Below are 55,935 nucleotides of genomic sequence, written 5' to 3'. Positions count from 1 at the left end.
CGGTGCGCACCAGCCGGTATTCCCGCGGGCTGAGACCATACCGCTCGTGGAACAGGCGGTAGAAATAGCTGGTGTTCTCGTAGCCCACCAGAGAAATGATCTGCTGGATGTTCATGTCGCTGCGGCGCAGCATGCGGGCAGCGGTCTCCATACGGTGCTTTTGCAGCAATTCCTTATAGGTGCGTCCGGTCTGGGCACGCACGCACTCGCTGACATATGCCAGCGAAACGCCGTACTCCCGTGCCACGTTGGAAAGGCTTGCTTCGCGGTAATTCTGGGTGATCTCTTTGAGTGCCGCCTGCACCAGTGCTTCGCGGCTGACCGTTCCGGCCCTGACTTCCGGCAGGATAGGATTCGTCTGTGTCATCTGCGTTTCCTCCGTAAAGGGTGCGGCGGGCGGGGACTGGGGGATGTCGGACGCCCGCCGCACAGGGAATGGCGGCTCCTGCCGCCCTACACCTCAGATACGAACCGACGCACCGGAATATTGCAGAAAGCTAAAAAATTTTTAGTCAATTTTCGTTGTAGGAGTCAGACCCCTCTCAGTCACGCCTGACGGCGTGCCAGCTCCCCCGAAGGGGGAGCTTTATCGGCACGAACCGGTAGATGCTTAAAAGCTCCCCCTTCGGGGGAGCTGGCGAACGCAGTGAGCCTGAGAGGGTTTTCGTCTTACAGAAAAAGACCGCTTCCGCACCGGGCAGAAACGGCCTTTTTCAGGAGAAATAAAGAAAACACGAACCCTCAAAAATGAGGAAGGGAAATGCTCAGAACATGCTCTCGTCCTTATAGCGGCCGGTGCGCACGAACTGCACCCACTCGGCCACATTCACGGCGTGGTCGCCGATGCGCTCCAGATACTTAATGACCATCAGCAGGTCCAGCGCTGCGTCCACCTTGCCGGGGTCTTCGGCGATCTCCTGCGCCAGCTGATGCTTGATGGCATTGAAGTCGTAATCCACCGCGTCGTCTGCGGCGATCACCCTGCGGGCGGCATTTTCGTCCTCTGCCGTCAGGGCATCGAGGGCATCCAGGATCATCTGGTGGGCCTTTTTGCCCATGGCAATGGCCTGACTTACCGCCGGGTCGCCCTCTTTGCGGACGGTGACAAGGTGGGGGATGATCTCGGCGATGTCGGCGGCATGGTCGCCGATGCGCTCAATATCCGTGACCACCTTCATGGCAGTGGAGATGCGGCGCAGATCGCCTGCCACCGGCTGCTGACGCAGCAGCAACGTCATGCAGCGGTGCTCGATATCCCGCTCCATATTGTTGATGCGGGCATCCTCCTTCACGATGGCCGCAGCCGCATCGGCATCAGCAACGCAGAGCGCTTCCAGAGCGTTCTCCACGGCATCGGCAGAGTTGCGGCCCATTTCGGTCAGCGAATTTTTCAGCGATTCCAGATCGGTGTCGTACTGTTTACGGATACTCATAGCTGTTTCCTCCTTTAACCGAACCGACCGGAAATGTAGTCCTCGGTGCGTTTATCCTGCGGTGCGCTGAAGATCTGCGCCGTGGGGCCCACTTCCACCAGCTCGCCCAGCAGGAAGAAGGCGGTGCGGTCGCTGATACGGGCCGCCTGCTGCATGTTGTGGGTAACGATGACCACCGTGTAGTTCTTCTTCAGCTCACTCATCAGCTCCTCCACCTTCATGGTGGAGCCGGGGTCCAATGCGCTGGTGGGCTCGTCCATCAGCAGCACTTCGGGCTTCACCGCCAGTGCGCGTGCGATGCACAGACGCTGCTGCTGGCCGCCGGAAAGGCCCAGCGCGCTCTTTTTCAGGCGGTCCTTCACCTCGTCCCACAGGGCCGCGCCCCGCAGAGAGCTTTCCACCAGCTCGTCCAGCTCGGCCTTATTGCGCACGCCGTGCAGCTTGGGGCCGTAGGTGATATTGTCGTAAATGCTCATGGGGAAGGGATTGGCCTTCTGGAACACCATGCCCACCCGGCGGCGCAGGTCGGTAAGCTGCATTTCCCGGGCAAAGATGTCCTCGCCCTTGAGCCGCACATCCCCCTCGATGCGCACATTCGGCACAAGGTCGTTCATGCGGTTGAGGGTTTTCAGAAAGGTGGACTTGCCGCAGCCGGAAGGGCCGATAAGAGCAGTGATCTCCCGCTCGCCCACGTCCAACGAAATGCCTTTCAGCGCCTTGAAGTCGCCGTACCAGAGGTTCAGGTCTTTTGCCGATATCACCGGCACATTCGTGTTTTCCATAGAGTACCTCATTGTTGAATTTCAACAGGAAGTTTACCGTTTCGACCCTTCCCGTGAAAAGGTAGATTTGAAAAATCCGCAGATTTTTCAAATCTACGAAATTAAAAATAATTTTTCCGCGATTCATGGCCAGAGCGAATGCGGAGGCCATTTTGAACAGTAAAATCAAATTTTACTGTTTCTGTTTCAGCTTGGTCTTTGCCAGCCGCGCCGCAAGGTTGATGGCCAGCACCAGCACCAGCAGCACCGCACCGATGCCCCATGCGGAAGCGAAATCGCCGTCCTCAAAGGCACGCAGGTACAGCAGCACCGACAGGGTGGCACCGTTGGAGGTGTAGGCTTTGGCCACGCTCTTGGCAATGACCTCTGCGGCACCGGCGGTGAAAAGCAGGGCGGCACTTTCGCCCACGATGCGGCCCACGGCCAGAATGCAGCCGGTCACGATGCCGTCGATGCTGCAGGGCAGCACGATGGTGCGGATGATGTGCCACTTGCCTGCACCCAAGCCCATGGCGCCCTCCCGGTAGCCCTGCGGCACCGTCTTGAGGGATTCCTGCGTGGTGCGGATGATGGTGGGCAGGTTCATGACCACCAGCGTGAGTGAACCGGACAGCAGACAGGTCTGGAAGCCCAGCGCCTGACTGAACACCAGCATGCCCACCAGACCGTAGATGATGCTGGGGATGCCCGCCAGCGTTTCGTTGGTGAACTCGATGACCTCGATGAGCCGCCGGTTGGAGGCATACTCGGTCAGGTAGACCGCCGCGCCCACGCCCAGAGGCAGTACGATCAGTAATGTCAGCACAATGACATACAGTGTGTTGAGGATGGCAGGCAGGATGCCGTCGGTCTTTTTCAGCACACTGGCAGTGGTAGAAAGGAACTTCCAGCTGATGTGGGGGATGCCCCGCACCAGCACCATGCCTATGATACCGGCCACCAGAACCATCACCAGAACGGCACTGGCCCAGACCAGTGCGGTCATGACCCGGTTCCACATCTGACGGGAAGGCGAAAGGCCCTTATTCATCGCGGCTTCCTCCCTTCAGCACAACGTTCAGCACAACATTGATGATCATGATAAAGACGAACAGCACCAGCGCGATGCTGAACAGCGCCTGCCGCTGCAGACCGCCGGCATAGCTCATCTCCTTGGCGATGGCGGTGGTCAGGAATGTGACGCTGCGGAAGGGACTGTCCGGCATGTTGGGGCTGTTGCCTGCCACCATCATCACCGCCATGGCCTCGCCGATGGCACGGCCGATGCCCAGAACAATGCCTGCGGCAATGCCGCTTTTGGCTGCCGGAATGCTGATCTTGAACCATGTTTCGGTGTCGGTGGCACCCAGTGCCAGACTGCCCTGCTCATACTCCGGCGGCACGGCGTTCAGTGCCGTGACCGACACGGACACAATGCTGGGCAAGATCATGATGGAAAGCACCACGATAGCGCTCAGCAGGCAGGCACCAGAAGCCTTGCCGAAGGTCTTTGCCACGGCGGGCACCAGCACCTGCATGCCCAGCAGGCCGAACACCACGCTGGGGATGCCGGACAGCAGCTCGATGGCGGTGACCACCACGGTGCGCAGCTTGGGGTCGGCGGCCTTGGAGAGGAACACCGCCGTCAGCAGGCCGATGGGCACACCGATGATGGCAGCGCCCAGCGTGCCGTAGATGCTGGACAGGATAAAGGGCAGGATGCCGAACAGCGGCTGGGCTGCCGTGGAGGCCCACTTTGTGCCGAACAGGAATTGGAACAGGCCGATCTTGTGGATGGCCGGCACGCCGGAGATCACCATGTACACCGAGATGAGCACCACGCAGCCCACCGCCAGCATACCGCACAGGAAGAAGATGAAGTTCATCACCGCTTCCAGCCATTCGGCGGGGGTGCGGGGCAGCCGCACCCGGCTCAGATAGGATTTTTTGTTCATAGCTGAAATCCTTTATAAAAGCCGCGTCGGCCCGCAGAAACGGCAGCCCGACGCGGCGGGGTATTTTGTGAACGGCCTCGCCCTCTCAGTCTCGGCACTTCGTGTCTCGACAGCTCTCCCAAAGGGAGAGCCTCTGGCGAAACCAGAGACTTTGCATGGACTGCCAAGGCCTCTCACTTTGATAGACTTCCCCCGGCCGGGACAGATTCTCCCCGCGCCGGGGAGAAATGTCACCGTAGGTGACAAAGAGAGGAGCAGATGTCGCGTGAGCGACAGAAAGGGGAACGAGGTGGCATTGCGCAAGCAATGACGGAGAGGGCGAGCCCGCTAACCGTTACTCGTTCACCGGCACAGCGCCTGCGGTGCGGATGAGGTCGGCAGCGTCCTTGCTGGTGGCAAAGTCCACAAAGGCCTGTGCCTGCTCCGACAGGGTCACGCTCTTGTTGGTGACGAACACGAAGGGACGCTGGATCTTGTAGCTGCCGTCCTTCACGGTGTCCTCGCTGCACTCCACACCCTCCACGGTGACCATGGCGACGGTGTCGCCCACAGCGGACAGGGAAGCGTAGCCGACGGCCAGAGGATTGGCCTCCACAGCGCTGATGACTGCGCCGGTAGCGGTCAGCTCCTGTGCGTACTTGCAGCTGTCCTTCACGTCCACGATGCTCTCAAAGCCATCGCGGGTGCCGGAACCAGCCTCGCGGCCCACCAGAACGATCTCGCCGTCGTCGCCGCCCACATCCTTCCAGTTGGTGATCTCGCCGGTGAACATCTGCTTCAGCTGGTCCACGGTCAAGTCTGCCACCTTGCTGGCCTTGTTGACAACGATGGCGATGCCGTCCAGAGCCACGGTGGTGCCGTCCACGTCGTTCTTCTCGTCGTCCTTCAGGGCGCGGGAGGACAGGCCGATGTCCAGCGTCTTATCGGTAGCACCGGTGATGCCTGCGCCGGAACCGGTGGGGTCGTAGCTGACGGTGACACCCGGCTCCACCTCGGCAAAGCCCTCGGTCAGGGCAGCGATGACGTTCTTCATAGAGGTAGAACCGCCGGTAGCCACATTGCCGGACAGGGTGCCTGCAGCGGTCTCAGCAGCGGCAGAAGAAGAGGTGGACTCCGCAGCAGAGGATGCCACAGTGGAAGAGGCCGCGCCGCCGCAGGCGGTCAGAGCCATAGCCGCAGCAGCAGCGCCGCAGACAGTGATAAACGAACGACGAGTGATCTTTTTCATAACCCTTTTCCTCCAATAAATGCCGGAACGCCGTTCCGGCCGATGTTTTCTTGTGTTTTCCTTGGGAACGGCCTTATTGTACCGCACCGCCATGCGCGCTGCGACCATGTACGCGCAAAATGGAGGTAAAGCTTTTGCACAGGCTCCGGCGGCTGTGTCAAGCCTGCGTAAAGCCGGCATGAAAAGCCTATACTCAAATTTTACAAACAGGATAAATATGCCGAAAATGCCATTTTCCGGCTGGGCAAAACGACAAAAAGCCCCGGGCACTCTTTCAAAGAATGCTCGGGGCAAAAGGGTCTGCGGGTCAAACCGTGGTAAGGGAAGGCAGAGTCTTGGTGGCTGCATAGCCGCCATTCTTCTTGACAAGGAACAGCGTCTCGCTGATGCCGTTGATGACGATCTTCAGCACCGCAGGCTGACCATTCCGGTAAGCTTCCTTGATTTCTGCATCGGGGAAGTTCAGCCTCAGATCTTTTTCCTCTGTGGCAAAGGGCTTGCCCAACAGCGTGTCGGAGACAAAGAAAGTCCCGGCGGGGGATACCTGCTTCAGCTTTGCTTCGCCCACGAAAGCTTGGAACATGTCGCCGTACTGTCCGCCCTGCCAGCTGCCGCCGCCGGCGTCATAGCGCAGTCTCACCTTGCCGGTGATGGCACCCTTGTCCGTGCCGGATTCCGTGCCCAGATCCACATCCAGACCAAAGACCTTCACGGTGAAGGGTCCGATCTGGACCTCGTCGTCTGCCAGCTGACCGCTGCCGCCGCAGCCGGTCAGCACGCCGGACAAAGAGATTGCTGCAGCCGCAGCTGCTGCGCTCTTCATAAAGGTACGCCGGGTCATTTTTTCTGCCATAACATTGCCCTCCTCTAAAAGCGTTTTTCTGTGCTTTTAGCGTACCACTTTTGGGGAGTCTGTCAACAAAAATATGACAAAAAGGCGCTCTGTACACATAATTTGCACAGAGCGCCTTCTGCTCAGCAGTATTTTGTTCCGTCCGGGCAGTAGAACTGCACGTACTTCTGCCACTCGGTCTCGCTGATGGTGCGGCGGTAGCAGTCCACCAGTGCATCCACGGCCTGCCGGTCCGCAAAGGTACCGGCACCCGGGCAGTCCAGCACCAGAATGCGGAACCATGCATCAAACAGGTGCTCGGTGAAGCCGGTGTCCCGCGCGCCGCACCGGGCATAAAAGCCCAGCCGCCGCACAGCCATAGCTTCGTCCTCCGCCTTATCCGGGCATTCGGCCTCAATGAGGATGGCCTGCGCACCGCGCTCGTGCTGCGGCAGGTCGGCCAGCAGCTGCGCGCCCAGCCCTGCAGCACGGTATTCCGGCAGCACGGCAAAGTAATCCAGCTGGCTCACCCTGCTGCCTGCCGGGCGCACCATGAGCAGGTACGCCGCCAGTGTTTCGCCGTCGAACACGCCCCATGTGTGGGCTGTGCCGTCCGCTTCGCTGTTCAGGATCATGCTCAGGGGCTTTAGCTCCGTGGGCGGAAAGTCCCGCCGCATTTCGTCCAGATAGACCCGCGTCAGTTCTTTTTCGTTCAGTTTCCGCCAGCTGTACACTTTGCTCATGGTTTTTCCTCCCGTATCTGCCTTTTGAACCAGTATAGCACACTCCGCGCGGGAACGCAAAAAGCCGCCGGGAGCGGCAGGCTCTGCCCTTCTCCCGGCGGCTTTTATGGGAATGCAGGAGCAACCAGTCTCCCGCACAAACTCCGTTCAGAAAGCTGTGTGCGTTACAGCATCTTCTTCAGCTCGTCGTACACGAACTGGACCTTGGTGCCGATGATCACCTGGCAAGCGTTCTTGCTGGGGCGGATGACACCGGCAGCACCAGCGGCCTTGACAGCCTTCTCGTCCACCTTGGCGTTATCCTTGACCTCAAAGCGCAGACGGGTTGCGCAGTAACCAACTTCCTTCACGTTCTCCTTGCCGCCGACAGCAGCCAGAACAGCGGAAGCGACTTCGGTATAGTTGTTGTTTGCCAGAACGACCTTCTTCTCGGCCTCTTCGTCCTCGTCCTCACGGCCGGGGGTCTTCAGGTCGAACTTGGTGATGGCAAAGTAGAACACTGCGTAGAACACCACGAAGGCTGCGATGCCCAGAGGAATGATCATCCAGGTCTTGGCAGCTGCGGGCAGGGAAGCGGAGAACACCAGGTCGGTGGCACCTGCGGAGAAGCAGAAGCCGGCACGGAAACCGGAGTAGTAGGTGATGACGGTAAAGATGCCGTACAGAGCAGCGTACACAACGTACAGGGGGAAGCACAGGAACATGAAGCCGAACTCGAAGGGCTCGGTAACGCCGCAGACGAAGGCGCAGATTGCAGCGGACAGAACCAGGCCGATGGCAGCCTTCTTGTTCTTAGCGGTCTTGACCATAGCCAGAGCAGCGCCCAGGACACCGAACATCATGCAGGGGAAGAAGCCGGACATGTACATACCAAGGCTCCAGCCCACATCAGCAGAGGTCTCGCCAGCCCAGAAGTGGCTCAGGTCGCCCAGACCGATGGTATCGAACCAGAACACGTTGTTCAGAGCGTGGTGCAGGCCGGTGGGGATGAGCAGACGGTTCAGGAAGGCGTAGATGCCGGCGCCGATGCCGCCCATGCCAGCGATGCCGTTGCCGATTGCGACCAGAGCGTCAAAGATGACGGGCCAGACGAACAGCAGAACAACGGACACCAGAATGGAGATCAGACCGGTAGCGATTGCAACGAAGCGCTTGCCGGAGAAGAATGCCAGCCAGTCAGGCAGCTGGATATCCTTGAACTTGTTGTAGCAGGCAGCGCCCACAACAGCGGCCAGAATGCCGATGAAGGAGTTGCCGGCGACCTTCTGGAAGGCGATGTAGGTAGCAGTGCCTTCTTCCAGGTGACGGACCATGCCGACCACACCGGGGTTCAGCAGCTGCTGCATCATCAGGAAGCTGACCAGACCGGCCAGACCTGCGGTACCGTCGTTGTCTGCAAGGCCGACAGCGGCACCAATGGCAAACAGCCATGCCATGTTATCGATCAGAGCGCCGCCTGCCTTGACCAGCAGGAAGCCAACGGTGTAAGCTGCACCGGAGGTTGCAGCACCGGGAACGCCCATAACGCCCGGAGCAAGGGCATAACCGAGGCCCATCAGGATACCGCAGATCGGCAGGACCGCGACGGGGAGCATCAAAGCTTTGCCCAGTTTCTGGAGATACTTCATCATAAAGCACATTCCTCCTTAAGAAATGTTTGTGTTTACAGACGCCTCTGGTTGCAGGCCGTCCATAATTCCGTAATAGAATAGTAACATATTTCCGCAAAAAAAGAAAGTCCCTTTCGCCTTTTTTCTATCAAAATGCATCAAAAGTCCTCATTTTGCCGTTTTTCAGTCGATAATTTTTGGGTTTTCCTCACAAGGGTCGTCTTTGTGTTGAAAATTCCTTTCTTTTTACGTACATTTTGCCCAAAGGCTTGCATCCCACAGCCGAATCGGGTACTATACTATTATAAGAAAAGCGGGAACCCGAAGGAGGTTTATTTTATGGAATGGACTGATATCCGCCTGACCGTGGCCAAGGCCGACGCCGACAACGCCGAAGCCGTTGCCACCATGATCGCCGAGGGCGGCATCTATATCGAAGACTACAGCGACATCGAGCAGCAGGTGGCCGAGATCGCCCATGTGGATCTGATCGAGCAGGAGCTGCTGGACAAGCCCCGCGATACCGTTATCATCCATATGTATCTGGAGCCGGGCGCTTCCCCCGTGGAGACGCTGGCCCTCATTGCCGCCCGCATGGAAGCTGCAAACATCGCCTACACCGTGGAGACCGAGGGCGTGGAGCAGGAGGACTGGCAGAACGGCTGGCGCAAGTATTATCACCCCCTGGAGATCGGCAAACGTCTGGCGGTGGTGCCCTCGTGGCAGCAGTACGACACCGACCGGGTAAAGCTGATCCTTGACCCGGGCCTTGCCTTCGGCACCGGCGGCCACGAGACCACCAGCCTGTGCATGGAAGCGCTGGACGAGCGGGTGACCGGCGGCGAGCGGGTGCTGGACATCGGCACCGGCAGCGGCATCCTTGCCATTGCGGCGCTGAAGCTGGGCGCTGCTGTGGCCGAGGGCGTGGACATCGACCCTGTGGCCGTGCGCACCGCAGGCGAGAACGCCGCGTTGAACGGCGTGCAGGACAAGCTGACCGTGCTGGTGGGCGACCTTTCCGATAAGGCCAGCGGCAAATACGACATCATCACCGCCAACATCGTGGCCAACGCCATTCTCAGTCTGGCACCGGCTGTGCCCGGCCTGATGGCAGAGGGTGCCACCTTTATTGCCAGCGGCATCATCGACAGCCGCAAGGACGAAGTGATCGCAGGTCTGGAAAAGGCCGGCCTTGCCGTTGTGGAAGTGAAGGAGAAGCGCGGCTGGGAGTGCATCGTCTGCAAGAAAGCGTAAGGAGATTTTATGCCGCACCGTTATTTTACCACCGAGATCTCTGACGGCACCGCCACCCTGCGCGGGGCCGATGCCCACCATCTTGCCCGTGTGATGCGCGCAAGGCTGGGCGATACTGTCATTCTATGCGACGGCAATGCCGTGGAATACACCGCCACCATCACCGGCTTTGGCGATGAGTGTGTGGAGTTCCGGGTGGAGCCGGGCTATCCCAGCGCCGCCGAACCCAGCGTGGAGGTCACTCTGCTGGCCGGCTACCCCAAGCAGGACAAGCTGGAGCAGATCATCAAGCACGGCGTGGAGCTGGGCGCAGCCCACATCGTGCCCTTCTTCAGCCGGTATTGCGTGGCGGCCCCCAAAAAAGAGGAGCAGAAGAACGAGCGCTACAACCGCATTGCAGCGGAAGCCGCCAAGCAGTGCGGCCGCGGTGTTCTGCCGGATGTGGCCCTGCCGCTGGCAAACTTCGGGACCGTGTGCCGCACCTTTGCACAGTACGACCTTGTGCTGTTCTGCTACGAGTGCGGCGGCGCGCCCCTGCGCGACTTGCTGGCCGCAGCAAAGCCCGCCGATGGTGAAAAGCTGAAAATTGCCATCGTGACTGGTGCCGAGGGCGGCTTTGCCGCCGAGGAAGCCGAGATGGCCGCAAAGGCCGGTGCCAGAACGGTGGGCCTTGGCCCCCGCATCCTGCGGTGCGAGACCGCCCCGCTGGCCGTGCTTGCGTCCGTCATGACCCTGACGGGAAATCTGGAATAATGCTTTGTGCTGCCAGTACATCACCCAGCGGGATGATAAGGACATCTACGTGCAGGATGAGCGGGGCGACATCAATCAGCGTGAGGATCCCAACATCGTCCTGACCACCAAAGACGAGACCACCGGCAAAACCAAGACCACTTCCAACACCGTCACCATTACCGCCGAAGACGGCAACACTGCCAATGTGACCCTGCAGGATGTGCACATTCAGCCAGACTCCAAGGGGAGTTCTGACCCCGCACCCATCGAGATCAAGGGCAACGGCAACACTAACCTTGAGCTGAACGGCGATAACATCGTTCTCAGCGGCATGTTCCTGCTGGCCGCAGGCTTTGTGCTGGACCGCAAGAACCGCCGCATGAACTGAGGAACCATTTTTAAAAGCCATCTCCTCCTGCTGTGCATTCCGCAAGCTGCACGGCAGGTTTCCCAAACAAAGGGGGCTGCTGCACACATCCATGCGTGCAGCAGCCCCTGTTTTTATTTGATCTCTGCTTCCAGCAGAGCTTTCTTCACATTCAAAAGGTTCTGCGGACTCACCGAGAAGCTGCGCAGGCCCAGCTGCAAATACTGCACCGTGTTGGCCGGGTTGCCCACCGCAAGGCCGCAGATGGTCACCGGCACATTGCGCACCTTTGCGGCATCCAGCACCATAGTGATAAGCTTTTTCATGGCGCTGCTGGCCGGGCGGTAGTAGTGCTCGGCGCTGGCAAGCTCACGGTCTGCCGCGTGGGTGTACTGGGTCAGGTCGTTGGTGCCGACCACAAGAAAATCGACCCCGTGCTCTACAAATTCCTCAGCGGTCAGGCAGGCAGCGGGTACGCTGAGCATCACGCCGAACTTTGTATCTTCGTTGAACGCCACGCCGCGCTCCCGCAGGTGCTCGCGGCAGCGTTCCACCACACGCATGGCTGCGTCCCAGTCCTCCACATTCGTCACCATGGGGAACATCACCCGCAGTGGGCCGCGGGCGGCGGCGCGCAGCAGCGCACAGAGCTGCGTCTCGAACTGGTGGGGCTGGCGCAGACTGTTGCGAATGCCCCGCAGGCCAAGCTTGGAAGACTGCAGGCCCTGATAAGCGTCGGAAATGGTGCGGTCTGAGCCAAAGTCGAAGGTGCGCACCGTTACCGGGCAGCCCTTGGCGGCAGCAAGACAGGAGCAGTAGAAGAAATACTGTTCCTGCTCATCGAGGATGCGGCCCGGCAGCATCATGTAGCCGGTGCGCAGCAGGCCCACGCCCTGTGCGCCGGACTGCATGGCCGTGTCGATGTCCTCCGGCCCAAAGCAGTTGGCCAGCAGCTCAAAGGGCTGGCCGTCCTTTGTCCTGTTGGGCAGAGCATGCAGCTGCCCCATCTCTTTGTTCTCCCGCTGCAGCTCGCAGATGCGGGTCTCGGCCTGCTGGCGGGCGGCAGCGTCCGGGTCCAGCGTGCACTGGCCCCCGGTGGCATCCAGAATCACGGTGCGGCCGTCGCAGTCGTCCAGAAAATCCCGGCCCACCTGCACGATGCCCGGGATATTCATTGCCCGGGCAATGATGGCTGCGTGGCTCTGGCCGCTGCCCTCGGCGGTGATGATGCCTAAAATCATGCCGGAGGGCACGCTGAACAGGTCGGTGGGCATCAGCCGCTCTGCCGCAAGGATCACCGGGTGATCCAGCGCCAGCCACATGCGGGGGCGGTTGGTGATGATGTTGATGACCCGGCGGCTTGCGTCGAGGATATCCACACTGCGCAGCTGCATGTAAGGGTTGTCCTTCATGTTGGCCAGCTGGTCGGCGTAGCGCTGGCCCACCTGATTCATGGCCGCTGCCGCACCAATGCCTGCATTGATGCAGAAGCGCACCTCGTTCATCATGCCCTCGTCGTCCAGCATCATGCTCTGGAACTGGAAGATGGCCTGCTCGCTGGGTGCGGCACGGTCTGCCATGGATTCCAGCTCGTCCTGCGCCGTGCGGATGGCATCGGTGAGCAGCTGCAGCTCCCGGGACGGTTTAAAGGGGCCCACGGTCGTGGTCTCCACATGGTGCTCCAGACGGCTCACCTGCCCCAGCACAAGGCCGGGAGAAGCGCAGGAACCTTTATACACTTTCATGTTCGGTCACCTCCGGCAAAAGCTCGGCTTCCGGCGTGGTCAGGGTGCGCCAGACCAGCGCCTGCAAAAAGGTATTGGGCAGCAGCGCGGCCAGTGCGGCCCGCGCCGCATCGGCACTGCCCTCAAACAGCGGTGCAAAGCTCTGCATCCGTGCCTGATCGCACTTTGCAAGGAATGCATCGCACAAAGTATGGGTGGTGTAGTAATGGGCCGGATCCACACCGGCATCTTCCGCGGCGGCTTCCAGCGGGGCAAGGTCGGCATCCTTCATCTTGGCCAGCAGCAGGGCCGCATCCGCCGTCAGGGTGACCGGGTATTTCTCCCGCACGGCCTTTTGCACCCGCTCAAATTTTGCGTGGAACGCAGCAGCGTCCGCGCAGCTCTGGGCATCACAGGAGACAGCATAGGCACACCCCCGCAGATATCCCATAGCGCGGCGGGTATCATAGTAGCCCAGCTCGATGTTGCGGCGGGCGGTGTCGGGGTCAAAGTGCAGGATATCGCCCAGCTCCCAGTAGCTGCGCACCATCACGGTGGGCAGGCCGGTGAGGTTGGGGCGGGTAATGCCCACGCCTTCCAGATCGACGCACACCAGTTCATCCGCGCCCATGCGTTTGGCAAGACCGGTGGGCATGTTGTCGCTGTAGCCGCCATCCAGAAACTTGACCCCGTCGATCTCCCGCGCACGCAGCGCCGGGAAGCAGGCAGCGGAGGCCATCAGGTAGTCCTTGACCTTTCCTGCCGGGATCTCGTCCAGCGTCAGCTCCCGGGGCTTTAAGCCCCGCTGCTCCACCGTGACAAGGCCGAAGCGGATGGGAGCCGCGCGCAGGGCATCCTCGTCCAGAACCCGCTCCACGATCTCTTCCAGCGGGGTCACATCCATGCCGCCGGCTTTCACCACGCTGCGCAGGAACTGGTGCAGGGCCGAAAGGTCGGCATCCTCCTCCGGCAGCTCCATCACATCCTTGCTGCGGATGGCCAGCCACATATCGCGGGCCGTCTCGTACTGGTCCAGCACGAACATGGCACCGTTCAGGCTGCCAACGCTGGTGCCGGTAATGATCTGCGGGTGCCAGTCCAGCTCCATCAGCGCGCGCCACACACCCACCTGATAGCTGCCCCTGGCTCCGCCGCCCGCCAGCACCAGAGCTTTGCACGGCGCTCTGCGATCATCCATTGCATCCGCCTCCTTTGATCGTTTCCGGTTTTGTTCAGATTATAGCATATTTCCAGAGAAATTTCTTCCGTTTTTTGTAAATTGATGCCTTTCTCCCGGCAAAGAAACATGGTATACTTGTCAGGATTTCAAAAGGAGGCATTCTCATGCACTGCAAGCAATGGATTTTTGATATGGACGGCACCCTGACCGACAGTATGACCGTGGTGTGGGAGGGTGCCCCCGACGCACTGCTGCGCCGCTATGGCCGCACCCCGCGGGGGGATCTGCGCGCCACACTGCTGAACATGGGAATGCAGGAGGGCGCACAGTATCTTATCCGGGAGTACGGCCTGCCGCTGACCGAGGAAAGCTATTTTTCCGTGATGCGCGAGGTGATCGCCGAATTATACGAGACCGTGGAGCTGAAACCCGGCGTGCGCACGATGCTGGCAAAGCTGCAGGCCGAGGGCGCACGCATGTGCATCTGCTCCAACACCTGGGCCGAACAGTGCCGCACCGTGCTTACCCGGCTGGGCATCGCGCAGTATTTCTCCTTCATCGTGGAAGCGCGGGGCGTGCTGCACAAAAGCCACCCGGAGGTGTTCTTTGAGTGCATGAGCCGTCTGGGCGGTGCAGATCCCGCCGCCTGCGCCGTGTGCGAGGATGCCGTATACGCCGCCGCCACCGCCCACAAGGCCGGGTATTACGTCATTGGCATCGCAGACCGCACCTCTGCCGCCGACGAGCCGGAGATGCGCCGCATCTGCAGCCAGTTCGTGCCCCGGTGGGATGCGCTGGACTGGACACGTGTGTAATAAAAAAGGGCCGCAGCGTGCGGTTCTTTTCTTTATCTGATCCTTCTTTGCTCTTGCATTTTGTTTGCAAGAAGAGTATGATATTATAAATAGGACTGCCCCAAGGGGGAAGTGTCCTCATTTGTGAGAATACACTCTGTGATTTTCAATATAAAGGTATAATATCCGTAAAGAGGAGACCTTCCGTCATGAACAACCCACTCGTCAGCATTATCGTGCCTGTGTACAACGTGCAGAATAGTGTTGCCCGCTGTCTGGAGAGCATTTGTGCCCAGACATGGAAGGATATCGAGGTCATTCTGGTCAACGACGGGTCCCGGGACGAAAGCTTTTCCATCTGTGAGCAATTCCGTGAAAAGGACCCCCGCATCGTTCTGGTGGACAAATCCAATTCCGGTGTGTCGGAGACCCGCAACTGCGGCATGTCCCTTGCAAGGGGCAAGTATGTGCAGTTTGTGGACAGCGACGATTATCTCGACCCTGATTTTACCGAGCGGCTGGTGACTGCCGCCGAAGCGAACAACGCCGATCTGGTCATTGCACCTTACTGGATGGTGATTCCCGCCAACTCTTCCAAGGCCACGCAGGCACTGGAAAACCTGCAGGAAAACCTTGGCATCGATACCGAGAAAAAGCCTGATGATATCCGTGAATACGGCTTCCTGCCCGAGGGCATCTACGACCGCGATACCTTTGCCCTGCGCCTGATGGAGAAGCCCGCATCCTTCTTCTACAGCGTGCTGTGGAACAAGCTCTACCGCCGGGATATTCTGGCAGACCATCATCTTCAGTTCACCAGCGAGGTGCGCTGGGCCGAAGACCTGGTTTTCAACCTGGAATACATTTTGTACGCCAATGTTTTCGTATCCATTTCCAAAGCGGGCTACCACTATGTGCAGAACCCCCAGAGCATCTGCCACACCCAGATCAATCTGGCTTCCATCGTGCAGAACAAACTGCAGGTGTTCCGCTATTACAAGGAGCTGTACACAAAGCTGGGCCTGTACGATCAAGTGCAGCCGCAGCTGTATAAATTCCTGACCGCGTTCTCCGAGAACGCCTATCCCTCCGGTTCTCCCCAGAAGATCATCATGGACATGGCCAACCACTGGGGCTTTGGTGTTCTGGATGCTTCCGACAAGGAAAAGAAACACAAAACCGAACCCGATGCCTGATCTCCGGGCACGAAAAAAAGAGCCGTGAAAGCGGCTCTTTTTTGTTTGCCCTTTTACCGGTCGATCCAGCTGCGGAAGGCTTCGCGCACTGCACCCTCCCGTCCGCGCGGGATGGGGATGCGCGCACCGCTGCACATCTGCAGCTCGCCCGCCGTCAGCAGCTGTGCCGCCGCCAGATTGACCACATAGGAGCGGTGCGGCTGCAAAAAACGCCCGTCTTCCAGCAGCGGCTTTGCTACCTCGGCAAAGGACACCCGCAGCGAAAGGGACACCACATCCTCGCCGCTGAGCAGATGGAAGTGCACCACATGGTGGGTGCACTCCAGATATTCGATCTGCGCATAGGCCAGCGCCCGCAGGCCTTCGGCGGTGACAACGGTCATTGCCGGGCCGTACTCCGGCTCTGTGGCGCGGGCAAGCAGGGCCGAAAGCTCCTGCTGGTGCACCGGCAGAAGCAGATACTGCATGGCATCCACCCGGAAAGCACTGTAGGCGTGGGCCGGTGTGCGGGCCGCAAAGGCCAGCGGAGCCCTGCGGCCCCGGCGGCGCAGCTCCGCAGCCGCCGAAAGCCCTGCCGGGGCCGCTACAGCGCCCAGCTCGATGAGATACAGGTCAAACCGTTCTCCCTCGGTGTCCCGGCGCAGCAGCGCATCTGCATCCGGCAGCTGCTGCACGATGCACGCATCCTGCCGCCGGGCAAAATATTCCATGCACTGGCGTTCCAGCCCGCTGCGCAAGGCCGCGTCCGGGCTGCATACCGCAATGTGAAATACCATCTCACATTCTCCTTTCCGCCAGCCGCCCGCCTTGATTTTTGCGCAGGGCTGGAGTATGATAAATAAAACTTTGCTGCATCGAAAAAAGAAAAAACGGAGGGACCCGCCATGCCGCAGCCGCTTGTCAGCGTTATTGTGCCCGCCTATAACGCGGCGGGCTTCATCTCCCGCTGTGTGGAGAGCATCACATCCCAGAGCTACCCGGAGCTTGAGATCCTTCTGCTGAACGACGGCTCCACCGACGACACCCTTGCTGTCTGCCGGAAGCTTGCTGCCGCCGACAGCCGCATCCGTGTGGTGGACAAGCCCAACACCGGCGCAGCAGACACCCGCAGCTGCGGCCTTGCCCTTGCCCACGGCGAATACATCCAGTTTGCGGACAGCGACGATCACCTGCTGCCGGGCTGCACCGCAAACCTGGTGGCTGCTATGCAGCGCAGCCATGCCGACCTTGTGCTGGCTCCCTACCGGATGATGGTGCCCCGCAAGGATGGCGGCTATGACACCCGGGAGTACAGCCTGCTGCCCGCCGGGGTGTACAACAAGGTGGATTACCTGTGGCAGCTCACCGGCAATGCCGCTGCCTTTTACTACGGCGTGCTCTGGAACAAGCTCTACCGCCGGGATCTCATCCAGATGGCGCACATCCGGTTCGAGCATGTGGTATACGCCGAGGACCAGCTGTTCAACACCCGGTATCTGCAGGTGGCACAGCGGTTTGCCGCCATCGACGAAGCCGCCTACTGCTACATCCAGAACCCGCAGAGCGTATGCCATACGCAGGTGAGCGCGGCGGACATGCTGCGCCACCGCAGCCGGATGTACCACACCTACAAGGAACTGTGCATCCAGCTGGGCGTGTACGATAAATTCCGCCTGCGGCTGCACGGCATCTATCTGAGCCTGTTTGAAAGCCCTCTGCCCAACGGCCCGGTGCAGAAGCTTTCCGACGCATTTGCCCGCACCCACAGCCGCATCTGAGAAAAGGAGAACCTATGGAATTTCCCCTTGTAAGCATCATCGTGCCCATGTACAACACTGCCGGGTGCATTGCCCGCTGTGTCAAAAGCATTTGCGCCCAGACTTATAAAAGCATTGAGATCCTGCTGCTGAACGATGGCTCCACCGACGACACCCTTGCCGTCTGCCGCGCCCTTGCCGCCAGCGACCACCGCATTGCACTGGTGGATAAAACCAACACCGGCGCAGCGGATACCCGCAATCAGGGCATTGCGCTGGCCCACGGCAAATACATCCAGTTTGTGGACAGCGACGACTGGCTGGCCCCCGATTTTACGGAAAAGCTGGTCTCCGCCGCCGAGGCCCACACCGCCGATCTTGTGATCGCGCCCTTCTGGATGGTGTACCCGGAAAACTATGTGGAGCACATCCGCCCATGGGAAAAGGCGCTGCAGCATGTGCTCCAGCGCAATCCGCCCCGCACCCGGGCCTATGGCTATCTGCCTGCCGGGGTGTACACCGGACAGGAGTACGCAAAGCATCTGATCCAGAAACCGAACACCTTCTACTATGGCAGTCCCTGCAACAAGCTCTACCGCCGTGACCTCCTGCGGAAGCACAGTCTCCATTTCCGCAAAGAATTGTTTGCGGAGGATCAGCTGTTCAACACCGAATATCTGCGTTTCGTGCACACTGCCGTTTCCATCCCGGACATCGGCTATTACTACCTGCAGAACGGCCAGAGCGTCTCCCACTCCAGAGTGACCACCGCCGACATCCTTTCGCTGCGGCGGCGGGTGATGCTCCTGTACCGGGACATCTACACCGAACTTGGCATCTACCCGGAAACGCGGGCGGCCATCCTGCGTTCGCCCTTTGGCGAAAACGAGTTCACTCTTCCGCCGCTGGACACCCCACAGACGCACTGCTGCAAGCTGTGACCCTATAAAAAGCACCCGGCTGCCGCCGAGAGCCGCTCTGGCTCCTGCACGGCTCCGGGTGTTTTTTGCGCTTTCTCAGCAGCCGATGGCGGCACACTTCTCCGCCAGCCAGCTGCGCTCTTCGTCGTTCAGGTGCGGTGCCAGCTTTGCAAACACCTGACGGTGGTAATCGTTCAGCCATGCGATCTCGTCCTTATCCAGCACACCGGGCAGGATGGGAGAGGTGGCAATGGGCACGAACATCAGCGGTTCAAAACCAAGGAAGGTACCGTACTGGTTATCTGCCTTGTGCACGCACACCAGCTCGTTCTCGATGCGGATGCCCACCAGATCGGTCTCGTAAACGCCCGGCTCGTCGGTGACCACCATGCCGGGACGCATCCGGGTGGTGTTGCGGCTGTTCAGGGCATGGGGGCCTTCGTGCACGTTGCCCACAAAGCTGACGCTGTGACCGGTGCCGCAGCGGTAGTTGATGAGGTGCCGCCACAGCGGTTCCCGGGCAATGGTGTCGATCATCTTACACTCGCAGTAATCCAGCCAGACGGCCTTGGCAAGGTCGATGTGGCTCTGCAGAGTCCATGTGTAGAAGCGCTTTTCGTCCTCGGTCAGCGGGCCAAGCGGGTAGGTGCGGGTGATGTCGGTGGTGCCGTCCATGTAGGTGGCACCGCTGTCCACCAGCAGAAAGCCCTTCTTTTCCAGCACAGCGTGATCTTCCGGGGTGGCGTGGTAGTGCATCATGGCTGCGTTGCCGCCGTAGGCCGCAATGGTGCCAAAGCTTTCCACAAGGAATTTATCGTCCGCACTGCGGTACTTGTGCAGAATTTCATCCACCGTCAGCTCGGTCAGGATCTCACCGGCAGCAAGGCGGCTTTCCAGCTCGATCTGGAACCGCACCATGGCCACAGCGTCCCGGATATGGGCCTGCTTTGTGTGGGCAAGCTCCGTTTCGTTCTTCACGCCCTTCATCATCAGCAGCGGGTCGGTGCCGTCCTTCACGGTGAGGGCAGGGTTCTGCTCCAGCACCTGATACACGGCGTAGTTCACCGTGGAGCACTCGGCCAGCACGGTCTGGGGTTCCGTCTCAGCAGCGAGGAACTTCAGCACATCGTCGTACTCCGCCAGCGTGATGCCGTTGGCTTCCAGCTCTGCCTTTGCCTCCGGGGTGACGCGGGCCGTGTTGATGAAGAGTACCGCGCGGCTGGGGGTCACATAGCAGTAGGCCATGGCATAGGGAGTGCACTCAATGTCCATGGCGCGCAGGTTCAAAAGCCATGCCAGATTATCCAGCTTGCCCACAAACTGAGCGGTGCAGCCCAGCTCCTTGAGCTTGCTGCGCAGCTGATCCAGCTTTTCCGCCGGGGAGAAGCCCGCATATTCCTTCGGCAGGATCCACGCTGGGGTATCCGGCAGGGCAGGGCGGCCCTCCGTCCACAGCTCGTCCTCAAGGTTCAGGGTCTTGATGGAAGCGCCCTTCTTTTCCAGTGCCTTTTTCAGGTCGTTCACGAGGGCCGTGCTGGCGGTCAGGCCGCACAGGCCCAGTGCTTCGCCCTCATTCAGGGCATTTGCGCAGTATTCCTCCACGGTGGGCACGCCGGGTTCCCCCATGCGCTGCAGCTTGATCTCGGTACCCGCAATTTCCTTCTCGGCCTGCACAAAATAACGGCCGTCGGCCCACAGGGCGCTCTCGGTGCGGGTGACCACGAAGTTGGAGTTCTCACCGTGGAACCCGGAGAACCAGGTCAGGCTGGTGTAATGGCAGGGCAGGTATTCGCTGGCGTGGGGATCACCCACAGGGATCAGATAAACGGCCACGCCGTTTGCAGCCATGGCGGCACGCAGAGCGGCAAGGCGCTCTGGAACGGTATTCATGCTCATATGATTTGCTTCCTTTTCTCTCACCGGAAAGCCCGGCAGCGGTGCATTTCTGTTTGGCCTTATTGTATCATTCCGGGAAAAAGATTGCAATGCAGGGGCGGGACGGTTTGGAATGACCTCCGCTGCCGGAGAGCATCCTCGCTGGCTGGACCCTCTCAGTCAAAGCCTTGCGGCTTTGCCAGCTCCCCCGAAAGGGGGAGCTTTATTCGTGCCGACCTTCAGAAAACAAAAAGCTCCCCCTGAGTGGAACGACTTCCCCCGGCCGGGGGAAGATGGCGAAGCCAGAAAGGGGAACGGCTGGCGAACGCAGTGAGCCTGAGAGGGTTGGCGTCCTCTCAGCAAAACCGTCAGGTTTTGACTGAGGGAGTTCGTTCTCCCTCAAAATGCCGCCAATTTGCAAAAAAAGTTACAATTTTTTCTTGAAAAAGGCCGTTTTCCCATTGACAGCCTTGTTATAATAGGAGTGTAAGTTTTTTGAGCCAGCACTCTGCGGCTCTGTGTGCTATTCGAAGAAAGAGGCAATTGAATCATGACCAAAATCGATATTTTCTCCGGCTTCCTTGGTGCCGGTAAAACTACCCTGATCAAAAAGCTCATCAAAGAGGCCTTTGCCGGCCAGCAGGTAGTGCTGATCGAGAACGAGTTCGGCGAGATCGGCATTGACGGCGGCTTTCTGAAGGAAAGCGGCATCCAGATCAACGAGCTGAACGCCGGCTGCATCTGCTGCTCTCTGGTGGGCGACTTCCGCACCGCCCTGCAGCAGGTGGTGGAGCAGTACCACCCCGACCGCATCGTCATCGAGCCCTCCGGCGTGGGCAAGCTCTCCGATGTGACCCGCGCTGTGGAAGGCGTGGCTGAGCATCTGGATGTGCAGCTGAACAGCTTTGTCACCGTGGCCGATGTGAACAAAGTCAAGATGTATATGAAGAACTTCGGCGAGTTCTACGATGACCAGATCAGCCACGCAAGCTGCATCCTGCTCAGCCGCACCCAGACCGCCAGCGAAGAGAAGATCGCCGCTGCGGTCGCCATGCTGCGCGAGAAGAACCCCACCGCTACCATCGTGACCACCGCATGGGACGAGCTGACCGGTGAGCAGATCCTGAAGGCCATGTCCACCAAGGACGACTTCAAGGCAGAGCTGATCGCCATGGCTGCAAAGGCCAATGAGGAGCACTCCCACGAGGACGAGGAAGAAGAGCATCACCACCATCATCACCACGATGACGAGAACGGTGTGTGCAGCTGCGGCCATCATCACGACCACGATGATGACGACGAGGACGAGCACGAGCATCACCACGATCACGATGAAGATGATGACCACGATGAGCACGAGCACCATCATCACCACGATCATGACGACCACGACCATTGCTGCTGCGGCCACCATCACGACCACGATGATGACGATGATGAGGACGAGCACGAGCATCATCACGACCATGACGGCCACTGCTGCTGCGGCCATCACCACCATCATCATGACCACGATGCCGACGAGGTATTCACCAGCTGGGGCGTTGAGACGGCCCGCAAGTTCACCAAGGCAGAAGTGGAGCACGCCCTCACCGAGCTGGATACCGGCAATTACGGCATGATCCTGCGCAGCAAGGGCATCGTGAACGGCGGCGCAGACGGCTGGCTGGAGTTCGACTATGTGCCCGGCGAATGGGAAGTGCGTGCCCGCGGTGCAGATGTGGGCGGCAAGCTGGTCGTGATCGGCTCCAAGCTGAACGAAAAGGCCATTGCAGAGCTGTTCGGCTGCTGAACTCCTTCAGTCAAACCCTAACGGGTTTGCCAGCTCCCTCAGAGAGGGAGCCTGATTGGATAATGATTTTTTAAGGAGAAACCATTCCTATGGCAAAAGAAATTCCGGTCTACCTGTTTGTGGGCTTTCTGGAAAGCGGCAAGACCAAATTCATTCAGGAGACCTTTGAAGACCCCAACTTCGACTCCGGCGACAAGACCCTGCTGCTGATCTGCGAAGAGGGCGAAGAAGAGTATAATCCCAAAAAGTTCGCCTTTCCCGGCGTGACCGTCAAGGTGCTGGAGGACAAGGCCGAGCTGAACCCGCAGAATCTGCTCAAGCTGGAAAAGGAATCCGGTGCAGGCCGTGTGGTCATTGAGTACAACGGCATGTGGCTGCTGCAGGATCTGGCCGAGGCTCTGCCCGAGAGCTGGATCGTGTACCAGTGCATCGCCACCGCTGACGGCACCACCGCCCTGACCTACGCCCGCGACAACTCCATGCGCAGCCTGCTGCTGGACAAGATCGCCCGCAGTGAGCTGATCGTGTTCAACCGCGCTGAGGCCGTGAACAACGATGCCGCCCGTCAGGAGCTGCACAAGCTGGTGCGTCAGGCTTCCCGCAAGTGCGATATCGCCTACGAGTTTGCCGACGGCAGCGTGGCCTACGACGATATCCCTGATCCGCTGCCCTTTGACATCAACGCGGACATCATCGACATTCCGGATGACGATTTCGGCATCTGGTACATGGACTGTCAGGACGAGCCCCAGAAGTATACCGGCAAAACGGTCAAATTCCTTGCACAGGTGTGCCAGACCAACCGTGCCGGCAAGAACAGCTTCGTGCCGGGCCGTTTCGCCATGACCTGCTGCGTGCAGGACATCCAGTTCGTTGGCTTCCCCTGCAGCTACGATGGCTACAAGGCGCTGGAGCAGCGCGCATGGGTGCGGGTGACCGCAAAGGTAGGCTACAAGTTCCATAACATCTACCGCGGCAAAGGCCCGGTGCTGACCGCCATTTCGGTGGAGCCTGCCGAAAAGCCGCTGAACGATGTGGTAACATTCTCTTGATCTGATCTTTCAAGGAGGTCCCGGCATGAAAACACTGTTTCGTATCCTTGGCACGGCCGCTGCTGTGGCCGTTACCGGTGCTGCCATTGTGGCACTGGACAAGATCCTGAACCAGAAAGACCCGCTCCATGTGGAGGAAGTAGAGTTCCCGGAGGACGCCGAGCAGAACGCTGAGGAAGCCGCCAAGACTGCCGAAGCCTACGCCGAAGCGGAAACCAAAGCCTCCGATGCTGCCAACGAAAAGGCTGCAGAAGAAGCTGCGCCGGAAGCTCCTGCCGAAGAAGCGGCAGCTGCTGCCCAGCCCGCCGAAGAAGCCTCTGCCCCGGCGGCACCCGCAGAGGGCGGCGAGAAGCCGGTGTTCGACCCGGAAGCTCCCAACCAGAACCCTGTGGAAGCAGGCCCCGCCGTTGCTCCCAAAGACGAGAGCGGAAAATTCGATCCCACCAAGATCGCCGAAGCCAGTGACTTCGGCGACTGGGAAGAACAGGGCTGCAAAGGATAACCTATGACCCAAAAAGGGACGATGTGATGTTCACATCGTCCCTTTTTTGTTATTGTCCTCTTGCCAGCTGCTGCAGCTTTTTCCTGTCCAGCACCTGCACGCCGCCCCGGAACAGCCGCACCCAGCCCTCCTGCGCAAAGTATTTCAGCATCCGGCTCACCACCTCGCGGGCAGACCCCATGTATTTTGCCATCTGGTCGTGGGTCATGCGTACCTCGTCGCCGCCGGTCTTGGCCAGCTCATCGGTAAGAAAAATGGCAAGCCTGCGGTCTGCGCTCATGAACAGCACCTGCTGCATGGTCCACATACTGTCGGAAAAGCGCTCCGCCGTCATCTGATAGGCGTAGCAGCGCACATGCACGTTCTGCTGCATCAGCCTGCGGAAAACGCCCGCGCTGATGCAGTAGGCCTCGGTGTCCTCTTCGGCATCAATATACAGGTCGATGTTCACCGAGTCCATCACGCAGGAGGCCGACAGGATGCACACCTCCCCGCCGAACAGGCGGTAGAGCGTCACGTCCCGCCCGTCCTCCGAGAGCAGGTAGGCCCGCAGCTGGCCCGAGCGCAGCAGCAGGATGCCCACGCAGCTTTCCAGCGGGCTGTGCACCCTTGCCCCCTTTGCGTAGTGCACCGGCCGGGTGTAGCGGCAGAGCATGTCCTGTTCGTCGGGTGTCAGGTCGTTCCAGAAGGGAAAACCTTTGGCCAGACAATCGCGGTGTTCCTTTGTTGTTTCCGACATTGCTTTTCATCCTTTCCGCAGGGCCTTGGCGGCTTCAGTGCCCGCCTGCGCGCCCTCATACACGGCCTTTGCCACCTGCAGAAGGCCGCCGGTGCAGTCGCCCGCCGCATACAGGCCGGGCACGGTGGTCTGCATTTTTTCGTCCACCACGATGCGGTTCCCGTCCACCTCTGCGCCGATCTTCCTAGCCAGTGCGGTGCTGCCCGCCACGCCCAGTGCCACAAATACACCGCTGACAGGCAGCTGCACACCGCCTGACAGCTGCACGCCGGTGACAACGGTTTCGCCCAGAACAGCCTCCACCGCCTGCGGATAGACTGTGACCTCTGGCGGGAAGTCCGCCGTCAGCGGTGCGCCGTTGGTCAGCAGGGCAACGCTTTTTGCCACCGGCAGCAGAGCCTGCACCTCGTGCAGGGCGTACTCGCCGCTGCCCAGCACCGCTACGTCCTTTCCACGGTAGAAAAAGGCGTCGCAGGCGGCACAATAGCTCACGCCGTGCCCCTCCAGCCCGGCAAGGCCCGGGATGCGCGGCACCGCCCGGGATGCACCCGTGGCAAGGATCACAGCGTCCGCCGGGTAATTTTTATCCACTGTTTCTACGGTGAGTTTATCCGTATAGGTCAGGCCCACGGCTTCGGCTGTGACGAATCTCACACCAAGGCGCTTTGCATTCTCGATGCTGCGGCGTTCCAGTTCCGCACCAGAGACCGGCTCGGCAAAGCCGTAATAGTTTTCAATTTTTTCGGCGCGGTCCAGCGCACCGGGGCCTTTGGTGAGCACCGTGGTATCCACACCGGCGCGGACAGCGTACAGCGCGGCGGATACGCCCGCCGGGCCGGAACCTATAATGATGATGCTGGGCATGGGAAAACCCTCCTTCGGATGCATTTTTCTACAGTATACACCTTTTTTTGAAAAATTTCCGTGACCGGGTCGCAAAAATTGCGCTTTGCGGCGGCTGGCCGCTTTTCAAGCGGAAAAGAGTATGTTATACTGTTTCAGTCATCTGAATTTTCTGCCACGGAGGCTTATTTTATGACCAAGCAACGTATCCTTTTCATTACCACCGGCGGCACCATTGCCAGCGTACGCACCCAGCAGGGGTTAAAACCCGTGCTTACCAGCGAGGAGCTGCTTGCCCATCTGCCGGAATTGAAAGAACTGTGCTGCCCGAAAACGCTGGCGCTGTGCAGCATTGACAGCACCGACCTTGGGCAGGAGCACTGGCTGATGATGGCACGCGCCATTCAGGAAAACTACGCTTTGTACGACGGCTTTATCATCTGCCACGGCACGGATACGCTGGCGTACTCTGCGGCGGCGCTCTCCTACCTGATTCAGAACGCGGACAAGCCCATCATCCTCACCGGCGCACAGCAGCCCATCTCCAACGAGATCACGGATGCCAAGAAAAACCTGCGGGACAGCGTGGTCTGCGCCATCGACCCGGGCAGCCGGGGCGTAATGGTGGTGTTTGGCGGGCACGTCATTGCGGGCACTCGTGCCAAGAAGAACAAGACCATCAGCTACGACGCCTTTGCCTCAGTCAACTTCCCGGAGCTGGCGCTGGTGCAGGGTGACCGGCTGGTGCGGTACATCCCCTCGCCATGGCCCACCGGCCCGGTGGAGTTCAGCCGTGTGCTGGACCCGAAGGTGTTCCTGCTCAAGCTGACCCCGGGCATGTCCCCGGCGCTCATCCCGGAGATCTTCCGCCTGTACGACTGCGTTATCGTGGAAAGCTTCGGCGTGGGCGGCATTCCGCAGCAGCTGATGGATGCCTTTGCCGAAGGCCTGGGCAACTACGAGACCACCCATAAGGTGCTCATCATGACCACGCAGGTCACCTACGAGGGCAGCGACGTGGGCGTTTACGAGGTGGGCAAGCGGGTGAAGAACCGCTTCCGCTTTCTGGAAGCCCACGATATGACCATCGAGGCCGTAGTGACCAAAAGTATGTGGCTGCTGGCGCAGAACTGCGAAAGCTTTGACCAGCTGCAGCAGCGCTTCTACCGTCAGGTGAACTTTGACACCTTCTACCATTAAATCAGCTATGCAAAAAGGACACGGCAATGCCGTGTCCTTTTTTCTTTCAGAACACCAGCTGCACCAGCAGCACATAGCACAGCGTACCGCCCGCGACACTGAGCAGGGTCTCATGCTTCCACTTGTGCAGGCCCACCGTCACCAGCAGGGCGATGGCCTCCGGAATGCCGCGGCTGCCCGCAAAGGGGGTGACGCTTTTCAGGCAGTAGACGATCAGCATACCAAAGATGGCGGCAGGCAGCACCCGGCCCAGATACCGCACCACCTCCGGCGGCTGCTGATCCTTGGAAGAGAACACCACAAAGGGCAGAAAGCGGGTGAGCATGGTGGCGGCGGTGCACACTGCAATGGTCAGGCCCATCTGGACTGCGGTCATGCGCCCACCTCCTCGCCGCTTTTTTCTGCTTCAGTGCCTTCGGCCTTTTCGATCGGTTTACGCAGGGCCAGCAGCAGGATCAGGATGCATCCCATGGAGGGCAGCAAAAAGCTGCCGGATCCAAAAAACACCAGACACGCCAATGGGGCGGCAAGGCCGATCAGGGCGCTGTAGTGCTGCCGGTCCTTTTCCCACTGGTTGAGAAAGATCACCGTGAACATGGCGGTCATCACAAAGTCCACACCCTCGGTGCTGAAGGGCAGCACCGAGCCCACCACCGCGCCAAGACCGGCACTGGCCACCCAGTAGCACTGATCCAGCAGGGTGATGAAGAACATGAACCAGCCCCTGTCCACCCCTTCCGGCGGCTCGGCCGAACAGGTGATGGAAAAGGTCTCATCGCTCATGGCAAAGATCATATAAAAGCTGCGCAGGCCGTAGCCCTTGTAGCGCTCCAGCATGGCAAGGCCGTAGAACAAATGCCGCGCCTGGATCATCAGCGCCATCAAAAAGGCCGAAAGGGGTGAGAACGCGCTCAGCAGCAGGCTTGCCAGCACAAATTCCAGCGAACCGCCGTAGACCACCGTGCCCATGAGCATGGGCATCCACACCGGCAGGCCCAGCGACTGCACATAAATGCCATAGCCCATCCCCAGCACAAAATAGCCCGCCAGCACCGGGATGGTCTGCGGTGCGGCGGCGCGCAATGCCCGCCATACGGTGCTCTGCCGCCTTGTCAATTGTTGTTCGGTTACATGTTCCATTGGTCTTTCCCTCAAAATACGATGCCGGTTTCCTCTTTGGCCTCATTGCCGCCGATAAACCTATTCTCTCGATATGAATATGTCTGTATTATAACAGGTCTCACGGCTTTTGCAAAGGTGTATCCCCACTGCTTTTGGCAGAACGACAGTTTTTTTCTTTAAATTTTATGCAATTTTTAACGGATACAAAGTGGCTCGCGGTCAGTGCTTTATTATTTTAATGCAGTAAAGGTTCTTTGCAGGATCCTGTTCCTGAAATATCCCTAAAATGCCGGTTGCGCTTTCGTCATACTCATTTGACAGATGCCGTCTTTTCCGGTATCCTGTCCGTATCGCAAGGACGGCGGGCTGAAAACACCCGCCTTTTTTCGTTCATTCTGTATTTAGTGGGAGGACATTTTATGGCAACCATGAAGGACATCATCCAGAGCCCGCTGCTGCCGGCCCTGTTCGGCTCCATGGCTCTGGGTCTGTTCGCCAGCTCTGCCAGCGGCAGCAAGGTGGTCAAGGGTGGCATCAAGGGCGTGCTGCCGGTGCTCATCATCATGACAGTGCTCTCCCTCGCCGCACGCCTTGCAGGCTACGGCTCCGTGCTGGGCGGCCTTGTGGGCATCTTCATCATCGTGATGCTGCCCATCGGCATCCTTACCTCCTATGTGCTGTGGAAGAAGGGCAAGATCCAGGTAGTAGATAAAGAGCAGAAGTAAGGGGAAACAAAAGAACTCCCGGACGGATGTCCGGGAGTTCTTTTGTTGCTTATTCTGCCTTTTCGTCCTTCTTGAGCATATCCAACTCGGGCATCAGCTCGGTGCTCACAATGGTAAGCATCTCCTCCAGCTTTGCACAGTCCTCGGGGGAGAAGCGCTCTCTTGCGCGCTCCACCACAGTGTGCAGGTAGGAATAGCTGATGTTGTAGTAATCGATATACTTCTGGGTGGGGCGCAGGTGATACTCGCGCCGGTCGGTGGTGGACTGGATCTTTTCCACATAGCCCTTCTTCACCAGACTGCCGATCTTATACGCCGCGTTGGGGGTGGAGATCTGCATCATGCGGGAAAACTCCGCAATGGTGGGTTCGCCCATGGCCATGATGCCCTCCATGCAGAAGGACTCCACCGTGGTCAGCGTGGCTTCCCGGGTGGCAAAACGCTGAAAAATGTTCTGGTAGAAATGCAGCTTGAATTTGGTGTATACGTCCTGAAATGCCTGTTCCAGCATAGGTCGTGTGCCTCCGATAGTTCATTTTATTTAAAAATACCACGTTTTGGCCGCGGCGCAAAGCGAAACAGCTGAATTTTTGGCAGGAATTTATTCTGCCGCCTTTTTGTTCGTGCGCACACGGATCACGCTGAGCACCACCAGCTCTACGGCAATGGCAACGGCCAGCAGGATCAGCGAGGTGAACAGGCTGCCGTTTGCGCCAAGGAAAGCCTGTGCAATGCCCGTAATCACATAGCACACTGCCGCGCAGGAAGCCGCCGTAATGGCGTAGGGCAGCTGGGTGGACACATGGTTCACATGGCTGCAGTGGGCACCGGCGGATGCCATGATGGTGGTGTCCGAGATGGGGGAGCAGTGGTCGCCGCAGACGGCACCGGACAGGCAGGCCGCAATGGAAATGACCAGCATCTCGCCCTCCGGGAAGGCATGGCACACGATGGGGATGAGGATGGAGAAGGTGCCCCAGCTCGTGCCGGTGGCAAAGGCAAGGAACACTGCCACAAGGAAGATGATGACCGGCAGCATGTACTGCAGCGCTGCAGCAGAGCCACTCAGCAGGTTGGCAACGTAATATTTTGCGCCCAGCAGGCCGGTCATGCCGGACAGGGTCCATGCGAGGGAGAGGATCAGCATGGGGCTGACCATGGCCTTGAAGCCCTCGGGAATGCAGGCGGCAAAGTCCTGAAAGGTCATCACATTGCGCACGCGGTAGAACACAAAGGTGAACAGCAGGGCAATGCTGCTGCCCAGCACCAGACCTGCAGAAGCGTTGCAGTCCGCAAAGGCGGTAACGAAGTCCACGCCCTCAAAGAAGCCGCCGGTGTAGATCATGCCGAAGATGCAGGCCACGATCAGCACCAGCACCGGGGCGAGCAGATCTGCAACATGGCCGCAGGTATCAGTGCCATCGTCCACATCGTTGCCGTAGGGACGGTCGGCGGTGGTAAACAGGTCGCCGTTTTTGGCGTTGTCCTCGTTGAGCTTCATGGAGCCAAAGTCCGTGCCGGTGAAGATGAGGAACAGGCTCATCACGATGGTGAGCAGGGCATAGTAGTTATAAGGAATGGTGCGCAGGAACATGGTAAAGCCGTTGATGCCGGAGCCTTCCGGCACGCTGGAAGTGACCGCAGCTGCCCAGCTGGACACCGGCGCAATGATGCACACGGGTGCTGCGGTGGCATCGATCAGGTAGGCCAGCTTTGCGCGGGACACCTTCTGCCGGTCGGTGACGGGGCGCATGACAGAGCCCACGGTCAGGCAATTGAAGTAGTCGTCCACAAAGATCATCACGCCCAGCAGCAGGGTGGCAAACTGCGCACCGGCCCGGGAGTGGATGTGGGTGGAGGCCCAGCGGCCAAAGGCGGCAGAGCCGCCGGCCTTGTTCATCAGGGCCACAAGGATGCCCAGCATGACAAGGAACACCAAAATGCCCACGTTGCTGCTATCCGAAAGCTTGGCCACCATGCCGCCGTCCTCATTGAAGAACAGGGTGTTGATGGCCAGCTCCAGATTGCCGTTGGCATATAGCAGTGCACCGGATGCGATGCCCACCAGCAGGGAGGTGTACACCTCCTTGGTGTTCAGCGCCAGCACAATGGCGATCACCGGCGGCAGCAGCGAAAAGATGGTGCTGTACACCGCACAGGTATAGGTGGACGGGTCCGCGATCTTGCCGGGCGTTGCCGCTGTGCACCACAGCAGCAGGGCAAACACCAGCAGAGCTGCGAACCATGAAAGGTTCTTGTTTTTCATAACGGATTCCTCTTTTTTCAAATTTCCAGAGATGCATACCCCTCTTTGCGCAGGAAAAACTATCCCCATCGAATGCAAAGGGAGGTGTGCGCCGCGCCGGATTATAAAGCGATGTATTTTGAGCTGTTCCGGGCCAGCGTGCAGGCCGCACAGCTTTTGCAGGACGCGCAGAAGCGTGCTGAGCAGCACTTGCTGGAAGCTGACCCGCCGCCGATCCGATTGGAGCAAACAGAGCAGACGGATGAAGAATAGTTTTCTTCGGTCAGCGTCCTCGCCCTCTCAGTCACCTTCGGTGCCAGCTCTCCCAAGGAGAGAGCCTTTGGCAAAACCGGGAACTTTACCGTACTGCCAAAGCCTCCCTCATTGAGAAAGACTTCCCCCGGCCGGGGGAAGATGTCGTGTAAGCGACAAAAAGGGGAACGGTGGCATCGCGCAGCGATGACGGAAGGAGTTTTACCCCTTCTTTGCCTCCGCCTTGGCTGCGAACTTGGCGTTGTTGATGACAAAACGTTCGTGGATGCCGCCGCCTACAGGGCCTTTTTCGTCGTGCAGGGCCACCTTGAAGGTGAGCTTGCGGCCTTCCACAGCCACCAGCTCGCTCTCGCAGGTCACGGTCATGCCCACAGGGGTGGGGGCGGTGTGCTCCAGCTCGAGCTTGGTGCCCACCGAGCCATTGCCTTCGCCCAGTGCGTCGGCCACGCTCATCCAGCAGGTCTTTTCCGCCAGCGCCACCAGTGCCGGGGTGGCAAACACCTCCAGCGTGCCGCTGCCCATGGTCTTTGCGGTGTTGGCTGCGGTGACGAGCACGCTCTGTTCCCCGCGGATACCGGTTTCCAATGTCATATACTTTCCTCTCCTTTTGCGCGCCGTATGGCGCATTTTATTTTTGAACACCTTTATAAGATACCACATTTTGCACCAGAACGCACCCTATTTTGCACTTTTTTGTGAATTTCTCTTTTTCTTTTTGCGCAAACGGGCTGTCAAGTCCTCTCTCTTTGGGAGAGGTGGCACCGAAGGTGACGGAGAGGGCGAGGACACTGACCATGCGGCGACCTCTTTTTTGTTTTCGCCTTCCCTCCAATCCGCATCCTTATTGCGATTCAAAAACGCAAATTTTCTGCGTTTTAAGGCAAATTTCATCAATTTAGAGCAGACGCTGAAAATCTTTAAAAAAGCCTTGACAAGGAGCATTCCGTGTGCTACTATGAACACATGAACAAGCGTTCATGTGAATCCACAGCGAAGGGAGATGTCAACATGGCGGAAATAAAGGAAGCAATGCCCGCGCCGCAGCCGGAAGCCTTGGATATGCCGGACGACGAGGTGCTGTACGAGTTGGCCGACCTGTTCCGGGTGTTCGGCGACTCCACCCGCATCAAGATCCTGTATGCACTGCACGACAACGAGCTGTGCGTGCAGGACATTGCAAACGCCGTGCAGCTGAGCCAGTCGGCGGTGAGCCATCAGCTGCGGGTGCTCAAGGATTCCAAGCTCGTGCGGTTCCGGCGCGAGGGCAAAACCGTTTACTACGCACTGGACGATGACCATGTGCGCAGCATCCTCTCCATGGGGATGGATCATATCGAAGAATAACGAAAGGCTGGTATTACTTATGAAGAAGAGCTACAAGATCGAAGTGGACTGCGCAAACTGCGCTCAGAAGATGGAAGACGCTGCCAACACCGTTGCAGGCGTGGCAAATGCTACCGTCAGCTTTATGACCCAGAAGATGAAGGTGGAGTTCTCTGAAGGTGCAGACCCCCACGACACCATGGTGAACGTTCTGGCCGCCTGCAAGAAGGTGGAGGACGACTGCGAGATCTTTGACATCTGATGCGCGGCAGGTTGCTGCACACGATCAACAGCCTCGCCCTCTCCGTCACCTGCGGTGACACCTCTCCCTTTGGGAGAGCTGGCAAATCCAAAGGATTTGACTGAGAGGGCGAGCCCGCTAAAGAAAAAAGCATCTGCAGCAAGAATTCGTAGATTTTCTGAGAGCTCAAACGAATGTGCAGATGCTTTTTACTTTGTGTGCGATTGTGTTGTGCAATAACTTTTTCTGTTGAAAAATCAGACAGTTTTCAACAGTTTCCACTCAGTTTTCAACACCGTTTGCGGAAAAGACGTAAAACAAACGTGGAAAAGCGCTTTTACGACTGAAAAACTGTGTGGAAAACACGGGTAAAACCGTGGAATATCCATTTTTATGGGGAAAAGTTGTTGAAATCCCCGCCCGCCGCAGCGTGATGCGGCCCATGGATCCCGCAAAAAGGAGCGTTTTGTATGAACAAAAAGCAGAAAAAGAACCTGCAGCGCATCATCATTGCGCTGATTTTGGTGCTCATCCTCAAGCTTTTGCCCCAGTTCCCCACGCCGGTGGAGCTGGTACTATACTGCATCCCGTATCTGGTGGTCGGCTGGGACGTGCTGCGCAAGGCACTGCTTGGCATCAAGAACCGTCAGCCCTTTGACGAGTGCTTCCTGATGGCCGTTGCCACTGTGGGTGCATTTGCACTGGGCGACTACGTGGAGGGCTGTGCCGTTATCATCTTCTACCAGATCGGCGAGCTGTTCCAGAGCGTGGCTGTGGGCAAAAGCCGGCAGAGCATTTCCAGCTTAATGGACATCCGCCCGGACTACGCCAACATTGAGGGCGAGGACGGCAGGCTGGAGCAGGTGGACCCGGACGATGTGGAGATCGGCACCGTGATCGTGGTCCAGCCCGGTGAGCGCGTGCCCATCGACGGCGTGATCGTGGAGGGCGCTTCTGCCCTGAACACCGCCGCCCTGACCGGCGAGAGCCTGCCCCGCGATGTGCAGACCGGCGATGAGGTCATCAGCGGCTGCGTGAACATGACCGGCCTGCTGAAGGTAAAGACCACCAAGGAATTCGGCGAATCCACCGTTTCCAAAATTCTCGATCTGGTGGAAAATTCCAGCATGAAGAAGGCCCGCGCCGAGAACTTCATCACCCGTTTTGCCCGCGTGTACACCCCCGCCGTGTGCTATGGCGCATTGGCTCTGGCCTTTATCCCGCCCATCGTGCTGCTGCTCATGGGCCAGCCCGCCCGCTTTGGTGACTGGGTCTACCGTGCCCTGACCTTCCTTGTTATCAGCTGCCCCTGCGCACTGGTCATCAGCATTCCCCTGAGCTTCTTCGGCGGCATCGGCGGTGCATCTGCCTGCGGCATTCTGGTCAAGGGTTCCACCTATCTGGAAGAGCTGGCCCGCACCGGCATCGTTGTGTTCGACAAGACCGGCACCCTGACCCAGGGCACCTTTAAAGTGACCGGCATCCACCCCGCAGAGGGCATCAGCGAGGAGCAGCTGGTGGAAGCTGCCGCGCTGGCCGAGAGCTGGTCCAAGCACCCCATCTCCCTCAGCATCAAGGCCGCTTACGGCAGGGAGATCGATCCGAACCGTGTCACCGATGTGCAGGAGCTTGGCGGCCACGGCGTGACCGCCAAGGTGGACGGCAGGACCGTTGCTGCCGGCAACGCCCGCCTGATGGAAAAGCTGGGCCTGAAGGCTCCCGCCGTCAGCGAGACCGGCACCATCGTGCATGTGGCCATCGAGGGCATGTACGCCGGTTATCTGCTGATCGCCGATGTGGTAAAGCCCCACAGCTCACAGGCCATCCGGGGCCTGAAGGATGCCGGTGTGCGCAAGACCGTGATGCTGACCGGCGATGCCGAGCCGGTTGCAAAGGCCGTTTCCGCAGAGCTTGGGCTGGATGAATACCATGCGGGCCTGCTGCCGGGCGACAAGGTAGACCAGATCGAAACGCTGCTCGCCGCAAAGCGGCCCAAAGAGAACCTTGCCTTTGTGGGCGACGGCATCAACGATGCCCCGGTGCTGTCCCGTGCCGATGTGGGCATTGCAATGGGCGCTCTTGGCTCTGACGCTGCCATTGAGGCCGCTGACGTGGTGCTGATGGACGACGACCCCGCCAAGATCGCACTGGCCATGCGCATTGCCCGCCGCACGTTACGCATCGTGTACCAGAACATCGTGTTTGCACTGGCCATCAAGTTTGCCTGCCTTGTGCTGGGCGCGATCGGCATGGCCAGCATGTGGACCGCCATCTTTGCCGATGTGGGCGTGATGGTGCTGGCTGTGCTCAACGCCACCCGTGCCCTGTACACTAAGGATCTGGCGAAAAAGAATGAACAGTAAAAAACAGTGCCGGACAGCCTGAAAACTGTCCGGCACTGTTTTTATATATGAGGTGCATACAGGCGTTCTATTTCATACACAAGCTCCGGTTCTTTTTCGATATCAAATTTTCTGGCAAACATGCAGGGCGATGCTTTCAGCTGTTCCAGATCAGCGTATTTCCAGACCCACGGATTGCCTCTGTCCCAATCGATGGCACGGGCACTGGTATCACCCGGCCCCTGATAGATCTTATCCTGATACGGCGACTGCGCGATCAGTGTCTGCACAAAGAACTCGTCCGAGCAAAAGGTCTTGTCCAGCACCTGCAGGACCCACTCTTCTTTTGTCAACAGATACCGTGCAAAGCCATCAGTGCAGCTGAACCAGTTGCTGCCCTTTGTGAAGTGAACGTCCTGATTGCGCTTTATTTTCAGCAGCTTCTGGCCCGACAGCAGGATTCCATTGATCACGCCGAGCACCGGATGGCGGCGCAGATCGATATTCTGGAAAAAGTGCCGGTAATAAACGCGCTCATCGTTGAATGGGCTGAACGGGTGCGGGTCGAAATGGACAAATTCCACGTCCGGGTTTGCCTCAAAAAATGCACGGATATCTTCTTGTGTTTGAATGGGCAGATCCACACCGGAGATCAGGTGGTAATGCTGATACGGGCCATGGGCCACTGCTGTTTTCAATAGCACAAGCTCCGCTTTTACCTGACTGACACCGCCCCACACAACACTGTACCGTTTTGCGTGAAACACTTTCGCATATTTCATGCGGCACTCCACCGTTTCCGGCTGGTAGTCCGTATTTTTGCTGTCCATGTGGATGAATATATCATTCCACGGTACATCCAGCATCCGCAACAGGGTCAGAAGCATCTCATCACATTTATGTGCTTCTATCAGGTACGCCTGTTTTTCTCTTGTTTCCATCGCTTTCTCCTCTTACTTCTGCGCCGCATTTTTATTTTATTATAACAGAACCCTCTTTAAAAACAATCCCATCACCCCTTTTACAGCACAAAGCCGCTGCTTTCCCTTGCAGAGGGAGAGCGGCGGCTTTGTTTGGGTATGGAGAAAATGGAGGAGGTCTCAAAGTTTATCCGCGGAAAGCAGCGGTATATACCGCCACCACCTCGTCGCGGGTGGGGGTGATCTGGTTGGTGGACATGCAGGTGTCGTGCAGGGCAAGTTCTGCCAGCGCGGCAAAATCTGCAGGGTCCACCTTGTTCAGCTGCGCAAGATTGGCGGGGATGCCCACGCCTGCACTGAGCTGACGGACAAACTGGATCACTGCCGGTGCGGCAGTGTCCGGGGTAAAAGTGCCCTGCAGGCCCATGGCAGCGGCAATGGTCATGAACCGCTCCCGGCACACCGGGCTGCGGCTGTTGAAGGCCAGCACGTAGGGCAGCAGCACCGCATTGCACACACCGTGGGGCAGGTTGTAGTGTCCGCCCAGCGCGTGTGCCATCGCATGCACCATGCCAAGGCCCGCGTTGGAGAAAGCCATGCCTGCCACATTTTCGGCGTAGGCCATCATGGTGCGGGCGGCTTCATCCTGACCGTTGGCAACGGCCCGGGGCAGGTTCTGCACGATCGCCTGTATGGCCCAGTAGGCATCCTTGTCCGTGAGCGGGTTGGCGTTTTTGGAAAGCGCCGCCTCGATGGCGTGGGTCAGCGCGTCCATGCCGGTGGCTGCGGTGAGCTTGGGCGGCATGGAGGACATGAAGTCGGTGTCGTTCACCGCAATGCTGACCATGCAGTTGGGGTCCACCATGGCCATTTTGCTGTGGCGGACAGGGTCGGTGACGATGTAGAAGGAGGTGCACTCGCTGCCGGTACCGGCGGTGGTGTTCACCGCCACGATGGGCAGGCCGGGCTTGGAGGACTTGTTCTCGCCCTCGTACTGCTCCACGGTACCGCCGCAGGCCACCACGATGCTGGTTGCCTTAGCGGTATCGATGGCGCTGCCGCCGCCCAGAGCCACCAGCAGCTGCACCTGCAGGGTACGGGCTGCGGCAATGCAGTCGTTCACCACCTGTACGGTGGGGTTGGGCTGCACATTGTAGTACACGGCGTACTCCACACCGGCATCGGACAGTACCTGACCGACCCGGGCAGCGGCACCGGAATCATAGAGAAAGCGGTCCGTCACCAGCAAAGCACGGCGGATGCCCATCTTCTGAAGCTCCGGTCCCAGAAGACGGATGGCACCCTTGCCAAAAAAGCTGGTCTTGACGGCGTTGATGCGTTCTGCCATGTGTTCACCCTCCGCTTACTGTGCCTGACCGCAGACGATCTGCACCGGGTCCCAAATGGAACAGGACGAGGAGGAATAGACGAAATCCACCTGACCCAGTGCTTCCACGGTCATGCCAGCGCGGATGGCAACGGCAATGGCGTTGATGCGGGCCGAAACATTCTTTTCTCCCCATGCCTGCGCACCCAGCACCTGACGGGTATTGGCCTCATACACCAGCTTGATGGTGATGCGGTGGGGGTTCGGGCAGATGCCCGGACGGTCGGTGCCGGTGGCCATTGCACTCTTGACCCGCAGACCGGCCTTGCGGGCCTCGGTCTCGGTCAGGCCGGTGCGGGCGATCTCCAGATCCGCCACCTTCAGGCTGCTGGTGCGCAGAGAGCCGTCGCGGCAGGCTGCGCAGTCGCCCACGGCATAGATATTGGGCACACTGGTGGCAAGGTCGGCACCAATGAGCACAGCGCCATTGGGTGCCAGCTGCGCCCCGGTACCGGCCAGCAGGCCGGTGTTGGGGGTAACGCCGATGGCTACCACGCAAAGGTCACAGGGGTAGGTGCCGCGGTTGGTCTGCACCTGCTCCACGAAGGTACGGCCCGGGAAGGAACGCACCTGCTCGCCCAGATTGAACTGCACGCCCTGCGCTTCCAGCTCCTTCTGGATCAGCTTGCTCACCTCAGGGTCAAACTGGGGCAAAAGCTGCTGCTCTTTTTCAATGATACGCACATTGCGGCCCAGCTTGAGGAAGGACTTTGCGATCTCCAAACCGGCCCAGCTGCCGCCCAGGATCACGATGTCCCGCACATAGGGGGTGCGGACGAACTCCTTGAGGAAGATCAGATCTTCCACGGTCTTGAGGGTCTGCACGCCCACGCGGTCACTGCCGGGCACCTGCGGCACACGGTTGGAAGAACCGGTGGCCAGCACCAGCTTGTCGTAGTGGTCTTCAAACACGCGTCCGGTGGCAAGATCACATACCGTCACCTTGCGGGCGGCTGCGTCGATGCCGCGCACCTCATGGCGCAGATGTGCGGTGATGCCCTGCGCGTTCAGCTCAGTCTCCTTGGCCTGAATGGCCTTGTTCAGGCTGTCCAGATCCTCGCACAGATAATGGGGCAGGCCGCCGGTGCCGCAGGAGTAGAAGCCGCCTTTTTCGTAGACGGTGATCTGCGCTCCGCGCTGGGCGGCGGCAAGTCTGGCGGCGGCCGAAACCCCGGCGGCAATGCTGCCGATGATAATAATTTTCATTGTTTAAGCCTCACGATCCCGCCGGGAGGAAGCCCCTCTCTGCGGCAAAACTTGCAGGGTGTTACTTACTCAGGGTGGGAGGATTGTCCACGATGCCCACGATGAAAGCATCAATGGGCGACGGATGGTCCAGACCATGCTGGGTGGTCTCGTCGGTGGTGACCAGAACCATCTCGCCTACACCCGCGCCGATGTTGTCGCCCGCCACGATGGTATCCTTTTTGGAGCCGAACACCGGCTCCACCAGCAGGAACTTATAGCCTACAAGCTCCGGCATTTTGCGGGTGGCGACAACGGTCCCCTTGACGATCCCTAAAATCATAGCTTGCTCCTCTTTGCCCAGCACGGTGACCAGCTGCCCCTGCTTGAGCAGGAAGGCATTGCCATCGTCCGTGTCGATGTGAAAATCCAGTGCACATTTGTCGTTTGCGCGGATCAGCACCCCGCCCATCACGCCCGGCTTGGGGCCGTCGATCTTTACCTGCACGCGGTCGCCGTCGGCAAGGCCGAAGGCCGCTGCCTGTGCGGGAGTCATGTGGATGTGGCGGTCAGCGATCATCACGCCCTCCGGCACGGTCAGGGTGCCATTGGGGCCGCGCAGGGTCACGCCCGGCGTGCCCTTTGTATCCCCGCTGGAACGCACCGGCGCTTTGATGCCGATGTTGCGGCAGTCGGTCTGCGCCAGCTCGATCTGAGTGGCACTGCGCTCCGGGCCAAGGATGCGGACATGCTTCAGTTCGCCCTTTGGGCCGATGATGTCCAGACATTCCTCGCAGGCAAACTGGCCGGGCTGGCTCAGCGCCTTTTTGGGGGTGAGCTGGTAGCCATAGCCGAACAGCTTGTCCACATCATCGCGGGTAAGGTGGATGTGCCGCACCGAGATGCCTACCGGCACCTGACGGCTGCGCTTTTGCAGCTCTGCCTGCACGGCCTGCGTGATCAGGAGCAGCAGCTGTTCCTGACTGATGTCATGGTAAACCAAGGCACAGCGCTCCTTTCTTATGCAGCGTCAGCGCAGGGCTCAGCGCAGCTCAGGCATGCACTCGGACACGCTTGCGTGCGGGCGGGGAATGACCAGTGCGCTGACCACTTCGCCAATGCGGGAAGCAGCGGTCTGGCCTGCCTCAACAGCAGCCTTCACAGCGCCAACGTCGCCCTGCACGAACACGGTAACAAGGCCTGCGCCGATCTTCTCCTGACCCACCAGAGAGACATCTGCGCTCTTCAGCATGGCATCGGCTGCCTCGATGGAAGCGGTCAGGCCGTTGGTCTCGATCATGCCCAGAGCGGCATCCAGCGGCACCTGCTCGCCTGCGGGCAGGCCGGACTTGCCGGTCGCGGGACCCTTGGCAGGCATGATGCGGGCCAGATCTGCGTGAGGACGTGCAATGACGTTGACGCAGAACAGCTCACCCACGCGGGAAGCAGCCTCTTCGCCAGCCTCGGTAGCAGCCTTGACAGCGCCCACCTCGCCGGTAACGATCACGGTGGTCAGACCGGCACCGATGGTGTCGGAACCAATGAACTCAACGTCAGCAGCCTTCAGCATTGCATCGGTAGCGTCGATGTTGCCAACCAGACCCTTCGTCTCGATAAAACCCAGAGCTTTCATAAGTTGTTCCTCCTGTCAGAACACTGAAAAAATTGTATGTGATGGTTTCGTCCTTCAAAAACTCAGATGATGCGCAGCCCGCCCTCGGCCAGCATGCAGCGGCGGCGGCGGCAGAAGCTCTTTGCGCAGGTGATGCCCTCGCCGGTGGGGCCGGCAATGGTCATGGTGCAGTGGCCCTCGCCGCCAATGCCAACACCGGCCTTGGTGGCGCTGTTCTTTACGTAGATGGTGGTCTCAATGACCCGGGCAAAGCGGGTCATGTGGTCCACATCCTTGGAGAAGATGGAAGCGGTGTGGCGGTTGCCGTGCTCGGCCACCACGGCATCTTCCACCGCCTGTTCAAAGCTCTGGCAGCGCACGATGGGCAGCACCGGCATCATCTGCTCCACCAGAACGAACGGATGGTCGGCAGGCACCTCGCAGATGGCAAGGCGGCAAGTATCCGGCACATGCACGCCGATGGTCTCCAGAATGCGGGCGGCATCCTTGCCCACCCACTTTTTGTTCACCTCGTGGCCGCCGCCCTTCTTGGGCTGCAGCACGATGTTCACCAGCTGTTCGGTCTGGGCCTTGTTCAGCAGGTAGGCACCCTGCTTCTGCAGCTCGTGCAGCAGGCCGTCGTAGGCGGTGTTCACGGCGAACACTTCCTTCTCTGCAAAGCAGAGGATGTTGTTATCGAACGAAGCGCCTTCGTAGATCTTGCGGCCTGCCAGCTCGATGTCTGCGGTCTCGTCCACGATGACGGGCGGGTTGCCCGCACCGGCACCGATGCACTTTTTGCCGCTGCGCAGCAGGGCGTTCACCATGCCCATGCCGCCGGTGCCTGCCATCAGGCGGATCTTGGGGTTTGCGGCCATCTTGTCCACATTCTCCATGGTCGGCTCACGGGTCATGGTAATGAGGTTTGCAGGGCCGCCCGCCTCGATGATGGCGGTATTCAGCGCCTGCAGGCAGTCGGCAGACACCCGCTTTGCGCGGGGGTGCACGTTGAACACCACGGTGTTGCCGCCTGCGATCATGCTGATGGTGTTGTTGATGATGGTCTCGGTAGGGTTGGTGGTGGGGGTGATGGAGCAGATCACACCAAAGGGTGCGTACTCTTCCAGCATCAGGCCCGCGTCACCGCTCTTGGCTTCGGTGGTCAGGCATTCGGGGCCGGGGGTCTTGTTGATGACGGCCAGATGTTTTTCCACCTTGTCCTCATAGCGGCCCATGCCGGTCTCTTCCACGATCTTGTGGCACCACTCCTCCACATGTGCCCGGGCACAGCGGCGGATGGCTTCAATGATGCGCTGGCGATCCTCGATCTTGTAGTTGGCCACCCAGTCGCGCTGGGCTTTCCATGCAGCCTCCACTGCGTCGTCTACGTTCTCGAACACGCCGCGGTCGCCTGCTGCACCGCCGGGTGCAGCGGTATAGGCTGCAGGGGCGGCGCTTGTCTGTGCACCGCCCATACCGGCAAGCACCTGCTTGACGATCGCTTCAATTTCCTGTGAACTGATATCCATGGTTTTCGTTCCTTTCCGTAAAGGTCATATCCGTTGGATCAAACGAAACTTTTTGTTATTGAAAGCTCTTCAGCGTCCGGCGGATGACCTCGGCCATTGCGGCATCGCGGGCATTTGCGGACTTCGGTGCGGCCGGGGCCGCTTCCATTGCAGGGACTGCCGCAGGCTGTGCGGCGGGCACCGGGGCAGGGGCAGGAGCCGCCTGCTGTTTGGGCAGGGTGGGCAGCGCCATGCCCGGCTGGATCAGCCCGGTAACGCCCGGCAGGCTCACCGGCTGGGCAGGCTGTGCGGCGGGCACTGCCATTGCCACAGGCTGTGCAGCGGGCTGAGCCATGGGCTGCACGGCAGGTGCGCCGCACTTGCTGCAGCCGGTGCAGTGACCGCCGCAGCTGCCGCATTTGGAGCAGCCTGCGCAGCCCAGCTTTGCGGTGACGGCTGCGTAGTAATCCAGTGCTTCCACCAGATGGGCCGCATCTGCCGGGGTCTTGCCCCAGGTCAGGCAGCCGTCATTTTCCAGCAGGACAGCCTTATCGGTGCGGCACAACAGGCTGACAGCCTGTGCCTGTGCGTCCACGTTCTGGGCGGGCAGCAGCTGCACCCGTCCCAGCGCCCGCACTGCGGGGCTGAATGCTGCAGGCTGCACGGTCTGGCCCTGCATCCCCATCACAGCCGCGCAGGCCGGATAGGTGTGCATCACGCACTGGGCGTTCTCGTTTTCCTGATAGATTTTCAGATGGATGGGTAGGTCTTCGGGCAGGGGCTTGGGCTTTGCGCTGAGCATCGCCTTGCCATTCATATCCACGCGCACCAGCATATCCTGCGTAAGCGCGGCCTTGTCGGCACCGGCAACGGTCACCCACACGGCCTGCGGGCCGACGCGGACGCTCATGCTGCCGTCACCGGCCACCAGCCAGCCCTTGGCCTCCAGCCGACGGGCCATTTCCATGATGGCTTTTTTTGCCTCAAAGTCTGAGAGGTAAGTAACGCCTTGAATCACCATACGTTTCTTTCCTCCTTTTTAACGGCGCAGCGGCGGGATCTTGAGCATGGCGCGCACCTCGTCGGGAGTCATGGGCATCATGCCCTTGGACTTTACGATGTCCGACACCTTTGCGATCAGCGCTGCGTTGTTGTCCACATGGACACCCGGCGCGATCATGTCCGAATCCTCAAAGCCGATGCGCACGGTGGAAGCGCCCATATCCAGCGCAGTCTTGACCATTTCCCAGTCCTCGCGGTGGGCCTGCGTGTAGCCCCACAGGTAGTCGCCGTTGGGAAAGTTCTCTTCCAGCGCCTGAATCATGTGGCGCAGGGCCGGCACCGTGGCAGGCATCTCGCCGCCATGGCCGAACACCAGTGCAAACAGGATGGGTTTTACAAAGTGGAACTTGTCGTTCAGTTCCCGCACGGTGTTGATCATGCCCAGCTCAAAGACCTCGGTCTCCGGGATCTTCTTGTTGTCCATGATGGTCTTGACGCAGTACTCCACATCCTTGATGGGGTTCTGGTACACCGAGGTACCCAGATTCACCGAGCCGACATTCAGGCTGTTGGCTTCCACCCAGGAGGGGTAGCAGGGCTGCACACGTTCCTCAATGGTCAGGTTGGACACGCCGCCGGTGGAGATCTCCACCACGATGTCGCACATCTCGCGGATGTAGGCCACCGTTTCTTCCAGCAGGCTCAGATCCGGGGTGAGGTTGCCGTTCAGGTCGCGGCAGTGCAGATGCACCATGGACGCGCCGTTTTTGTAGCACTCATACACATCCCGGGCAATGGCCCGCGGATTGATGAGAATGTCTGTGGCCGCAACGGGGGCCACGGAGATCATGATTTTTTTCATTGGATGAACACTCCTTGCATGTCGCATTGGAGAAGCTTAACAAAGGATGCTAACGTCATTTTAGCACAAACATCCCATCTTATAAACTCACAGTCCCCTGCCCGCCTTTTACGGCAGGCAGGAGGCCTGTATGCTTACTTCTTCCAGAAGATGTAGTGATCCTGCACTGTAGCGGCGATCTCGTCCACCTGCCTGCGCTCGATCACGCTGAGCAGCTGGCGGTGCAGCTCTACGAACCGCTCGATCTCCTCTTCGCCCTTGGCCAGCACCTTGCGGGTGGTCTCCAGACGGCTGGGCAGCGTCAGCCGGGTGATATACTCGGTGATGGTGGCCAGCATGGGGTTCTGGGCCGCATTGGCGATCTGGGTGTGGAACCGGCTGTCCAGCTCCAGCACCTTGTCCACCGAAGGCTCCGGCGAGTGTATTTCGGCAGAAAGCTCGCCGAAGGTGCGGTACAGGTCCGGCAGAAAGGATGTGATATCATTGCGCTGAATGATAATATTCAGCGTACCGATATCGATGACGGAGCGCAGTTCCACAAATTCCTGCCAGCTGTTCTTCTGCAGGATGATGCTGTACAGCATCGGGTCCAGCATTTTCTGGTTGTAGTTTTCGCTCACAAAGGTGCCGTCGGCACGCTTGATGTACAGGATGCCGTAGGCCTGCAGCTTTTTCACAGCTTCCCGCACCGAGTTGCGGCCCGCGCCGAACTGCTTGCACAGTTCCATTTCGGTAGGCAGCTTGTCGCCCGGATGCAGGGTGCCGTCGATGATCTGGGAGATGATCCCATCCATGACCTGATCGACTACAGACTTTACCGCATTCTTCTGTTTTTCCGGATGTTCCATTGACATAGTTCCGCCTCCAAATCCGGTTTGGTGGATATTCGGGGTCGTTCAACGTGGAACGTTCTGGGGCAAAAAGCCTCCAAACATCACACGTTGAACTTCCACCACTATTTTACCATATCTGAAAAGCGGACGCAACGGTTACGCCATCAAATAGGTGGGCAGCAGGATCAGCTGAGGGAAGGCGACCATCAGGGCAATGCAGACGAAGGTGGCCGCAATAAACGGCACCAATGTGGGGAACACTTCACCAACAGTCGTATCCATCAGGTCGCAGGCAACGTAGATACACATGCCCACCGGGGGAGTGACCAGACCAATGCCGATGACCACGGTGATCAGAACGCTGAGCACGATGGGGTTGATGCCCACGCCCAGAGCAATGGGATACAGGATGGGCATGAACAGGGTCAGCGTTGCAATGGACTCCATGAACATGGTGACGATGAAGAAGATCAGCAGGATCATGATGAGGATGACGGTGGGGTTGGTGGAGAAGCCCAGCATGGTCTTGGCCACCCACTTGTCAAAGCCTGCGGTGGTCAGCATGACGGTGTACAGCTTTGCAGCGCCGATAACGATGAAGATACGGCCGCTGGTGCGGACGGTCTCTGCAAAGGCAAACTTGATGTCCTCCCACTTGAGTTCGCGGTAGATGATGCCGCCGGCAAACAGACCGTAAACAACAGCGATCACGCCTGCCTCGGTGGGGCTGACGATACCCATGGTAATGGTGCCCACGATGATGATAGGCATGAGCAGGGCGGGCCAGCTCTCCCACAGGCCGTGCAGCACAGGGCCGATGGTGAAGTGACCGGGCTCCTTGGGCACGCCTTCTTTCTTAGCGAGGAAGTAGCTGACGATCATCTGTGCCAGACCGCACAGGATGCCGGGGATGATGCCGCCGAGGAACAGCTTACCGGTGGAGATGCCGCAGATACCGGCAATGACCACCATGGGGATGGACGGAGGAATGATGATGCCGATGGTGGAGGAAATGGCGGTAACGGCAACGGTAAAGTTCTTGGAGTAGCCCTTGCGGATCATTTCCGGCATGAACATGCCGGAAACACCAGCGGTATCGGCAACAGCAGAACCGGAGATGCCCGCAAAGATCATGCTGGAAAGCACGTTCACGTGAGCCAGACCGCCGTAGATGTGGCCGACGATGGAGTAGCAGAAGTCCATCAGGCGCTTGGAAATACCGCCCTTGGACATGGTGAAGCCGGCAAAGGTATACAGAGGGATGGCCAGCAGTGCAAAGCTGTTCATGCCCTCAAACATGCGCTGGGCAATGGTGACGGTGCTGCCGCCGCCCAGGAACAGGATGCCGCCCATGGCGGACAGGCCCAGACTCATGGCGATGGGCACACCCAGGAACAGCAGAACGAAGAATGAGATCAGCAGCCATGCGATCATTTGGATTCGCCTCCTTCAGGTTTCGTGGTAAGCTCAACCACCAGATTGAGAACGGCGGACAGGATGCACAGCACACCGGCAATGGGGAAGATGGTGTACACCTGACCCATGGTGAACTGCGGCATGGTGGAAACGGCCTGCTTTGCGCGGGTGCACAGCTGGTAGCCGCCGTAGGTGACCATGACGTAGAACAGGATGATGAACACATCACGGATGATGACAACGATCTTTTTGCCCAGCGGAGTCTTACCGAGGATGGAATCCACCACCTCCACGCGGAGGTTGGTGCCCATGGCGTTGATGCCAATGCAGGCAATGAGCATGGACCAGACGTTCAGATACTGGCTGCTCTCCATGTACCACTTGAAGCCGCCGATGCCGGGGATCAGGCGCAGCACAACGTTTGCGAACAGAATTACCATCATAGCCGCGCACAGAATGGCGGAAATGAGGGTGGTGATCTTGTCCAGAGTGGTTTGCAGTTTTTTCACAGTACAAACTCCTTTCCAAGTGCGATTCAGATAAAATGCAAAGGGACGAAGGGCACGCCCCTCGTCCCTTTGCTTCGGTTTTATTTCAAGGTTTTCTGGTCAGTGATCTCAGCGGGCTTCTTTCCATGCCTTCAGCTGATCCAGCAGGTCGCCGTAGGTATCAGCGTTGTCGGTCAGGACCTTTTCGGTCGCAGCTGCAAACGGAGCCAGTTCCGGGCTGTTGATCTTCATGCCCTTCTCTTCCAGAGCGGAGACCAAATCGTTGGTCTGCTGCTCGTTCAGCTCACGGTCGTAATCGGCAGATGCCTTTGCAGCGTCGGAAACGATCTGCTGCTGGTCAGCGCTCAGCTTGTTCCAGCTGCTCTCGGCAATGGTAAAGCACATGCCGGAGTAGATGTGGTTGGTGATGCTCAGGTACTCCTGAACCTCGAACAGGTTGTTGTTGTAGATAACGGGGATGGGGTTCTCCTGTGCATCGTAGGTCTTCTGCTGCAGAGCCTGATACAGCTCAGAGAAGCTCAGCGGCTGGGGGTTGGCACCCAGAGCGGTCATGGTAGCCATGATGACGGGGTTCTCGGGGGTGCGGATCAGCAGACCGTTCATGTCGGCAGGGCTGTTGATGGGGCCCTTGGAGTTGGTCACGCAGCGGAAGCCGTTGCAGTAGTGGGCCAGCACACGCATATTCTGGCTCAGCAGGCCTTCCTCAGCGGCAGCCTCGATGTCGCTGTCCATGAATGCCCATGCATCGTCGAAGGTCTCGAACTGGAACGGCAGTGCGGAAATGCCCATCTTTGCATCGTAGGTGGCAAAGTTGGAAGCGTCGGTGATGATGATATCCACCGTGCCGGAATCCAGAGCGATAGAGTTGATCAGGTCAGCATCGCCGCCCAGCTGGCCGGAGGGGTACAGCTGAACTTCCACAGCGCCGCCGGTCTTTTCGGCAACTTCTTCTGCAAACTGCTTTGCGCCCTTTGCACGGGGGTCTTCTTCGTTGGTGGAGAAGCCCAGCTTCAGGGTGACAGCCGAGCCGGAAGCGGCAGCGGAAGAACCGGTGGAAGCTGCAGTAGAGGCAGTGGAAGCAGCAGTGCTGGTGCCGGAGCCGCCGCAGGCAGCCAGACCCAGAGCAGCAGCGGAAATGCCAGCCACCTTCAGGAAGTCACGACGGGAAATCATCTTTTTCATAAGAATTCTCCTTCAAAAAATATCTTCTCCTGAGCCGGTCTCGTGCTCCGGCTCTTGTTCCTTTTTTAAATGGTGCCTTTCTTTTCCAGCGCCTTTTTCAGCTCGGCTGCACCAAAGCGGGGGCTGCTGAGAACCACCTTGCCAAACTTATCGGCGATATACTGTTCGCAGTAGGCCATGCTGCCCTGTGCAAACACGATCACGTCCACCTTGTCGGCAATGGTACCGGCCATCTCGGTCATGCGGGCCTTGAACTGGTCCTGATCCAGACCGAATGCACCGTCCACCAGACAGTCCACCAGTTCCACGTGTCTGTTGCACTCGCGGGCCATGCGCAGGATGGTGCCCTTGGTGGGTTCCAGCGTGGTGGGCAGGGTAGCCATCACGCCGATGCGCTGGCCCTTGCGGACAGCCTCGCGGCACATCTCCTCGTCCACGCGGACGATAGGCACACCAATGTACTTTGCCACGTCCTGTGCGCTGTCGGCAACTTCGCCCACGCTGCTGCACAGGTTCAGCATGGCATCCACGCCTTCCTCAGCGGCTTTCATGTACATGCCGATCAGGCGTGCTGCCGGTGCAGTGGTCACATAGCCTGCCGCGCGGACATCTGCCAGAATGCTGGGGTCCTGCAGGCTGTACAGCTCCACATCATCGCCCAGCTGCTTTTTGACCTCCTGCTCCACCAGTTCGATCAGTTCCGGGGTGGTGCTGGTATAGATCAGACCTACCTTCATAACGGAAAAGCCTCCTTTTGTTTTTCGTGTTCTCGTGCCGGACAAGCCCGCAGCAAAGGCTCTTTGCTACATCCTATCTTCAGTTCAATCTCAACAGTTTGTCCGTCTTTACATCCTACCATTAGATTACTCTTCGGTCCGCAAAAAGTAAATTGGCGAATAGCCGATATTTCGGGCCGGTTTTGGTCGTTCTGCACAAATGTGGGATGCAAGTGGTGAAAAATCCACTTCTTTCTGGACATCATCCCATCTTGCGGCGTATAATACCCTTAAAGAAAAAGACAGGGAAGGAGCCACCGGAACATGAATCCGTTTCAAAGTGATAACATCTGGAAAAAGAAGGCCCGGCAGGGCAAGGCGCAGCAGCATCCGCTCACGCCGCGGCAGGAGTGGCAAAAGCAGGTGAACAGCAGCAGCCTGTGGCTGGGCGGCGGCGTGGTGCTGCTGGCACTGTATCTGGCCGCTGTCCGCGCCGGCACCGTGGCGCTGGACGCAAGCGCCGTCGTGCTGATCGTGGTGGTGGGCTGCTTCTGCGTATACACTGCCGCATCCCTCGGCAGGCTGATGAAGAACAAGCCGGAGGAAAAGGCAGCAAAGAAGAAAAAGAAAGCAAAAAAAGATTGATAACGCGTACAGAAAGCCAGAAAATCTGCGGATTTTCCGGCTTTTGTTTTTCGGCTTCCCGCGCAGAGCGCAATCGTGTAGGGCAGGTTTTATGGCTTTTATAAAATTCTTCTCCGCCGGATACGTTCTCTTTTGCGTGCCAAAAGAGAACCAGAAAAGCACCCGCTACTTTCGAGGCGCGGGAGGCACGAACTAGGGGCTGCTCGCCCCTAGTAACCCCAAAGCAGTTGGGCTCCATACAAAAAATCCAAGTCGCTGCGCTAAAGGATTTTTTGTGTTGCGCCGATTTCAAGGCCCCTCAGCCGCTACGGCGGCAGCTCCCCGCAGGGGAGCGGGGCCTGAACATAACGTTTGCGTTATCTGCCGCGCGAATGCTCCCGCAGGGAGCCAGCGCAGGCAATACGCCGTTAACCGCCACGACTCCTTCCCGTGAAAAAGCAAACAAGCCAGCCCCGCAGGGCTGGCTTGTTTGCAATATTTAAAATAATTTTTCCTCTGATATTGTCAGAGCAGAGCGGAGACAATTCTAAATCGTCAGGCTGTCAGCCCAGCAAAATTTCCACCGCTTCCCGCAGGGTGGACACTTCGCCCACATTGCCCGGGAAGATGATGTACGGCGTGCCGGGGAACAGGCTTTCGGCACCGGTCTGCCATACCGGGATGCCCGGCCGGATCTGGCCCAGCACCTTGGCGCATTTCACGCGCAGGGCCTTCACGCCCACGTCGCTGCTGGTGATGCCGCCCTTTGCCACCACAAAAGCCGGGGAAGCGGTCAGCCTGCCCACGCAGCTTTGCAGTGCATCGCTGATGGCAACGCTGCGCACGAGGGCTGCTTCCGGGGTGTCGTCCGGCAGGGTGAGCACCACGCGCTTTGTGGACACGCAGCAGGTGATGCCCTTTGCGATCTGCTGTGAGCAGTGAGCCACGATGGCGGCTGCTTCCTTTTCCAGCTCGCCCGGCACCAGCACCTTGTCGCTGTCCATCTCAATAAACTCGATGCCCTGTACTTTTTTCAGTTCTTCCAGCTGGGCAGTGGTCTTTTTGGTGTGGCTGCCCACCACGATGATGCCGCCTGCTTTGCTTTCCTGCGTGACCATCTTTTCCCGGGTGAGCAGCGGCTGGTCGGAAATATTGCCGATGGCCTTGACCAGTGCGGCCGCACTGCGGATGGTGAAGTGACGGCCCTTTGCCATGGCGCGGTACAGTGCCACTGCAAACACCTTCACATCGCAGTCCGCCACTGCGTTCACGATCACATAGCCGTAATCGTGCACCGCCAGCAGCTGGGCCTCGATGCCGTCAAAGTCCATGGCGCGCAGGCTTTCCAGCGAGATGCAGGTCACGTCTCCTGCACGGACTTTGCCGCCGGTTTTTTCCTCAATGTATTCGCACAGGTTGCTGGCGTGGTAGCCAAAGGTCTCGTCCTTGGCAAATTCGGTCTGGCCGCAGGGCACAAGCTCTGCGCCGTAGCGCACATAATGCACGTTGTCCAGTGTAAAGCGTCCGCCCTCGCGGAAGTAGGGGCACAGGATGTCGCCATCCATTTTGTAACCGTTCTCAGCCTCCGTCACCTCGCGCAGCAGGTCGGTCTCCAGCGGGTAGTGGCCGCGCAGGGTGGAGTCGCCGCGGCTGATGATAAGGTAATCCATGCCGAACTCGCGGGCCACCTTGGCGGTGTTCTCCGCGATCTCGCGGTGGGCCTTGGTGGTCTCGGCCACGGTAAAGCCACGGCTGTTGGTCAGAATAAAGAAGAGCTTTTCCGGCGCAGCAAAGCCCTTGCGCAGGCTTTCTACCGTCCAATCTGTATAAACATAAATATCATGTACCGTCTGTACGCCGGTAGGGTCGTCGTCCAGCACAATGATCTTGCGGTTGCTGGCGGCAGCTTCGGCGGCAAGGGCGGCGTTCAGTTTTTCCTCATCCACCTGCGGAAAATTGGCCAGAACATCGGCACTGCGGATCTGTTCCATCTGAAGCTCCTCCTTTATTCGTACAGCACCTGTGCGATCAGCACCAGCGGCTCGTCGCCCAGGCAGGCGATCTGGTGGGTGTCGCCGGGCATGGCGGCAATGATGTCGCCCTTCTCCAAGATCTGCTCCTCGCCGTTGATGATGTGGACCGCGCGGCCGGAGACGATGACCATGCTTTCCATCTCGTGCTCATGCGTGTGCCTGCCAATGGTCACGCCCGGTGCCAGCGTGTGGCGCACGTAGGCGCGGCCCTTGCCCAGCATTTCGGCAGGCGCATCCAGCAGGCGTTCCATCATCACGGTGCCCTCGCCGCCCATGCAATGGGGGATCGGAGTGGGTTTCATCTCAGAAGCTTTCTTATACAACATCCCATGTTCCACCTTTCAAGTCATCTGCAGCAGCATACGGCAGAGTGTTTTTAAACATCCTACCTTTCAAGTCAAGTCCATTATACATGAGCGCAAGCGGAATAGCAAGATTTTTTCCTGAAAAGCTGTTCAATTTTGTGCAATGCGTTTTGTGCAATCTGGCTGATATCCCGCCGTTCCTGCTCCGCAGGCACGCAGCCCACGGAAAGGGAAGCTTTTGTCTGATTCAATTTCGGGTGCATCTGACGGAAGTAGTACACCGCAGCATAACACTCCGCTTTCCTTTTTTCGGATCCCGAAATAAATTGGAACTCTGCACATGTTCAAGCTGCAGTTTTTGTGTTTTTTTCAGAGAATCCGTTTTTTGTTGCCGGAGCAGCGTTTCTTTTGTATAATGGCAGTGATGGAAGGCCGATGCCTTTTGCAGATTTTTAATCACGACGTTTCAAAAGCGAGGTGTACTGATTATGGAATGGGCAAAATTGCTGTCAACTGAAAAGCTTTCTTCTGAACCTCCTGAGCCCGATTCGTTCAAGGAGTATCCCATCAATGCATTTGAAAAGGACTACAGCCGGATCGTTTCCAGCGCTGCATTCCGCAGGCTGCAGGATAAAACGCAGGTGTTTCCTCTGGACAAGAGTGATTTCATACGAACCCGCCTGACGCACTCGATCGAAGTCTCCACGATCGCCCGGCAGCTTGGCATCATGATCTCCAAAAACACAACACCGTACAAGCCAACTGATATTGCTGTGCCGGAGGATGCCGAAGCCATCGCATCGGTCCTGCTCTGCGCCGGCCTTTTGCACGACCTCGGCAATCCGCCCTTCGGGCATTTCGGCGAGACCGTGATCGGCGACTGGTTCAAAGAGAACCTTGACCATGTAAAATACAAAGGACAGCCCCTTCGCAGCTGGTTATCCGCGCAGATGATCGCTGATCTGGAAAATTTTGAGGGCAATGCACAGGCGCTGCGGATCCTGCTGAAAGCAAAACACGGTTCCAGCCTCAATCTGTCCAAAGCGATCATCAGCACGCTGGTAAAATACCCCACCGACTCCTGTTCCGTTGATAAAGGCAGTGCGGATATCCGAAAGCACAAACTCGGCTTCTTCGCTGCAGAACAGGAGACTTTTGAGCAGATCTCGGAAGCGGTTGGGACCACCACTCCCGACAAAGGCATCGTGCGCCATCCGCTGACCTACCTGCTGGAAGCAGCTGACGACATTGCATATTCTACTGCCGATCTGGAAGATGCCTTTAAAAAGGGCCTGTTCACCCTTGACCAGTTCATTGAATATTACACAAATTCTTATGACCATTCAAAGATCGTTCCCCACAGAAGCCCTGAGTACTTCTCCGATGAGCGGATCCAAGAACTTTCCGCGCTGCGCGGTGCAGACCACACCCCAGAAAACGACAGCGCTGCATTTAAAAAATGGCTCACCCAAACGCGTCAGTGGCTGATGTATGTAGCCATCTACCGTTTTTCCTGCAAATATAAAGAGATCATGGCCGGAACCTACTGCGGTGATTTGTTTGAAGGAACCAATCACGCCATCACCATTGACATTCTGAAAGGGGCCATGCGGAAATTCGCCTTCGATACGCCCGGCATCCTGAAACTGGAGCTGTCCGGACAGGTCATTCTCGATTTTCTGCTGGATCATTTTGTTCCCGCCGTGCTGTACTATGACTCTGCATACTGCACCGACGGGCAGGCACCTTCCAAGGCCGACAAAAAGCTTCTCGCCATCTTCTCCGGCAATTACAAGCAGGATTACCAAAACGCCCGAACCGGCACGGAACCTTTTGACTTGTACCTCCGGCTGCTGATGGTCACCGACTATATCAGCGGCATGACAGATTCCTATGCCCGCACGCTGTACCGCGAGCTTAGCGGTATTGAATAACGCTGCCCTGTTCAGATCCCACGTGCCCGGTTCGTCTGCCGCTTATGGGCTACGGCATGATCGTTCAAAAACTGCTGATACATCACTCTGGAAGCCTCGCACAACTTCAAATCAGGTGCCAGCTTTTTTTACGAAGACACTGCTTGCGAATGCGAACGCCTTTTGAATTGCAAAATGATTTTTCAGTTGCTATACTGGGCTTATCAAATTTTTTCGGGAGGATGTCGCAGTGACCGCACAGACAATGCAAATCGGGAACAGACCTTGCCGCATTTACGGCGAAGCCCATGCAGAATACCTACTGCTCCAAATGACAGGCGAACATGAGTTGCAGAGCATAGACAACGAAGTGGTTGCTATCGCACAAAGCGGCCAGAACTTTCTGTTTGCGGCCATCCCTGTGGAAAGCTGGAACGATGCACTTTCTCCGTGGGAAGCCCCTGCCGTGTGGGGAAAGCAAGGATTTGGTGGCAAGGCTACGGAAACCCTGTGCTTTCTGACAGAGCAGGTCATTCCCACACTGAAGCAGCAGTATCCTCTCCCGGAAAACGTCAAAATCATTCTGGGCGGCTACTCGCTGGCCGGACTGTTTGCATTGTGGGCATCCACCCAGACTGATCTGTTCTATGGTATCGCCGCCGCATCTCCCTCGGTGTGGTTTCCGGGCTGGATGGAGTTTGAACAGCAGCACCCGATACAGGCACAGCGCGTTTATCTGAGCCTTGGCAACAAGGAAGAGCATACGAAAAACGCTGTCATGGCTGCGGTAGGTGATAACATCCGCACCCTGCACAGCCGGCTTATAGAGCGTGGCGCAGACTGCACCCTTGAGTGGAACAGCGGCGGGCATTTCAAAAACGCTGACCTGCGCACGGCAAAGGCATTTCGGTGGGCGATGGAGGAAAGCCGATGAATATTTTGATTGATGCCGACGGCTGCCCGGTGGTCGATTTGACGTTGCAGATTGCAAAGCGGTTTGGCGTTCCTGTTACCATCCTGTGCGACACCGCCCACCAAATCGAGCGGGAAGGTGCGCAGACATTGGTGTTCGATAAAGGGGCAGACAGCGTAGACTTTGCCCTCGTTAACCGGGTAAAGCCGGGGGATATTGTCGTAACACAGGACTATGGGCTGGCGAGTATGTGCCTTGCCAAGCGCGCACGGGTGCTGAATCAGAACGGTCTGGAATACACCGCCGACAACATGGAAGCTCTCATGCTGCGGCGTTATGAAAACAAAAAGCTCCTCCGTGCCGGAAAGCACCCCAAGGGGAGCCCAAAGCGGACGAAGGAGCAGGATGAAGCATTTGTCGCCACACTGACAGATATTTTAGCGAGCATCTGATTTTCTGAACGGAACACCGGCGAATTTTTTTTCGCGTCACATTCTCTGTAAGTGAAGCCCGTCAGAACAAAGCACCTCTCCACTGCATGAAATCATTGAGATACCGCTGCTTTATCCTCTGGCCACGATCTTCTGAGCGCCGCATAGGAAATAAGGAAGTTTGCAAGCCAACCTGCCGGGACTGCAAGCCAAACAAAAGCAATGCCAAAACGCGGTGCACAAATCAAAGCAACAGACAAGCGGATTGCAAGGTTTACCATATTTGCAATAAGAAACGGCCGCATGATTCCAAGTCCGCGAAGAACGCCATCCGTTGCCATCTTGATGCCCATGAAGATGAAAAAGTAACCAAGCCATCTCATATAATCACCGGACACCTGATAGGCCAACGCGGTTCCGTCTTTTCCCAAGAACAACGAGGAAATCTGTGTGTGCAGTGTTTCAATGACCACGAAAGCAAGAACTGCAAAGCATAGATCCAACACCAGTGCAGCATGATAACCTTTTTTGATACGCTCAATTTTCTTTGCGCCAAAATTCTGGGATACAAACGGCGAAACTGCATTGCCGATGGATACGAAGATCAGCGAAAAAACATTTTCTACCCGCATCGTTGCCGCATACCCGGCAAGTGCCTGTGTGCCGAAGGGATTTACCACTGCCTGCACGATCATCATACCGATAGACACTGTGGACTGCTGCAAAACCGATGGTACCGCAATGCGAAGCATGGAATACAGCTCCTGCCGGTCGAACCTGCTAAAGGAGCTCTTGTATTGCCGCATCCGAGACAGAAAGATCAAAAACGAAAACACGGCAGAAATTCCTTGTGCGATCAAGGTCGCAAGGGCTGCACCAAACACCCCCAGACCAAGACCGGCCACCATCCAGAGATCCATAAAAATATTCAGGATAGATGAGAATATCAGCAGTCCCAACGGAATTTTGGATTCACCGATGGAAGTGAACATGGTGGAAAGAATGTTGTACATGAATAGAAACGGGAAACCCACAAAGTAGACACGCAGATACAATACTGCTTCTTCCAATATATCGGCAGGGGTCTGTAATCCGCTCATCATGAAATGGGAAAAGCAAAAGCCAAAGACACCAAGGACAACGCTTAAGATCAAAAAGCTGATCAGGGACGTTGACACAATGGTTTTCATTTTACCATAATTTTTTGCACCAAAATAGCGGCTTACAAGCACACCTGCGCCCACACCAGCACCAAGCGCCACACAAATAAAAACATTGGTCAGTGCAGCACAAGCACCAACAGCCGCAAGTGCCGAGGAGCCAACAAATTGACCAACTATTATGGAATCGGCCATATTGTATACTTGTTGAAAAAAGCTGCCAAGGATCATCGGCATCGCAAAAACAGTCAGCGCTTTAAGGGGTGGATCTGTGATCAAATATTCATCTTTCGACATGATTATATTCCTTCCAAAAATCGTTTATCGCAAATTTTATCGCAAGTTAAGAAATTCGTGCAACATTCAAACGGCATCTTTGCGATATGCAATTCACCGCTTTTGCATTAAAAAGTTAAATTGCTATAGTATTGGAATCTATCCAATATAAGTATATTCCCCCCTGTCTCAAAATGCAATCTGCGACTTCTGGTGGAGATGGTGGATATTCTCCCGCGGGCTAAGCAACAGCCCGCAGGGCTGATTGCTTGCGGTCTGCGGACCGCCGCCCTGTTCTCATCCGCACCATCTAGCTGCAAAAAAGGCACCAGCCTGAGCTGATGCCTTTTGTTGGCGGAGATGGTGGATATTCTCCCGCGGGCTAAGCAACAGCCCGCAGGGCTGG

At 58.2% G+C, this 55,935-nt stretch carries 56 protein-coding genes (1 of these 56 only partly in view); 19 read left to right on the top strand and 37 right to left on the bottom strand.

The features are described from left to right. From QZL71_RS00290 to QZL71_RS00250, 9 genes are all read right to left on the bottom strand, one after another. Nucleotides 1-367: the 5' portion of a helix-turn-helix transcriptional regulator gene (locus QZL71_RS00290; RefSeq protein WP_097776900.1), read on the bottom strand. The gene continues 23 nt to the left of window position 1, outside the view; only the first 367 of its 390 coding nucleotides appear in the window; its start codon is at nt 365-367; the stop codon falls past the left edge of the window. Nucleotides 368-764: 397 nt separating this feature from the next. Then, on the bottom strand, nt 765-1,433 hold the full coding sequence (gene phoU / locus QZL71_RS00285; RefSeq protein ID WP_120080404.1) for a phosphate signaling complex protein PhoU: 669 nt from the start codon (nt 1,431-1,433) through the stop codon (nt 765-767). A gap of 14 nt (nt 1,434-1,447) precedes the next feature. After that, nucleotides 1,448-2,215, bottom strand: coding sequence for a phosphate ABC transporter ATP-binding protein PstB (gene pstB / locus QZL71_RS00280; RefSeq protein ID WP_005943706.1), 768 nt, complete (start codon nt 2,213-2,215; stop codon nt 1,448-1,450). A gap of 172 nt (nt 2,216-2,387) precedes the next feature. Then, nucleotides 2,388-3,245, bottom strand: a complete 858-nt coding sequence (gene pstA / locus QZL71_RS00275; protein ID WP_097774559.1) for a phosphate ABC transporter permease PstA — start codon at nt 3,243-3,245, stop codon at nt 2,388-2,390. Beyond that, on the bottom strand, nt 3,238-4,149 hold the full coding sequence (gene pstC, locus QZL71_RS00270; RefSeq protein ID WP_097774558.1) for a phosphate ABC transporter permease subunit PstC: 912 nt from the start codon (nt 4,147-4,149) through the stop codon (nt 3,238-3,240). The genes pstA and pstC overlap by 8 nt, the downstream gene beginning before the upstream one ends. A 334-nt stretch (nt 4,150-4,483) precedes the next feature. Then, on the bottom strand, nt 4,484-5,377 hold the full coding sequence (locus QZL71_RS00265; protein WP_082210864.1) for a phosphate ABC transporter substrate-binding protein: 894 nt from the start codon (nt 5,375-5,377) through the stop codon (nt 4,484-4,486). A 307-nt stretch (nt 5,378-5,684) separates the two neighbouring features. Then, on the bottom strand, nt 5,685-6,230 hold the full coding sequence (locus QZL71_RS00260) for a twin-arginine translocation signal domain-containing protein (protein ID WP_294647260.1): 546 nt from the start codon (nt 6,228-6,230) through the stop codon (nt 5,685-5,687). Between the two features lie 122 nt (nt 6,231-6,352). Beyond that, the gene (locus QZL71_RS00255) at nt 6,353-6,952 is read right to left on the bottom strand and encodes a GNAT family N-acetyltransferase (RefSeq protein ID WP_120019986.1); all 600 of its coding nucleotides are present in this window, start codon (nt 6,950-6,952) and stop codon (nt 6,353-6,355) included. A 164-nt stretch (nt 6,953-7,116) separates the two neighbouring features. After that, the gene (locus QZL71_RS00250) at nt 7,117-8,583 is read right to left on the bottom strand and encodes a PTS transporter subunit EIIC (protein WP_249235354.1); all 1,467 of its coding nucleotides are present in this window, start codon (nt 8,581-8,583) and stop codon (nt 7,117-7,119) included. 318 nt (nt 8,584-8,901) lie between these two features. Between QZL71_RS00250 and prmA the strand changes: the two genes are divergently transcribed. From prmA to QZL71_RS00235, 3 genes are read left to right on the top strand one after another with little or no spacing between them, the layout of a single operon-like run. Beyond that, nucleotides 8,902-9,816, top strand: coding sequence for a 50S ribosomal protein L11 methyltransferase (prmA, locus tag QZL71_RS00245; RefSeq protein WP_005943732.1), 915 nt, complete (start codon nt 8,902-8,904; stop codon nt 9,814-9,816). Between the two features lie 9 nt (nt 9,817-9,825). Next, the gene (locus QZL71_RS00240) at nt 9,826-10,569 is read left to right on the top strand and encodes an RsmE family RNA methyltransferase (protein WP_118527577.1); all 744 of its coding nucleotides are present in this window, start codon (nt 9,826-9,828) and stop codon (nt 10,567-10,569) included. Nucleotides 10,570-10,573: 4 nt separating this feature from the next. Beyond that, nucleotides 10,574-10,939, top strand: a complete 366-nt coding sequence (locus QZL71_RS00235; protein WP_294647259.1) for a hypothetical protein — start codon at nt 10,574-10,576, stop codon at nt 10,937-10,939. 113 nt (nt 10,940-11,052) lie between these two features. Here QZL71_RS00235 and QZL71_RS00230 read toward each other — a convergent pair whose 3' ends face one another. Both QZL71_RS00230 and QZL71_RS00225 read right to left on the bottom strand, forming a co-directional pair. Further along, nucleotides 11,053-12,663: a phosphoenolpyruvate--protein phosphotransferase gene (locus QZL71_RS00230; RefSeq protein WP_294647257.1), complete on the bottom strand. Its 1,611-nt coding sequence runs from the start codon at nt 12,661-12,663 to the stop codon at nt 11,053-11,055. Further along, nucleotides 12,650-13,840: a patatin-like phospholipase family protein gene (locus QZL71_RS00225; RefSeq protein WP_223388362.1), complete on the bottom strand. Its 1,191-nt coding sequence runs from the start codon at nt 13,838-13,840 to the stop codon at nt 12,650-12,652. Before QZL71_RS00225 ends, QZL71_RS00230 begins: the two co-directional genes overlap by 14 nt. 146 nt (nt 13,841-13,986) lie before the next feature. Here QZL71_RS00225 and QZL71_RS00220 point away from each other — a divergent pair, with 146 nt between their 5' ends. Both QZL71_RS00220 and QZL71_RS00215 read left to right on the top strand, forming a co-directional pair. Beyond that, nucleotides 13,987-14,637, top strand: coding sequence for an HAD family hydrolase (locus QZL71_RS00220; protein ID WP_120080426.1), 651 nt, complete (start codon nt 13,987-13,989; stop codon nt 14,635-14,637). Nucleotides 14,638-14,825: 188 nt separating this feature from the next. Beyond that, nucleotides 14,826-15,812 carry a glycosyltransferase gene (locus QZL71_RS00215; RefSeq protein ID WP_154260086.1) on the top strand — a complete coding sequence of 329 codons (987 nt, stop codon included), beginning with the start codon at nt 14,826-14,828 and terminating at the stop codon, nt 15,810-15,812. Nucleotides 15,813-15,865: 53 nt separating this feature from the next. Here the strand turns inward: QZL71_RS00215 and QZL71_RS00210 are convergent, their stop codons facing one another. Further along, nucleotides 15,866-16,588: a LytR/AlgR family response regulator transcription factor gene (locus QZL71_RS00210; RefSeq protein WP_154255750.1), complete on the bottom strand. Its 723-nt coding sequence runs from the start codon at nt 16,586-16,588 to the stop codon at nt 15,866-15,868. A 108-nt stretch (nt 16,589-16,696) separates the two neighbouring features. Here QZL71_RS00210 and QZL71_RS00205 point away from each other — a divergent pair, with 108 nt between their 5' ends. Continuing rightward, a complete protein-coding gene (locus QZL71_RS00205; RefSeq protein WP_097774548.1) occupies nt 16,697-17,569 on the top strand; it encodes a glycosyltransferase family 2 protein in 873 nt (290 codons plus the stop codon). Between the two features lie 14 nt (nt 17,570-17,583). Next, nucleotides 17,584-18,489 carry a glycosyltransferase family 2 protein gene (locus QZL71_RS00200; RefSeq protein WP_291012500.1) on the top strand — a complete coding sequence of 302 codons (906 nt, stop codon included), beginning with the start codon at nt 17,584-17,586 and terminating at the stop codon, nt 18,487-18,489. Nucleotides 18,490-18,564: 75 nt separating this feature from the next. On the opposite strand, the gene QZL71_RS00195 is transcribed toward QZL71_RS00200, so the two are convergent. After that, a complete protein-coding gene (locus QZL71_RS00195) occupies nt 18,565-20,364 on the bottom strand; it encodes an aminopeptidase P family protein (protein WP_294647256.1) in 1,800 nt (599 codons plus the stop codon). A 529-nt stretch (nt 20,365-20,893) separates the two neighbouring features. On the opposite strand from QZL71_RS00195, the gene QZL71_RS00190 reads away from it, so the two are divergent. The 3 genes from QZL71_RS00190 (at nt 20,894) to QZL71_RS00180 (ending at nt 23,689) form a co-directional block, all read left to right on the top strand. Beyond that, entirely contained in the window at nt 20,894-22,135 is a 1,242-nt protein-coding gene (locus QZL71_RS00190) for a CobW family GTP-binding protein (protein ID WP_294647254.1), read from the top strand. 89 nt (nt 22,136-22,224) lie between these two features. Beyond that, nucleotides 22,225-23,187, top strand: coding sequence for a TIGR03943 family putative permease subunit (locus tag QZL71_RS00185; protein ID WP_005943770.1), 963 nt, complete (start codon nt 22,225-22,227; stop codon nt 23,185-23,187). A gap of 25 nt (nt 23,188-23,212) precedes the next feature. Next, nucleotides 23,213-23,689, top strand: coding sequence for a hypothetical protein (locus QZL71_RS00180; protein ID WP_154260092.1), 477 nt, complete (start codon nt 23,213-23,215; stop codon nt 23,687-23,689). A gap of 49 nt (nt 23,690-23,738) precedes the next feature. Here the strand turns inward: QZL71_RS00180 and QZL71_RS00175 are convergent, their stop codons facing one another. Continuing rightward, a complete protein-coding gene (locus QZL71_RS00175; protein WP_097781127.1) occupies nt 23,739-24,428 on the bottom strand; it encodes a Crp/Fnr family transcriptional regulator in 690 nt (229 codons plus the stop codon). A 6-nt stretch (nt 24,429-24,434) separates the two neighbouring features. After that, nucleotides 24,435-25,292 carry an NAD(P)/FAD-dependent oxidoreductase gene (locus QZL71_RS00170; protein WP_294647252.1) on the bottom strand — a complete coding sequence of 286 codons (858 nt, stop codon included), beginning with the start codon at nt 25,290-25,292 and terminating at the stop codon, nt 24,435-24,437. 171 nt (nt 25,293-25,463) lie between these two features. Between QZL71_RS00170 and QZL71_RS00165 the strand changes: the two genes are divergently transcribed. Continuing rightward, complete coding sequence (locus QZL71_RS00165; RefSeq protein ID WP_097774541.1) at nt 25,464-26,471, top strand: asparaginase; 1,008 nt, start codon at nt 25,464-25,466, stop codon at nt 26,469-26,471. A gap of 46 nt (nt 26,472-26,517) precedes the next feature. Here the strand turns inward: QZL71_RS00165 and QZL71_RS00160 are convergent, their stop codons facing one another. Further along, nucleotides 26,518-26,847, bottom strand: coding sequence for a branched-chain amino acid transporter permease (locus tag QZL71_RS00160; protein ID WP_005943786.1), 330 nt, complete (start codon nt 26,845-26,847; stop codon nt 26,518-26,520). Next, on the bottom strand, nt 26,844-27,611 hold the full coding sequence (locus QZL71_RS00155; RefSeq protein ID WP_005943789.1) for an AzlC family ABC transporter permease: 768 nt from the start codon (nt 27,609-27,611) through the stop codon (nt 26,844-26,846). Before QZL71_RS00155 ends, QZL71_RS00160 begins: the two co-directional genes overlap by 4 nt. Nucleotides 27,612-28,012: 401 nt before the next feature. On the opposite strand from QZL71_RS00155, the gene QZL71_RS00150 reads away from it, so the two are divergent. Further along, nucleotides 28,013-28,318, top strand: a complete 306-nt coding sequence (locus QZL71_RS00150; RefSeq protein WP_005943794.1) for a hypothetical protein — start codon at nt 28,013-28,015, stop codon at nt 28,316-28,318. Between the two features lie 49 nt (nt 28,319-28,367). On the opposite strand, the gene QZL71_RS00145 is transcribed toward QZL71_RS00150, so the two are convergent. From QZL71_RS00145 to QZL71_RS00130, 4 genes are all read right to left on the bottom strand, one after another. Then, nucleotides 28,368-28,829 (bottom strand): MarR family winged helix-turn-helix transcriptional regulator, encoded by a 462-nt coding sequence (locus QZL71_RS00145; protein WP_005943797.1) that lies wholly within the window; start codon nt 28,827-28,829, stop codon nt 28,368-28,370. A 90-nt stretch (nt 28,830-28,919) separates the two neighbouring features. Then, complete coding sequence (locus tag QZL71_RS00140; protein ID WP_154260099.1) at nt 28,920-30,584, bottom strand: Na+/H+ antiporter NhaC family protein; 1,665 nt, start codon at nt 30,582-30,584, stop codon at nt 28,920-28,922. Between the two features lie 453 nt (nt 30,585-31,037). Next, complete coding sequence (locus QZL71_RS00135) at nt 31,038-31,427, bottom strand: thioesterase family protein (protein ID WP_294647250.1); 390 nt, start codon at nt 31,425-31,427, stop codon at nt 31,038-31,040. 37 nt (nt 31,428-31,464) lie between these two features. Beyond that, nucleotides 31,465-31,632, bottom strand: a complete 168-nt coding sequence (locus QZL71_RS00130) for a hypothetical protein (protein ID WP_294647248.1) — start codon at nt 31,630-31,632, stop codon at nt 31,465-31,467. Nucleotides 31,633-31,844: 212 nt separating this feature from the next. Here QZL71_RS00130 and QZL71_RS00125 point away from each other — a divergent pair, with 212 nt between their 5' ends. From QZL71_RS00125 to QZL71_RS00115, 3 genes are all read left to right on the top strand, one after another. Then, nucleotides 31,845-32,180 (top strand): ArsR/SmtB family transcription factor, encoded by a 336-nt coding sequence (locus QZL71_RS00125; protein WP_044953513.1) that lies wholly within the window; start codon nt 31,845-31,847, stop codon nt 32,178-32,180. Nucleotides 32,181-32,199: 19 nt separating this feature from the next. Then, nucleotides 32,200-32,421, top strand: a complete 222-nt coding sequence (locus QZL71_RS00120; RefSeq protein ID WP_005940491.1) for a cation transporter — start codon at nt 32,200-32,202, stop codon at nt 32,419-32,421. A gap of 449 nt (nt 32,422-32,870) precedes the next feature. Next, complete coding sequence (locus QZL71_RS00115) at nt 32,871-34,763, top strand: heavy metal translocating P-type ATPase (protein WP_294647247.1); 1,893 nt, start codon at nt 32,871-32,873, stop codon at nt 34,761-34,763. 41 nt (nt 34,764-34,804) lie between these two features. On the opposite strand, the gene QZL71_RS00110 is transcribed toward QZL71_RS00115, so the two are convergent. The 13 genes from QZL71_RS00110 to QZL71_RS00040 form a co-directional block, all read right to left on the bottom strand. Beyond that, nucleotides 34,805-35,683 carry a beta-1,6-N-acetylglucosaminyltransferase gene (locus QZL71_RS00110; protein WP_294647245.1) on the bottom strand — a complete coding sequence of 293 codons (879 nt, stop codon included), beginning with the start codon at nt 35,681-35,683 and terminating at the stop codon, nt 34,805-34,807. A gap of 166 nt (nt 35,684-35,849) precedes the next feature. Further along, nucleotides 35,850-37,010 (bottom strand): iron-containing alcohol dehydrogenase, encoded by a 1,161-nt coding sequence (locus tag QZL71_RS00105; RefSeq protein ID WP_294647243.1) that lies wholly within the window; start codon nt 37,008-37,010, stop codon nt 35,850-35,852. A 15-nt stretch (nt 37,011-37,025) separates the two neighbouring features. Continuing rightward, nucleotides 37,026-38,255: an FAD-dependent oxidoreductase gene (locus QZL71_RS00100; protein WP_005939599.1), complete on the bottom strand. Its 1,230-nt coding sequence runs from the start codon at nt 38,253-38,255 to the stop codon at nt 37,026-37,028. Nucleotides 38,256-38,316: 61 nt separating this feature from the next. Next, nucleotides 38,317-39,237, bottom strand: coding sequence for a phosphate propanoyltransferase (gene pduL, locus QZL71_RS13260; RefSeq protein ID WP_363912572.1), 921 nt, complete (start codon nt 39,235-39,237; stop codon nt 38,317-38,319). Nucleotides 39,238-39,276: 39 nt separating this feature from the next. Next, nucleotides 39,277-39,867: a BMC domain-containing protein gene (locus QZL71_RS13255; RefSeq protein WP_005939592.1), complete on the bottom strand. Its 591-nt coding sequence runs from the start codon at nt 39,865-39,867 to the stop codon at nt 39,277-39,279. Nucleotides 39,868-39,929: 62 nt separating this feature from the next. Further along, nucleotides 39,930-41,375, bottom strand: coding sequence for an aldehyde dehydrogenase family protein (locus tag QZL71_RS00075; protein WP_120080460.1), 1,446 nt, complete (start codon nt 41,373-41,375; stop codon nt 39,930-39,932). Nucleotides 41,376-41,430: 55 nt separating this feature from the next. Further along, nucleotides 41,431-42,375, bottom strand: a complete 945-nt coding sequence (locus tag QZL71_RS00070; RefSeq protein ID WP_097781115.1) for a class II aldolase/adducin family protein — start codon at nt 42,373-42,375, stop codon at nt 41,431-41,433. Nucleotides 42,376-42,393: 18 nt separating this feature from the next. Beyond that, nucleotides 42,394-43,218, bottom strand: a complete 825-nt coding sequence (locus QZL71_RS00065; RefSeq protein ID WP_097774529.1) for a 3-keto-5-aminohexanoate cleavage protein — start codon at nt 43,216-43,218, stop codon at nt 42,394-42,396. A 134-nt stretch (nt 43,219-43,352) separates the two neighbouring features. Then, a complete protein-coding gene (locus QZL71_RS00060; protein WP_294647241.1) occupies nt 43,353-44,072 on the bottom strand; it encodes a FadR/GntR family transcriptional regulator in 720 nt (239 codons plus the stop codon). 135 nt (nt 44,073-44,207) lie between these two features. Continuing rightward, nucleotides 44,208-45,485, bottom strand: coding sequence for a TRAP transporter large permease (locus tag QZL71_RS00055; protein ID WP_120080466.1), 1,278 nt, complete (start codon nt 45,483-45,485; stop codon nt 44,208-44,210). Next, nucleotides 45,482-45,976, bottom strand: a complete 495-nt coding sequence (locus QZL71_RS00050) for a TRAP transporter small permease (protein WP_120080468.1) — start codon at nt 45,974-45,976, stop codon at nt 45,482-45,484. The genes QZL71_RS00055 and QZL71_RS00050 overlap by 4 nt, the downstream gene beginning before the upstream one ends. 108 nt (nt 45,977-46,084) lie before the next feature. Further along, the gene (locus tag QZL71_RS00045; RefSeq protein WP_097774525.1) at nt 46,085-47,158 is read right to left on the bottom strand and encodes a TRAP transporter substrate-binding protein; all 1,074 of its coding nucleotides are present in this window, start codon (nt 47,156-47,158) and stop codon (nt 46,085-46,087) included. 65 nt (nt 47,159-47,223) lie between these two features. After that, on the bottom strand, nt 47,224-47,895 hold the full coding sequence (locus tag QZL71_RS00040; protein ID WP_097774524.1) for an aspartate/glutamate racemase family protein: 672 nt from the start codon (nt 47,893-47,895) through the stop codon (nt 47,224-47,226). Between the two features lie 303 nt (nt 47,896-48,198). Between QZL71_RS00040 and QZL71_RS00035 the strand changes: the two genes are divergently transcribed. After that, nucleotides 48,199-48,519, top strand: a complete 321-nt coding sequence (locus QZL71_RS00035; protein ID WP_294647239.1) for a hypothetical protein — start codon at nt 48,199-48,201, stop codon at nt 48,517-48,519. 542 nt (nt 48,520-49,061) lie between these two features. Here the strand turns inward: QZL71_RS00035 and QZL71_RS00030 are convergent. Next, nucleotides 49,062-50,489 (bottom strand): four-carbon acid sugar kinase family protein, encoded by a 1,428-nt coding sequence (locus QZL71_RS00030; protein ID WP_363912569.1) that lies wholly within the window; start codon nt 50,487-50,489, stop codon nt 49,062-49,064. Nucleotides 50,490-50,503: 14 nt separating this feature from the next. Then, complete coding sequence (locus QZL71_RS00025; RefSeq protein WP_097774654.1) at nt 50,504-50,857, bottom strand: cupin domain-containing protein; 354 nt, start codon at nt 50,855-50,857, stop codon at nt 50,504-50,506. 467 nt (nt 50,858-51,324) lie between these two features. Here QZL71_RS00025 and QZL71_RS00020 point away from each other — a divergent pair, with 467 nt between their 5' ends. The 3 genes from QZL71_RS00020 (at nt 51,325) to QZL71_RS00010 (ending at nt 54,114) form a co-directional block, all read left to right on the top strand. After that, nucleotides 51,325-52,770 (top strand): deoxyguanosinetriphosphate triphosphohydrolase, encoded by a 1,446-nt coding sequence (locus QZL71_RS00020; RefSeq protein WP_294647237.1) that lies wholly within the window; start codon nt 51,325-51,327, stop codon nt 52,768-52,770. Between the two features lie 244 nt (nt 52,771-53,014). After that, nucleotides 53,015-53,683 carry an alpha/beta hydrolase gene (locus QZL71_RS00015; protein ID WP_294647364.1) on the top strand — a complete coding sequence of 223 codons (669 nt, stop codon included), beginning with the start codon at nt 53,015-53,017 and terminating at the stop codon, nt 53,681-53,683. Further along, a complete protein-coding gene (locus QZL71_RS00010; protein ID WP_294647234.1) occupies nt 53,680-54,114 on the top strand; it encodes a YaiI/YqxD family protein in 435 nt (144 codons plus the stop codon). Before QZL71_RS00015 ends, QZL71_RS00010 begins: the two co-directional genes overlap by 4 nt. 92 nt (nt 54,115-54,206) lie before the next feature. Here QZL71_RS00010 and QZL71_RS00005 read toward each other — a convergent pair whose 3' ends face one another. Further along, on the bottom strand, nt 54,207-55,550 hold the full coding sequence (locus tag QZL71_RS00005) for an MATE family efflux transporter (RefSeq protein ID WP_097774519.1): 1,344 nt from the start codon (nt 55,548-55,550) through the stop codon (nt 54,207-54,209). Nucleotides 55,551-55,935: the final 385 nt, after the last annotated feature.

Origin of the sequence: uncultured Faecalibacterium sp. (assembly GCF_900066275.1) — a bacterium.
Taxonomy (GTDB): Bacteria; Bacillota; Clostridia; order Oscillospirales; family Ruminococcaceae; genus Faecalibacterium; species Faecalibacterium taiwanense.
Note: the sequence above shows the minus strand (reverse complement) of the source record. Positions and strands in the feature narration are given on the sequence as shown.

Excerpts from the sequence above, each read along its gene's own strand:
- phoU (WP_120080404.1), bottom strand. The coding sequence starts at position 1,433 with ATGAGTATCCGTAAACAGTACGACACCGATCTGGAATCGCTGAAAAAT.
- pstB (WP_005943706.1), bottom strand. The coding sequence starts at position 2,215 with ATGGAAAACACGAATGTGCCGGTGATATCGGCAAAAGACCTGAACCTC.
- pstA (WP_097774559.1), bottom strand. The coding sequence starts at position 3,245 with ATGAATAAGGGCCTTTCGCCTTCCCGTCAGATGTGGAACCGGGTCATG.
- pstC (WP_097774558.1), bottom strand. The coding sequence starts at position 4,149 with ATGAACAAAAAATCCTATCTGAGCCGGGTGCGGCTGCCCCGCACCCCC.
- QZL71_RS00265 (WP_082210864.1), bottom strand. The coding sequence starts at position 5,377 with ATGAAAAAGATCACTCGTCGTTCGTTTATCACTGTCTGCGGCGCTGCT.
- QZL71_RS00260 (WP_294647260.1), bottom strand. The coding sequence starts at position 6,230 with ATGGCAGAAAAAATGACCCGGCGTACCTTTATGAAGAGCGCAGCAGCT.
- QZL71_RS00255 (WP_120019986.1), bottom strand. The coding sequence starts at position 6,952 with ATGAGCAAAGTGTACAGCTGGCGGAAACTGAACGAAAAAGAACTGACG.
- QZL71_RS00250 (WP_249235354.1), bottom strand. The coding sequence starts at position 8,583 with ATGATGAAGTATCTCCAGAAACTGGGCAAAGCTTTGATGCTCCCCGTC.
- prmA (WP_005943732.1), top strand. The coding sequence starts at position 8,902 with ATGGAATGGACTGATATCCGCCTGACCGTGGCCAAGGCCGACGCCGAC.
- QZL71_RS00240 (WP_118527577.1), top strand. The coding sequence starts at position 9,826 with ATGCCGCACCGTTATTTTACCACCGAGATCTCTGACGGCACCGCCACC.
- QZL71_RS00230 (WP_294647257.1), bottom strand. The coding sequence starts at position 12,663 with ATGAAAGTGTATAAAGGTTCCTGCGCTTCTCCCGGCCTTGTGCTGGGG.
- QZL71_RS00225 (WP_223388362.1), bottom strand. The coding sequence starts at position 13,840 with ATGGATGATCGCAGAGCGCCGTGCAAAGCTCTGGTGCTGGCGGGCGGC.
- QZL71_RS00220 (WP_120080426.1), top strand. The coding sequence starts at position 13,987 with ATGCACTGCAAGCAATGGATTTTTGATATGGACGGCACCCTGACCGAC.
- QZL71_RS00215 (WP_154260086.1), top strand. The coding sequence starts at position 14,826 with ATGAACAACCCACTCGTCAGCATTATCGTGCCTGTGTACAACGTGCAG.
- QZL71_RS00210 (WP_154255750.1), bottom strand. The coding sequence starts at position 16,588 with ATGGTATTTCACATTGCGGTATGCAGCCCGGACGCGGCCTTGCGCAGC.
- QZL71_RS00205 (WP_097774548.1), top strand. The coding sequence starts at position 16,697 with ATGCCGCAGCCGCTTGTCAGCGTTATTGTGCCCGCCTATAACGCGGCG.
- QZL71_RS00200 (WP_291012500.1), top strand. The coding sequence starts at position 17,584 with ATGGAATTTCCCCTTGTAAGCATCATCGTGCCCATGTACAACACTGCC.
- QZL71_RS00195 (WP_294647256.1), bottom strand. The coding sequence starts at position 20,364 with ATGAGCATGAATACCGTTCCAGAGCGCCTTGCCGCTCTGCGTGCCGCC.
- QZL71_RS00190 (WP_294647254.1), top strand. The coding sequence starts at position 20,894 with ATGACCAAAATCGATATTTTCTCCGGCTTCCTTGGTGCCGGTAAAACT.
- QZL71_RS00185 (WP_005943770.1), top strand. The coding sequence starts at position 22,225 with ATGGCAAAAGAAATTCCGGTCTACCTGTTTGTGGGCTTTCTGGAAAGC.
- QZL71_RS00180 (WP_154260092.1), top strand. The coding sequence starts at position 23,213 with ATGAAAACACTGTTTCGTATCCTTGGCACGGCCGCTGCTGTGGCCGTT.
- QZL71_RS00175 (WP_097781127.1), bottom strand. The coding sequence starts at position 24,428 with ATGTCGGAAACAACAAAGGAACACCGCGATTGTCTGGCCAAAGGTTTT.
- QZL71_RS00170 (WP_294647252.1), bottom strand. The coding sequence starts at position 25,292 with ATGCCCAGCATCATCATTATAGGTTCCGGCCCGGCGGGCGTATCCGCC.
- QZL71_RS00165 (WP_097774541.1), top strand. The coding sequence starts at position 25,464 with ATGACCAAGCAACGTATCCTTTTCATTACCACCGGCGGCACCATTGCC.
- QZL71_RS00160 (WP_005943786.1), bottom strand. The coding sequence starts at position 26,847 with ATGACCGCAGTCCAGATGGGCCTGACCATTGCAGTGTGCACCGCCGCC.
- QZL71_RS00155 (WP_005943789.1), bottom strand. The coding sequence starts at position 27,611 with ATGGAACATGTAACCGAACAACAATTGACAAGGCGGCAGAGCACCGTA.
- QZL71_RS00150 (WP_005943794.1), top strand. The coding sequence starts at position 28,013 with ATGGCAACCATGAAGGACATCATCCAGAGCCCGCTGCTGCCGGCCCTG.
- QZL71_RS00145 (WP_005943797.1), bottom strand. The coding sequence starts at position 28,829 with ATGCTGGAACAGGCATTTCAGGACGTATACACCAAATTCAAGCTGCAT.
- QZL71_RS00140 (WP_154260099.1), bottom strand. The coding sequence starts at position 30,584 with ATGAAAAACAAGAACCTTTCATGGTTCGCAGCTCTGCTGGTGTTTGCC.
- QZL71_RS00135 (WP_294647250.1), bottom strand. The coding sequence starts at position 31,427 with ATGACATTGGAAACCGGTATCCGCGGGGAACAGAGCGTGCTCGTCACC.
- QZL71_RS00130 (WP_294647248.1), bottom strand. The coding sequence starts at position 31,632 with ATGGTCAGTGTCCTCGCCCTCTCCGTCACCTTCGGTGCCACCTCTCCC.
- QZL71_RS00125 (WP_044953513.1), top strand. The coding sequence starts at position 31,845 with ATGGCGGAAATAAAGGAAGCAATGCCCGCGCCGCAGCCGGAAGCCTTG.
- QZL71_RS00120 (WP_005940491.1), top strand. The coding sequence starts at position 32,200 with ATGAAGAAGAGCTACAAGATCGAAGTGGACTGCGCAAACTGCGCTCAG.
- QZL71_RS00115 (WP_294647247.1), top strand. The coding sequence starts at position 32,871 with ATGAACAAAAAGCAGAAAAAGAACCTGCAGCGCATCATCATTGCGCTG.
- QZL71_RS00110 (WP_294647245.1), bottom strand. The coding sequence starts at position 35,683 with ATGGAAACAAGAGAAAAACAGGCGTACCTGATAGAAGCACATAAATGT.
- QZL71_RS00105 (WP_294647243.1), bottom strand. The coding sequence starts at position 37,010 with ATGGCAGAACGCATCAACGCCGTCAAGACCAGCTTTTTTGGCAAGGGT.
- QZL71_RS00100 (WP_005939599.1), bottom strand. The coding sequence starts at position 38,255 with ATGAAAATTATTATCATCGGCAGCATTGCCGCCGGGGTTTCGGCCGCC.
- QZL71_RS13255 (WP_005939592.1), bottom strand. The coding sequence starts at position 39,867 with ATGAAAGCTCTGGGTTTTATCGAGACGAAGGGTCTGGTTGGCAACATC.
- QZL71_RS00075 (WP_120080460.1), bottom strand. The coding sequence starts at position 41,375 with ATGGATATCAGTTCACAGGAAATTGAAGCGATCGTCAAGCAGGTGCTT.
- QZL71_RS00070 (WP_097781115.1), bottom strand. The coding sequence starts at position 42,375 with ATGGTGATTCAAGGCGTTACTTACCTCTCAGACTTTGAGGCAAAAAAA.
- QZL71_RS00065 (WP_097774529.1), bottom strand. The coding sequence starts at position 43,218 with ATGAAAAAAATCATGATCTCCGTGGCCCCCGTTGCGGCCACAGACATT.
- QZL71_RS00060 (WP_294647241.1), bottom strand. The coding sequence starts at position 44,072 with ATGTCAATGGAACATCCGGAAAAACAGAAGAATGCGGTAAAGTCTGTA.
- QZL71_RS00055 (WP_120080466.1), bottom strand. The coding sequence starts at position 45,485 with ATGATCGCATGGCTGCTGATCTCATTCTTCGTTCTGCTGTTCCTGGGT.
- QZL71_RS00045 (WP_097774525.1), bottom strand. The coding sequence starts at position 47,158 with ATGAAAAAGATGATTTCCCGTCGTGACTTCCTGAAGGTGGCTGGCATT.
- QZL71_RS00040 (WP_097774524.1), bottom strand. The coding sequence starts at position 47,895 with ATGAAGGTAGGTCTGATCTATACCAGCACCACCCCGGAACTGATCGAA.
- QZL71_RS00035 (WP_294647239.1), top strand. The coding sequence starts at position 48,199 with ATGAATCCGTTTCAAAGTGATAACATCTGGAAAAAGAAGGCCCGGCAG.
- QZL71_RS00030 (WP_363912569.1), bottom strand. The coding sequence starts at position 50,489 with ATGGAACAGATCCGCAGTGCCGATGTTCTGGCCAATTTTCCGCAGGTG.
- QZL71_RS00025 (WP_097774654.1), bottom strand. The coding sequence starts at position 50,857 with ATGTTGTATAAGAAAGCTTCTGAGATGAAACCCACTCCGATCCCCCAT.
- QZL71_RS00020 (WP_294647237.1), top strand. The coding sequence starts at position 51,325 with ATGGAATGGGCAAAATTGCTGTCAACTGAAAAGCTTTCTTCTGAACCT.
- QZL71_RS00015 (WP_294647364.1), top strand. The coding sequence starts at position 53,015 with ATGCAAATCGGGAACAGACCTTGCCGCATTTACGGCGAAGCCCATGCA.
- QZL71_RS00010 (WP_294647234.1), top strand. The coding sequence starts at position 53,680 with ATGAATATTTTGATTGATGCCGACGGCTGCCCGGTGGTCGATTTGACG.
- QZL71_RS00005 (WP_097774519.1), bottom strand. The coding sequence starts at position 55,550 with ATGTCGAAAGATGAATATTTGATCACAGATCCACCCCTTAAAGCGCTG.